The following is a 55,785-nucleotide window of genomic DNA, read 5'->3' on the forward strand; positions in this document are numbered from 1 at the left end:
CTTGAGGAGCAGCGACGTCGACAGGTCGCGTGCCGAAACCGCGTACGGCTGATCGGCATTCGAGTTGTGTGGGCGGTTCGCGGGTTGCTGGGGCGCGAACTGCTGTTGCGGCTGGGGCGGCGTGAACGGTCCCTGCGGAGGGGCCTGCTGTGTGGCGGGAGCCTGCTGCGGGACGGGAGCCGCCGGGGCCTGGGTCTGCGGCCGCGCGGGCGTGGCGGCCTGGGCCTGGGCCTGGGCCTGGGCCTGGGAAGCAGGCTGCGCGAACGGGTTGGGACCCTGAGGCTGAACGTACGGTGCCTGCCGCGCGGCGTTCCAGGCGACGGCCGATCCGTTGTCGTCTCCAGGCAGGTTCGAGGCAGGCCGTACCGGCTCCCACATGCCGGCGTTGTTTTCGGACATGGCTGAACATCCCCCTCGTGAAGTCTCCATCGCCCCCACCGGAATCACACCGGTCGGAGACGTCGCGGCGGAAGGATATCAGTCGGTGGCTACGGTCAGTTCAGGCCCGCGTACGAGTGCAACCCCGACACCACCATGTTGATGATGAACAGGTTGAACAGCATCGCGACGAACCCCGCCACGTTGATCCACGCGGCCTTGGTGTCGCGCCATCCGGACGTCGCGCGGGCGTGGAGGTAGGCGGCGTAGATCACCCAGGCGATGAACGACATCGTCTCCTTCGGATCCCAGCCCCAGAATCGGCCCCAGGCGGCCTCGGCCCAGATGGCGCCGAGGATGACACCCGCGCCGAACAGCGGGAACCCTATGATCGTGGTCTTGTACGCGAGCCGGTCGAGGGTCTGGGCGTCGGGCAGGCGCTCCGCGATCCGCGCGAAGACGCCGGATCCCTCCTCGCCGTGCGGGTACCGCATGCGCAGCAGGAACAGCAGGCTCGCGATGCCCGACACCAGGAAGACACCGGAGCCGACGCTCACGATGGTGACGTGGATGGGCAGCCAGTACGACCGCAGCGCGGGGACCACGGGGGCCGCGTCGGCGTAGAGCACGGTGGCGGCGAGGAACATCAGGATCAGGACGGGAACGAGCAGGAACACCCACATCGACCGGTAGGCCGGCTTCGACAGCAGCGCGAGTCCGACGACGAGCGCGGCCGCGCAGGCCATGGTCACGAACTCGTACATGTTGCCGAGCGGGAACCGTTCGGTCGCGAATCCGCGGAGCACGATCGAGGCGAAGATCAGGACGGTGCCGACGACGAGCACGGCCGCACCCATGCCGCCGAACCGCTCGGACAGCGGCTTCTTCGGCTTCTCGATCAGCCGGCCGGGACCTGTGGCCGTCGCGGCCGGGGGTGCGCCCGCGCCGGCCGACACGAGTTCCCGGTCCTGCACGGCCCGCGCCCGCGTGGACGCGTACTGCACGATGAGCAGCACGAGTGCCAGCGCCAGCACGGTGAAGGCTGATCGGAAGGCCCAGTCGCTGTACTGCGCCAGTGTCTCGTTGGTCGTCATCGTTGGCTCTCCTGCGCGTCAGGCTTCGTGTCGTCCGTGAGCAGACGGGTGCAGAGCCGGCCGAACTCGTCGCCCCAGCCGGCCTGATCGGTCCGGGCGAGTCCACCAAGCTCTACTACAGTACGTCGTGGCCCCTGCTCCGCGGCGTCCGCGGGGTAGATGCGGGCCCAGATGCGGCGGCGCTTGACCAGCAGCGAGACGAGCAGTCCCGCCATCATCGTCAGAGCCGACACCAGCACCCACTGCTGCGCCGGGTCGTGCGACACCTGCAGGTTCACGAAGTCCACGGCTCCGTCGAACCGTACCTGGGTGCCGTCGGCCAGCGTCGAACTCTCCCCCGGCTTCAGGTTCACCCGGTCCTGCTTCACGAGCCGGCCCTGGTTGATCAGTTCCGTATTGAGCGAGAACAGCGACTGCGGGTTGCCCGTGTCGAGTCCGGTGTCGCCCTTGTAGATGTCGATGGCGACGGCCGGGTCGTTCATCGCCGGGTAGCTCGACGCCAGCAGGTTGCCGTGGAACAACGCGGTGGGAGCGAACAGTCCCTCGATCGCGATCTGGTTCTTCCGGCGCTCGTCGGTGTCTGGGTACATGCCGCCGGGTGGGTCGAACCGCATGGCGCCGCTGCTGAGGAACGTCGTCGCGTCGTCGGGACGCCACTGCAGCGTCTCCGTGCGGGTCTCCCCGTTCGGGAACGTGACGGTGAACGTCGGCGCGTACCCGTGACCCTGCAGGTAGACGCGGTCACCCTCGACGCGCAGCGGGTGGTTGACCTGCAACTGCCCGTCCCGCCACGTGTTCGTCTCGAGGTCGTCGCCGGCCTGGTACGAAATGTTGGACGTGAACATCTCGGCCTGACCGGTGTCGAGGTAGTCGGCCGCGAAGTCCTTGACCTTGACGCACAGCGGCGTCATACCGGTGCCGTCCTGCGTGTTGCCGGCCTTGAACGAGTCGAAGACGGCAGGCGACGTGGTGCAGAAGCCGGGACCGTCGTTGGCGACGACGATCACATTGCCCTCGTAACCGAACAGCTTGCCGACGGCGATCGCGACGAGCAGTCCGACGAGGGACAGGTGAAAGACGAGGTTGCCGAGTTCGCGCAGGTATCCCTTCTCCGCGGAGATGGTGATCTCGCCGTCGTGCGCGGCACGCTCCCCGCCCTCGCGGGTCTCGACCCGCCACCCCTTCAGGTGGGTGCGGATGCGGGCGGCGAGTTCCTCGGGTGTTTCGTCGACCCGGTCCTCGTGGTGGTGCGGGAGTCGCGCGAGGTTGCGCGGGGCCGGCACCGGACGGGTGCGCAGCGCCTTGGCGTGGTCGACGCATCGCGGCAGGATGCAGCCGACGAGCGAGATGAACAGCAGCACGTAGATCGCGGTGAACCAGAAGCTGCCGAACACGTCGAACAGTTCGAGTTTGTCCATCCACGGGCCGAGGGTGGGCCGGTTCGCGATGTACTCGTCGACCTTTCCCGCGTTGAGGCTGCGCTGCGGGAGCAGCGCGCCGGGAATGGCGGCGAGGGCCAGCAGGAACAGCAGCACCAGCGCCGTGCGCATGGACGTGAGTCCGCGCCAGGTGTTGCGGACGAGCGCGAACGCGCGGCCCGGCAGCGATTGACGGGGCACCGGTGCGGCTTCCGGGGCCTCGGGGGTCTGGGTGTCGCTCATCGCGTCACTCCCGTCGAACCCGCGGATTCGGCTCGCGCAGTGCGCATACTGCATGGCTGCCGATACATGTCGGTGCCTCTCGTTATTGTTCGGGAATGGGGGAGATCGTGCGTTACACCTACCGCCTGCGACCGGGCGCGACGGCAGAAACTGCACTTGTCGCGGAGTGGCATCGCTGCCGGTTCTTGTGGAACGAGGCAGTGCATCAACAGAGTTCCGGCACTATGCCGACTATGGGCTCTCTCTCTCGGATGCTTACCGAGGCGAGAGCCCGTTGCGAGTGGCTGCGGACGGGCTCGCAGGTCGCGCAACAGCAGATGCTGCGCAATTACTGGCAGGCGTTGACCGACTCGTTCAAATTGAAGGACAGGGGGCGACCGCGGCAAAAAGCGCGGAAGCGCGCTCTCCCCTCGTTGGAATTCACGACTCGGGGTTTCTCGATTAGCGACGGGCGTTTGATGCTGCCGAAAGGTACAACGATCCCCGTAGTGTGGTCCCGCGAATTGCCGTCCAAGCCAACCTCTGTCCGTGTGTACCAGGATTCCATTGGTCATTGGTATGCGTCGTTCGTCGTCCGACGACCGGATACGCCGATTCCCAGAGTAGAAGGCGCCATTGGTATCGACTGGGGTGTATCGACGACCGCGACTACCACCGACCAGCGCTACGATTTGCCATACCTTAGGCATCGGAAGCGCTGCGCCGCCGAGCTCGCAAAGGTACAACGCAAGATGGCGCGACGCCGACGTGTAGGCGCGAAACCATCGCGCGGGTATATCGCCGCCAAGAGGCAGGCCGCGCGACTGCAAAAGAAGGCGGCTCGCCAGACTCAGCACGACTCCAGGATCTGGGCACGAAGGGTCGTCGAGGACCATCAGCTGATCGCCGTGGAGGACTTCAAACCGAAGTTCCTCGTCAAATCGACAATGGCGCGAAAGTCTGCTGATGCCACGATCGGGGCGGTGAAGAGGGGGCTGATCGAATTCGCCCACCGGTTCGACCGTCAGCTGGTGCTCGTCTCGCCCAGGTACACGACCATGACGTGCTCCAGTTGCTTCGCGAGAGCCAAGCAGCAATTGGGGCTCGGCGAACAAACTTTCCGGTGTTACGGGTGCGGCAGTACTGCTCATCGTGACCGGAACGCCGCCAGGGTGATCCTGGCTGTGGCAGAGCGGGGCCACACCAGCGTTGACGATATAAGTCACTTGCAGCCCTCCTCTGGGTTGGTTGTGAGTGCGGTCCGAGTTGAAGATCCCCAGGCCTCATCAATGGGGAACCGTTAAATGGGGAGGGTCACTTCCGAGATGAAGGCGTCGCGAACCCAGCCGACGAACTGGTCCCACGCGCCGGTGACGAGGGCGATGCCCACGGCCACCAGCATGATTCCGCCGAAGATTTGAATGGTGCGCGCGTTGCGGCGCAGCCAGCCGACACCGCGCAGCGCGCGGGACGAGCCGAGCGCCAGGATCACGAACGGCAACCCGAGGCCGAGGCAGTACGCGACGATGAGGGCCACTCCGCGGGCGGCGGTGGCACCGTCGGTGCCGGCGGCGAGGGAGATGACACCCGCCAGGGTGGGGCCGAGGCACGGGGTCCAGCCGAGCGCGAACACGGCACCGAGCAGCGGGGCCCCGGCCAGGCTGGAGATGCGGCGCGGCTCGAGCCTCGTGTCGCGCTGCAGGGCCGGGATCAGGCCGATGAACACCAGGCCCATGGCGATGGTGACCACCCCGCCGACGCGCATCAGGATGTCGCGGTTGATCGCCAGGGCCGAGATGGCGCCGAACACCGAGGCGGTGGCGAGCACGAACACCACGGTGAAACCGGCGACGAACAACCCGGCCGCGCCCGCGACCCGCAACCGTCCGTCCGCGACCGTCTTCGTGCGGGTGGCGGCCTCCTCCGCGGTGACGGCCGGGGCGTCCGCCCCGACCACACCCGCGAGGTAGGACAGGTATCCGGGAACGAGCGGCACGACGCACGGCGACGCGAACGACACCAGACCGGCGAGGACGCACGCACCGAGCGCGAGCAGCAGCGGGCCGGATGCCGCGGTGGATTGGAAGGCGTCGCCGACGCCGCCGGCGAGAAGGGCAGTGCTGGTGCTCACGATTCCTGCGCCACCCGTTCGACCACCGGCTTCAGGTCTTCGACCAGCAGTTCCTTCAGGAACACGGCGGCCACGCGGTGTTCCCGGTCGAGCACGATCGTCGTGGGGATGACGCTCGTGGGGTAGTTCTGGCCCAGCGCGATCATCGTTCGCATGGCGGGGTCGTAGATCGACGGATACGACACCTTGTTGTCGATCACGAAGTCCTGCGCCTTGTCCTGCTGGTTGTCCCGCACGTTGATTCCGAGGAACGACACACCCTGGTCCTTGGTCTCCTCGTACACCTGCTCGAGGTCGTCGGCCTCACCCCGGCACGGACCGCACCACTGCCCCCACACGTTGAGGACCACGACCTGGCCCTCGAAGTCGTCGAGTGACGTGGTCTTGCCCTCGGTCATCAGGTCGGGACCCGTCACCGTGCCGATGGTGCCGCGGTCGGCCGGCGGGTCGTAGAAGATTTCCGTCTGGCCGCCCGGCGACACGAAGTCGAACGTGCCGCCCTGAGCCACGGCGTCGTCGCCGGACGCACACGCCGACAGCGACACCGCGGCCGTACAGATCACCGCGAGAAGCCCGGCGAAGCGCCCCCGACTCATGCCCCGGTCACCCTCGGATCCGATGCGCCCGCGGGCTCCGAGTACACGATGTCGATGAGGGTGTCGCCCTCGTAGACGAGCGACGTCAGCGACGCGAGACCGCACTGACGGTGGCGCGGGTCGTGCCACAGCCGCTCACCCTGGAGGAACCGGCGGAGGGTCCAGACGGGGAGCTGGTGGCTGACGACGACGGCCTCGTGTCCCACGGCCGACACCCGGGCGCTGTTGACGGCGGCGAGCATGCGGTGCGCGATCTGCAGGTACGGCTCGCCCCACGACGGGGTGAACGGATCGCGCAGCTTCCACCAGTGCCGCGGGCGGGACAGCGCGCCGTCACCGACGGAGACCTTGAGGCCCTCGAATTCGTTGCCCGCCTCGATGAGGTTCTCGTCGGTGGCGATCTCGACGCCGTGCGCGTCGGCGATCGGGGTCGCTGTCTCCTGCGCCCGCTGCAGCGGCGACGACACCACGTGGGTGATGTCGTGCTTGGCCAGCACCGACGCCACCGCTCGCGCCTGCGCCTCACCGGTCACCGACAGCCGGAACCCGGGGAGCCTGCCGTAGAGGATTCCGCGCGGGTTGTGCACCTCGCCGTGCCGGAGCACATGCACGATGGTGCGGGTCTGGGTGTGGTCGGGATGATCGGCTTCGGTCACGTCGCGGTTCCTCGGGTCGGGGCGGGAGGTCGGGTGGGAGTCGGCGGTGCGGCGGGGCGGTGTTGCCGCCACGGGGGACGACACGTCAGGGCCGGACGGCCGCGGCGGCGGCCTTGGCAGCGTGCGGCAGGGCGTCGGCGATGATCGAGAATGCCTTGTCGTCCATGGCGGCGGAGACGAACCACGCCTCGAACGCGCTCGGCGGCGGGTACACCCCACGCGACAGCAGGCCGTGGAAGAACGCCGGGAAGCGCCAGGTCTGGGCGGCCTTCGCCTCGTCGTAGTTGGTCACCGGGTCCTCGCTGAAGAACACGCTGAGCATCGTGCCTGCGGTCTGCACCCGGTGCGGCACGCTCTCCGCGGTCAGCGCGTCGGACAGCAGGGTCCGCAGGGTGGCGCTGTTGCGCTCGAGTGCGTCGTACACGCCCTGGTCCGCGGCGCGCAGGCTGGCGAGCCCGGCAGCGACGGCGACGGGGTTCCCGGACAGGGTGCCCGCCTGGTAGACGGGTCCGGCCGGGGCGAGATGCGCCATGACGTCGGCGCGGCCCCCGAACGCGGCGGCGGGCAGGCCACCGCTCATCACCTTGCCGAACGTGTAGAGGTCACCGGCGACGCCGTCGAGGCCGTACCAGCCGGCGGAGCTGACCCGGAATCCGGTCATCACCTCGTCCATGATGAGCAGCGCGCCGTTGTCGCGGGTGAGGGTGCGCAGGCCCTCGTTGAAACCGGGCTGCGGCGCCACCGCGCCCATGTTGCCGGCGGCGGCCTCGGTGATGACGCACGCGATCCGGCCCTCGTTCGCGGCGAACGCCTGGGCGACGGCGTCCAGGTCGTTGTAGGGCACGACGATGGTGTCTTCGGCCTGCGCACCCGTCACCCCGGGGGACGTGGGGAGTCCGAACGTGGCGAGTCCCGAACCGGCGTCGGCCAGCAGGGCGTCGACGTGGCCGTGGTAGCAGCCGGAGAACTTGAGGATCTTGGTCCGGCCGGTGAAGCCGCGGGCCAGGCGGACGGCGCTCATGGTGGCTTCGGTGCCGGAGTTGACCAGGCGCACCTTCTCCACCGGCGCGACCCGGCGGACGATCTCCTCGGCCAGTTCGATCTCGCCCTCGGTGGGCGCGCCGAACGACAGGCCGGTGGCGGCCGCCTTCTGCACGGCCTCGACGACGGCGGGGTGCGCGTGCCCGAGGATCATCGGCCCCCAGGAGCAGATGAGATCGACGTAGTCGTTGCCGTCGACGTCGGTGAGTGTGTAGCCGGACGCTTCCTTGATGAACCGCGGGGTGCCGCCGACCGAATGGAAGGCCCGGACCGGGGAGTTGACGCCGCCGGGAATGACCAGATCAGCCCTCTCGAAGAGCTGGGCGGAGCGGGATGCGTGCACGTCGGGGTCACCGGAGGAAACAGTCACGGCCTCCAGTGTCCCAGTTCTGTCGAATTTGCCAACGACAGGGTGTAGTGGGTGGCCAGGATCACTCTGCCCCATCCGTCGCGTCCGGACGTGTGGGGACGAGCGAGTCGAACATCGCCCGCATCTCGTCGGACAGTTTCATCAGTTCCACGTAGCCGCCGAGCGGACCGCCCTCGAGGTAGGCGAACTCCATCCCGACGCCCTCGAACCGGCCCTGCTGCACGACGGGCAGACCACGACGCGCGGCCTCCGCGAGGGTGGCGTCGAAGTCTTCGGGGACCCACGCCACGTGGTGGACGCCGGGACCGCCGGTCTCCAGCTGTTCCGTGTAGAGGTTGCGTCCGGACACCGGTTGGATCAGCTCGAGCTGCTGCCCTCCGGCGTATCCGAGGGACACGTGGACCACGTAGTCGGCGGGCTGCCCGCGGTACGTGCAGTGCTCGGGACCGAAGTGCACGTCGGGGAGCCGCAGCCATCGCGCGACGCCCAGCTGCTCCGTGAAGTACCGCTCCGCCGACTCGACGTCGTCGACCACCCAGCAGATCTGGAAGATCGGGCCGTCGACGAGACTCATGCCATCTTCCCGTTGTCCACCGCGTACACGGCGCCGTGGATGGCGGAGGCGTCGTCGGACGCGAGGAACGCCACCGTTTTCGCCACGTCCTCGGGTTCCATCAGTCCTCGCGGGGAGGCCGATTTCATGACGAGGTCGAAGTCGACACCCTCCGGAAACGTGAAGTTCGTGACCTGCGGCGTCATCATTCCGCCCGGGCAGACGGCGTTGATCCGCAGCGGTGTGCCGGTGAACTCGAGCGCCATCGCTCGGGTGAGACCCACCAGTCCGTGTTTGGCGGCGCAGTAACCGGCGGAATAGGCCTGCCCCTCCAGCCCGGCGACGGACGCGACGTTGACGATGTTGCCGCCCCGCTCGAGTAGATGCGGCAGCGCCGCCCGGGAGAGGAAGAACGGCCCGTCGAGGTTCACGGCGAGGTCGCGTGCCCAGTCCGCGTCCGTGACGTCCGCGGTGTGCCGGAGGGTGTGCGAACCGGCGACGTTGATCAGCACGTCCAGGCCGCCGAGCGTGGCGACGCACGATTCGACGGCCGCGCGGCACGCGTCCGGCGAGGCGACGTCCGTGGGCGCGCACCAGTCAGCGGCGTCCGCTCCGGCGATCTCGATCATGGCTTGCCGTAACGCTTCCCCGTCACGGGCGACGCCGAAGACGCGGGCTCCCCGGTCGGTGAGCACCCGGGCCACGGCGCGACCGAGCCCCGAGGAGGCACCGGTGACGAGTGCGATTTTCCCTGCGAACGATCCCCGATCAGTCTCATCCATCACTCGATGATGCACTGCGTGCCGGACGGACGATCACAGATTGCCGCGGGCCGCCTGTTCACGCTCGATGGACTCGAACAGAGCCTGAAAGTTGCCCGCCCCGAACCCGAGCGAGCCGTGCCGTTCGATCAGTTCGAAGAACACGGTCGGACGGTCGCCGAGGGGCTTGGTGAAGATCTGCAAGAGGTACCCGTCCTCGTCGCGGTCGACGAGGATTCCGCGCTTCTGCAGGTCCCCCACCGGCACCCGCACCGTGCCGATGCGCGCCCGGAGTTTCGGATCCTCGTAGTACGCGGCGGGAGTGTTCAGGAATTCGACGCCCTCGGTCCGCAGCGCGTCCACGGTCGCGAGGATGTCGCCGGTCGCGAGCGCGAGATGCTGACAACCCGGCTCACCGTAGAACTCGAGGTATTCGTCGATCTGCGACTTCTTCTTCCCCACCGCGGGCTCGTTGAGCGGAAACTTCACCCGGTGGTTGCCGTTCGCCACGACCTTCGACATCAGCGCCGAGTACTCGGTGGCGATGTCGTCGCCGACGAATTCGGCCATGTTCGTGAATCCCATGACCCGGTTGTAGAACCGGACCCAGTGATCCATCCGGCCCATCTCGACGTTGCCTACGGCATGATCGAGCGCCTTGAACAACCGTGTCGGCCTACCCGGTCGCGCCGCGAAACCGCTGGCGCGCGAGACGAAACCGGGCAGGTAGGGGCCGTCGTACCGGCTGCGGTCGACGATGGTGTGCCGGGTGCTGCCGTACGTGGCGATGGCCGCGAGCCGGACGGTGCCGAACAGATCGGTGACGTCGCGCGGCTCCTCGAGGATGGTGGCGCCATGCGCCCGCGCGTGCGCAATGCAGCGGTCGACGTCGAGAACCTCCATGGCCAGATCCACCACGCCGTCGCCGTGGGACCTGTGATGGTCGGCGAGCGGGCTCTTCGGATCGACCGCGCCGTGCAGGACGAACCGCGCCGACCCCGACTCGAGCACGAACGACTTGTGCGAGCGTTGGCCGGTCTCCGGGCCGGCATACGCGACGAGCGTCATGCCCCAGGTGGAGACGAAGTACTGCATGCTCTGCGTCGCATTGCCGCACACGAACACCACGGCATCCATTCCGACGACGGGAAACGGATCTGCGGCGTCGTCGTGTTCGACGAGCCCGACCAGCTGCCGAAGCTCGTCGGTCTCCAGGTGCGCGGCCACCTCGCGGGGCGTGAGGCGAATGTCGGCGATGGTCATACCTCACTGTGATCCAGCACACATCACTGCGCAACGGTGACCATTGACGCTGTTCAATCTGTACACAATGCTGGACAGAAAGACCGATCGACCGTACATATTGACCAGGGGTGCGTCATGGGTATCGACGAGCTCGACGCGGCGCTGCTCGGCCTCCTCCATGCCGAGCCGAAGGTCGGGGTGCTCGAGGCATCGAGACGACTCGGGGTGGCGCGTGGCACCGTTCAGGCGCGACTCGACCGGCTCGAACGCACCGGTGTGATCACCAGTTCCGCACCGACACTCGATCCCGAAGCGCTGGGGTTTCCGGTGGTCGCGTTCGCCACACTCGAGATCGCCCAGGGCAACGGGCACGCCGCGGTTGTCGAGCACCTGACCGCCATCCCCGAAGTGCTGGAGGCGCACACCATCACCGGGGCCGGCGACGTCCTGGTCCGCGTGGTGGCGCGCACCCACGCCGACCTGCAGCGGGTCATCAACTCGATCGTCGACGGGCACAACGTCCTCCGCTCGTCGACCGTCATCGCGACACAGACGCAGATCGCCCTGCGGCACGAGCAACTCGTCCGCGCCGCGGTCCCGGGCGGCCAGAAGGACATACCGTGACGAGCGGTCACCCGGCGCCGGATCCCGCCGGCCCGGGGCAGGAGTCGGTGTGGGACTACCCGCGGCCGCCCGCGGTCCAGCCGAGCGAAGAGCTGGTCGAGGTGTGGTTCGGCGGGCAACTCGTCGCACGGACGGGGACCCCGTTGCGGCTGCTCGAGACGAGTCACCCACCGACCTACTACCTGCCGCGCTCCTGCTTCGCGGAGGGCGTCTTGCGGCCGGTTCCCGGGAGCACGATCTGCGAGTGGAAGGGGCGGGCCGACTACTTCGACGTCATGGCAGGCGAACAGGTCGCCGATCGTGCAGCGTGGCACTATCCGCGGCCAGTTGCCGGATACGAATCACTCCTCGGGCACGTGGCAGTCATGCCGGGTTCGATGGACCGCTGTGTCGTCGACGGCGAGCGGGTCCGGCCCCAGACAGGGGGCTTCTACGGCGGTTGGATCACCCATCGGGTGGTCGGGCCGTTCAAGGGCGGGCCCGGTAGTGCCTTCTGGTGAACACCTCCCGGCGACGCTGCTCGCGTGACACCCACGCTCGACACGGCGGCGGCTAATGTCGAATCATGGCCTCCACAGCTGACCACCTGAGAAGCACACTCGACGGGCGCTGGCGGGAGGTGCGCCAGCGTGTCCGGGCCGAGTTGTCCGGCACCCCCGACTTCGCACCGCACTACACCCCCGACCTCGACGAGGCCCGCGCGACGACGCTGGCCCAGTTGCGCCTGCTCGCGAGCAACGGCTACGCGGCCGACGGATTCGCGAAAGACCACGGCGGCACCGGTGACGCCGGGGCCGCCGTCACGAGCATCGAGATGCTCGCGATGTCCGACCTGTCCCTGATGGTCAAGGCCGGGGTGCAGTGGGGACTGTTCGGCGGCGCGATCGAGAACCTCGGCACCGAGCGCCACCACGAGGCCTACGTGAAGCGGCTGATCGATCTCGATCTGCTGGGCTGCTTCGCGATGACCGAGACGGGTCACGGCAGCGACGTGCAGGCGCTCGAGACCACCGCCACATACGACGCGGACGCAGGCGAATTCGTCGTCCACTCCCCCACACCGTCCTCACGCAAGGACTACATCGGTGGCGCGGCGCAGCACGCGACGATGGCGGCGGTGTTCGCGCAGTTGATCACAGGCGGCGAGTCCCAGGGCGTGCACTGCTTCCTGGTGCCCATCCGGGACGAGGGCGGCAACGATCTGCCGGGCGTCCACACGTCCGACTGCGGATACAAGGGTGGGCTGCCCGGAGTCGACAACGGCCGAATCACGTTCGACCAGGTGCGGATTCCGCGCGAGAACCTCCTCAACAAGTACGCCGACGTGGAGCCGGACGGCACCTACACCTCACCCATCGACAACGCGAACCGCCGCTTCTTCACCATGGTGGGAACCCTCGTGCGGGGACGCGTCACGGTCGGCGGGTCCGCCGGCGCCGCCGCCCGCGTCGCCCTGTCGATCGCCACGCGGTATGCCCTGCAGCGCAGGCAGTTCAACGCACCGCAGGCCGAGGACGAGGTGCTGCTCATGGACTACCTCGTGCACCAGCGCAGGCTGTTCCCGCTGATCGCCCGCTCCTACGCACTGCAGTTCGCCCAGAACGAGCTCGTCGCCAAGATGCACGAGATCCAGAGCAGCGACGACGCCGACCCGCAGGAGCAGCGGGAGCTCGAGGGTCGCGCCGCCGGGCTCAAGGTCGCGAACACCTGGCACGCCACCCGCGCGATCCAGGAGGCCCGCGAGGCGTGTGGCGGCGCCGGGTACATGGCCGAGAACCGTCTCACCGCACTGAAGGCGGACACCGACGTGTTCACGACGTTCGAGGGCGACAACCACGTCCTGACGCAGCTCGTCGCCAAGGAACTGCTCACGTCCTACGCGGACGAGGTGCGCGGCATGAGCCCCGTCGAGTGGATGCGCTTCGCGGCCACCACCGTGTCCGACGTCGTGAAGAAGCGCACCGCCGCGCAGCAGATCATCCAGACGATCCTCGACACGAGGCAGGACAACGAGGAAGACGGGAGCCTGTTCAACCGCGGCACCCAGCTGGCGATGTTCGAGGACCGCGAGCAGTACCTGCTCTCGACCGCGGCCCGTCGCCTCCAGGGTGCGCAGAAGCGTGAGGAGAACCCGTTCGACGCCTTCAATTTCGTGCAGGATCACGTGCTGCACGCCGCGCAGGCCCACATCGACCGGATCGTGCTCGAGGCGTTCGTCGCCGGCATCGACGAATGCGAGGACGACGACGCCCGCGACCTGCTGAGTGACGTCTGCGACCTGTACGCGCTGAGCGTGATCGAGGAGGACAAGGCGTGGTTCATGGAGCACCGGCAGCTGTCGGTGGAGCGGTCGAAGGCGGTGCAGCGGGGAATCAACGAACGATGCCGGTCGCTGCGGCCGCACGCGCAGACGTTGATCGAAGGACTCGGGGTTCCCGAGGCGCTACTCGGTTCCGCGATGCTCGACGGTCCCGGGACCGACACCGTCCGCAAGACCCACATCTTCCGGTGACGGGGACGGCTCGGCGGGTTCGCCCGCCGGGCCGTGCCGGAACCGGCGCACCGAATCGATCACCAGCAACCCTGCGACCGTGACAAGCCCTGCCGCGACGGCGATCCAGGATCCCGAATACTCGGTTCCCACGAACGAGGGCGCGCTGGGAGCCACCGGGCCGAACTCCGACGTGACCTGCGCGTGGTTCCAGCACCACACTGCGAGAACGACGCCGACCACGGCGCCGATCCACTCGGCGGCCACCACCACGGCACGGCGGTTCATTCCGCCGACCCTCCCGCCGACTTCGCGAGCAACGACTCGAGCTGCGCGCGCAGTCCCTCGTCGTCCTTCGCCCACGCCTGCACCAGGGCGCCGCCCCGCAGTCGCAGTCCGATTCCACTGCGTCGCCGGGGAACCGCGGACAACTCGCCCAGACTCCGGGCTGTCTCCCACGGCTGCTGTTCGTACGCCTCGGGGTCGGCGGGGGGCATGATCTTCAGGATCTCGGAGATCGGCAGATCTTCGGTGCCCTGCCGCAACGACGACGTCGTGAGTTCGACGCTGGCGTGCCTGCGGGCCGCCACCACCTGCACGTAGACGAACCCGCTGAGCAGCACCGCGAACAGCGACAACGCGAACCAGTGCACCACGGGGCCGGTCAGCAGTTCGATGATCAAGGCGATCAGGCAGAACACCGGACCGAATGCCACCATCCGCCAACGCGCGCCGGGCTCACTGAACAGCACGGGCACGTCAGGAGAGGACACCAGGGATCACGACGAGCAACAGAGTCAGCAGAACGAAGGCCACGATGATGGCGAACATCAGTGCTTCTTTGCGAGACCCGTGTGCTCGATCGTCAGCGCGCATGGAGAAAAAGCCCTTCGGTCGAAATGAAGTCTGTCGTCTGTGCCCTTGTGACGCACTTCGTCGTCGCGCCCTTGTGACGTACTTCACGGTACATCTTTATACTTCACGAGCAAATCGAAGCTACTCGGCGGCGGGAGGCAGCCTCAGGAAGTAGCTGTTGGAATCCTTGCGGTGCATCAACACGACGGCGCCGACGGCGACCACGGCCTGAAGGATCTGCACCCCGCCGAGCGCGAGTGCGGTGCCGCTTCCGTCGGATCCGATGCCGAAGAGCACCGGAATCGTCCACACCACCATCATCACGCAGGCGATGGTGAGCAGCATCCTGGCCCAGTTCCTGCCCTTGCGCATGAAGTGCACGAACAGGAGGAAGAGCCCGGTGAGGATCAGGATCAGCACGACGGTGAACCCGATACCGACGTAGAACAGCGTCTCCACGCTGTCGCGGCTCATGTCGACCTCGCCCGACGTGACGCTGGGGTTGTTCATCAGTTCGTCGACGAACGTCGACTTCTCCCCCACCACCAGTACCATCGCGGCCAGTGCCTGGATCAGACCGAGCCCGGCCACGGCCCACAGCAACTGGGCCGCAGTGCCCACGTCGACCGGAGCCGGACGTTCGGACTTCGGCTGCGGCACCGGCGGGGGGTACGGGAAATTCTGCGGCGCCGGGCCCTGCTGATGCGGGGCCTGGTGCGGCGGTGTCGGTGGCCACTGCTGGGTCATGGCACTACCGTATCCGCCGTCGTGGCGATCACAACCAGCCCGCCGCTTCGGTGGCCCAGTAGGTCAGCACGACGTCCGCGCCGGCGCGGCGGATACTCGTGAGCGATTCGAGGATTGCGGCGTCCCGGTCGATCCAGCCGTTCTGCGCGGCGGCCGTGATCATCGAGTACTCACCCGAGATCTGATACGCCGCAACGGGGACGGGCGAGCGGTCCGCCGTCTCGCGCAGGATGTCGAGGTAGGACATCGCCGGCTTCACCATCACCATGTCGGCGCCCTCCTCGAGGTCGAGGTCCACCTCACGCAACGATTCCCGGCGATTCGCCGAGTCCTGTTGGTACGTACGACGATCGCCCTGCAACGACGAACCGACCGCCTCACGGAACGGCCCGTAGAACGCCGACGCGTACTTCGCCGAATACGCGAGTTGACCGACGTCGGTGTAGCCCGCGTCGTCCAGAGCCTTGCGGATGGCGGCGACCTGGCCGTCCATCATTCCGCTCGGACCGAGCAGATGCGCGCCGGCCTCGGCCTGCGCGACCGCCATGTCGACGTACCGCTGCAGCGTGAGGTCGTTGTCCACGGCACCGTCGGCGTCGAGCACACCGCAGTGACCGTGGTCGGTGAACTCGTCCAGACAGGTGTCCGCCATGATCACCGTCGCATCACCGACTTCGTCTGCGAGCCAGCGCAATCCGCGGTTCAGGATGCCGTCCGGATCGGACGCGCCCGAACCCTCGGCATCCTTGTCGTCGGGACGCGGCACCCCGAAAAGCATGAGCCCGCCGAGCCCCGCCTCCGCCGCCTCCGTCGCCGCCCGCCGCAACGAGTCGGGCGTGTGCTGGACGACGCCGGGCATCGACGAGATCTCACGCGGCTCGTCGATACCGTCCGCGACGAACATCGGCAACACGAGATGCCGTGGCTCGAGCGAAGTCTCGGCCACGAGCCGGCGCAGGGCCGGGGTGCGGCGAAGCCGTCGCGGTCGGTGGGTCGGAAACACGGACATGCCCTCCTTCGTCGGGCCTGTGAGTGGTTGAGGAGTGCCTGGACTCCTCAACCACTCACAGGCGCGTAGCGCCTATCGCCGTGCGCGAGACTTCTTGCGCGGCGGGGGCAGTGCGCCCTCGGCCCGCAGGCGCGCGGCGTGCTCGGCGAGAGCCTCCACCAGCGGGCCGACCTGAGCGGTCTCGGGCTGCACGTCCACACGCAGGCCGAACTCGATCGCCGTCTCGGCGGTCTTGGGGCCGATGCAGGCGACGAGGGTGCGCGCGTGCGGCTTCCCGGCGATGCCGACGAGGTTGCGGACGGTCGAGGACGAGGTGAAGCAGACGGCGTCGAACCCACCGGTCTTGATCATCTCGCGGGTCTCGGCCGGCGGCGGCGCAGCCCGGACGGTGCGGTACGCGGTGACGTCGTCGATTTCCCAGCCACGTTCGCGCAGGCCCTCGGCCAGCGTCTCGGTGGCGATGTCGGCGCGGGGCAGCAGAACCCGGTTGACCGGGTCGAACACGTCGTCGTACGGCGCGAACTCGGCCAGCAGGCCTTCGCTGGACTGCTCGCCGGCGGGCACGAGTTCGGGGTTGATTCCGAACGACCGCACCTTGGCGGCGGTGGCCTCACCGATGCAGGCGATCTTGACGCCGGAGAACGCGCGGGCGTCGAGCCCGAACTCCTCGAACTTCTCCCACACCGCACGCACCGCGTTGGTGGAGGTGAAGACCACCCACTGGTAGCGGCCGTCGACGAGACCCTTCACGGACCGTTCCATCTGCGCCGGGCTGCGGGGCGGCTCGACGGCGATCGTCGGCACCTCGATCGGGATGGCGCCGTGCGTGACCAGGCGGTCGCTCATTTCGCCGGCCTGATCCTTGGTGCGCGGCACCAGGACCTTCCAGCCGTACAGTGCGCGCGACTCCCACCAGGACATCTTGTTGCGCTGGGCGACAACCTTGCCGACCGTCACGACCAGCGAACCGACCAGTTCGGATCCGGCCTCGTTCAGCGTCGCGAGGGTGGCCTCCACGGTGCGCTGCTGCCGGGTGGTGCCGCGGACGGTGATGGCGGCCGGTGTCTGCGGGGCCAGGCCGTGCTCGACGAGCGCGCTCGCCGTCTCGGCGAGGTGACCCGACGTGGCGTGCAGGACCAGCGGTCCGGGTGCGGCGGCCAGGGCCGCCCAGTCGACCTCACCGCGCACGTCGGCCTCGGTGTGCCCCGACCCCAGCGCCATACCGGCGTAGGAGGGGACGGCGGACGCGGACGGCAGGCCGGGCAGGACCTCGAACTGCACCTGGGTGCGGGCGACGGCGGTGACCTCGGCGATCACGGAATCGGTGGTCAGCGGATCGCCGGACACCAGACGCACGACGTCGTGGCCGTTCTTCGCCTCGTGGACGAGGGTCTTCGCGACCTCCGCCGGCTCACCCAGCGCGGGCCGGACCTCGGCGAGCGGCTCACCGGTCTCGGCGTCGACGCCCAGGTCGGTGCCCACCAGAACGGTGACGCCCTTGTCGACGTCGGGGTCGGTGAAGGCGAGGGTCGCTGCGGCAAGGACGTCCCGTGCGTGCACGGTGAGCAGTGCCGGATCGCCCGGTCCGGATCCCACGAACAGGATTCGTCCGGGGGTGTTCTTACGGACTCGGCTCATCGGTAATTCTCCAGTGCGATCATGTGTCGAGATGGGTACAGGAAGCGGATCGGCCGATCAGTCGGCCTTCGCACATCAAACATCGGCATCACCGGCCTCGGTGACATTCATCAGCTCCCGCGCACCGAGCTCGAGAAGCTCCCGCGCGACGGAGCGGCCGAGTTCTTCGGCGTTCTCCGGGGAGCCGACGGCCCCCGTGCGTATGACGTCGGAACCGTCGATGGCTGCGGCGCAGCCTCGGACGGACAGTTCGTCGAAGATGCGGCCGTCGTCGTCGAGCGATTCGACGACCTCGGCGATGGCGCCGACGGGCGCGGTGCAGCCGGCCTCGAGCTCGGCGAGCAGCGCGCGTTCCGCGGTGACGGCGGCGCGACTGTTCGGGTCGTCGAGCTCCGACAGGATCGCGACGAGCGCGGTGTTCGCCGACAGGCATTCGACGGCGAGCGCGCCCTGCGCGGGTGCAGGCAGCATCTGGACCGGTTCGAGAGACTCGGTGATCAGGTCCAGGCGGCCGATCCGGGCCAGCCCGGCCCGCGCGAGGACGACGGCGTCGAGTTCGCCGGATTCGACCTTGCCGAGTCGGCGCTGCAGGTTGCCGCGCAGCGGGCGGATGTCGAGGCCGAGGCCCAGCGCCCGGAGCTGCGACGTGCGCCGCGGTGCGGACGTGCCGACCTTCGAACCGGCCGGCAGCTCACCGAGCACCAGTCCGTCGCGGGCCACGAGCGCGTCTCGCGGATCCTCCCGCGGCGGGATGGCGGCGATGGTGAACCGCTCGTCGCGGGCGGTCGGCAGGTCCTTGTAGGAGTGGACGGCCACGTCGACCCGGCCGTCGGCGAGCGCTTCGCGCAGTTCGGCAGTGAAGACACCGACCCCGATCTTCTCCACCGATTCCATGGACTGGTCGCCCTTGGTCTTGATGATGACGAGTTCGGCGTCGTGCCCGGCCGAGATCAGTGCGTCACGCACGGTGCCGGCCTGGGTGGTCGCGAGCTCACTCCCCCGGGTTCCGATCCGCAGAGTGCGGGTGCCGACGGCGCTCATGCCTGCGATTCCTTCCCGTGGTTGTCGTCTGCGACGAAGCGGCGCAGGCGCGGGTCCTGGCCGGCGATGAAGCCGTCCGTGATGTCGATGGCACCGAGGTCGGTGGCGCTTCCCAGGTCGGTGGGCTTCGCGACGGCCTCGACCGCTCCGGGGCTCAGTTCGAACAGTTCGCGCAGGGCGGCGGCGTACGAGTCGCCGCCGGGCGCGGACGCGAGCTGCTTGACCCGGACGGTCGGCGCGTGGAGGAGTTTGTCGACGACGCGCCGGACGGTGCGGGCCACCTCGTCGCGCTCGGGGTCGTCGAGCCCGGGCAGACGCGAGTCCAGTCGCATGAGTTCCGCCTCGACCACGTCCGCCGCGCGCTGGCGCAGGGCGGTGACGGTCGGTGTGACCTCCGCCAGGCGCTGGCCTGCCAGGTAGTTGGCGAGTTCGGCGGCAACGATCGTCCGGGCGGCGTCGGCGTCGGATGCGGCCGCGCCGGCGGCGGGGTCGCGCTGCAGCGACTCCATGTCGAGGACGGTGACCCCGGGCAGACCCGCCACGGCGGGCTCCACGTCGCGGGGCAGTCCGAGGTCGCAGATGACGAGGGGGCGTTCGGGGTCGCGGCCGGGCTGCGCCAGCGCGCGGTGGGTGTCCGCGAGCGTGACGACGGCGCCGACCGCGCCGGTACAGGTCACGAGGACGTCCGCCTGGGCCATCGCAGTGGGCAGTTCACTCAGTTCGAGGGCCTCCGACTCGACGCCGTTGGACCGGGCCGTGTCGGCGAGGTGCTCCGCACGCTCCTTGGTGCGGTTCACGACGATGATGCGGCCGATCCCGGCACGCGTGAGGTGCGCGACCGACAGCCCGCCCATGGAACCGGCGCCGACGACGACAGCGGTGCGTCCGGCGAGTCCGCCCGTTCCCACGATTCCGGCGGCGCGGTCGAGGGCCACGGACACGACGGAGGCGCCCGCGGAGTCGATGCCCGTTTCCGAGTGCACCCGCTTGCCGACGCGCAGTGCCTGCTGCGCGAGTTCGTGCAGCGTGCGGCCCGCGGCCTGCTGGGCGTCGGAAGACGCATACGCGGTCCGGATCTGGCCCAGGATCTGCTGCTCGCCGATCACCATCGAATCGAGACCGCTGGCCACGGCGAACAGATGCTCGGCGGCGGCCTCGCTGTAGCGCACGTACGCGTGCCGGTGCAGGTCCGTCAGATCGAGCCCGGAATGGTCGGCGAGCAGTTCGCCGACCTCGGTCAGCGCACCGTGGAACGCATCGACGACCGCGTAGATCTCCACCCGATTGCAGGTGGAGACGATCATCGCCTCCGAGATGTGCGACGACGCCAGAAGCTTGTCCGTCAACTTCGGGCGATCGGTGTCGGTGACAGCCACTCGCTCGAGAACCGGCACCGGGGCCGTCCTGTGCGAGACCCCGACAAGCAGAACACTCACGGCGCGATCACTGATCCGTTTCTTGGTGCGGTGGACGGGACAGCCGAATGTCCGATGCGCACGCGCGGAGCGGTGGGGACCGATTCCGTGTTGCGTGCGCTGTTGAACGAGAGAACCTGCATTTCGACGGCGAGGTCGACGCGGCGCATCTCGACGTGATCGGGGACGTCGAGTGAGGTCGGCGAGAAGCTGAGGATGCAGCGCAGTCCGGCGCGGACGAGCCGGTCGGCGACTTCCTGCGCCGCCTCGTCCGGCGTCGAGATGACACCGATGGTGGCTTCGAGTTCGACGCAGGCCTGCTCGAGTTCGTCGACGTGCCGCACGGTGAGGTCGCCCACCGGCGCACCCACCCGGGCCGGGTCGCTGTCGAACAGTCCGACCATGGAGAACCCGCGGCGGCCGAAGCCGCCGTAGCCGGCGAGGGCCTGGCCGAGGTTCCCGACGCCGACGAGCACCACCTTGTGTCCGCGGTCCAGGCCGAGCGCGCGCTCGATGCGGGCTCGGAGGCGCGTCACGTCGTAGCCGACGCCGCGCACGCCGTTCGGCCCGAGAAAGGACAGGTCCTTGCGGAGCTTCGCGGAGCCGACACCGGAGGCGGCGGCGAGTTCCTCGCTGGAGACGATGATCGTGCCGCGTTCCGTCAGCACTCCGAGGACCCGCAGGTACGTCGCGAGGCGCGTCACCGTAGCCTGGGGGATGTCCCTCGATTCGGGGAGCGGGGACGCACCGGCGACCGAGGGGGCCGGAGAACCGACCACAGACGGCCCGACCGCGCCCGTGACGCCAGGGGCCACAGACCCATGCGTCTGGTGCGTTTCGGTCACGTCGTTGGCTCCTCGTCCGACCGGCATTCGATGCCGTTCTTCACGATGCTCCGGGGAATTGTTCACACCACGGTAACTGCTTGTGAACCCATGCACAAAGTCGCTGCGACTGCGCGACATGCGGTCCTACCTGCACGGCATCGGAAGATCCCACTTTTAGGGTTCCCTTACTTGCGTAAATCCGAGCGAAGGCGCTCTTCGTCGACCTCCCAGTAACTGTGCTCACGTCCGTCGAGCATCACCACCGGCAATCGGTCACCGAATTCGGCCCTCAGTTCGGGGTCCGTGGCGGCCGCCTCGTCGACGTCTATGCACGTCAGTTCCAGCCCGAACTCCTCGCACAGAACCAGCAGCCGCTCGCGGGCCGGCGCGCACGCACCGCACCCCGCCCGCGTGAGAAGCGTCACCTCGTGTCCGCCCGTGCTCATGCCTCGTCACTTCCTTTCGCCGCCTCCGGTGGAGTCACTGTGCCGTTTCCGGGTGCGGTGACGCCAATCGCCTCGGAGATGAACGTCACACAGTTCCCCGCGGGCGGCCATCCACCCGCCCCGTCCCAGACTCGCGGGATAGGCTGCTCCCAGAGGCTTCTGCGATACGGGAGGTGCGAGTGCCTGCGCGATCACTACCGAGCGGCTCGGGTTTCGGTTCAGGTCTGGCGGGGATCATCCTCCCGGGCCGGCGCCAGTTCAGGAATCCGCTGGGACCCAGCGAGGCCGAGGTACGTGCCAATGTCGCAGGTGAGGCGAGCGCCGACGCGGCCCTCGCACTCCATGTCGCGTCCGGCGAGGAAACCGAGGTCGAGGAACACGACATTCCTCTCGACCTCACGGCCGCCGCGTTCTTCGACGTCGACAACACGATGGTCCAGGGCGCGTCGATCATCCACTTCGCCCGCGGGCTCGCCGCCCGCAAGTATCTGAAGACGTCCGACCTCGTCGACTTTGCGTGGAAGCAGATCAAGTTCCGCGTCACCGGCAAGGAGAGCAGCGACGACGTCGCCTCCGGCCGCGAGAAGGCCCTCTCGTTCGTCTCCGGACGGTCGACCGCCGAACTCGCCCGGCTCGGTGAGGAGATCTACGACGAGGTCATCGCCGACAAGATCTGGCCCGGCACCCGGGCCCTCGCGCAGATGCATCTCGACGCCGGACAGCAGGTATGGCTCGTCACCGCGACCCCGGTGGAGCTCGCCCAGGTCATCGCGAAGCGCCTCGGCCTGACCGGCGCCCTCGGCACGGTCGCCGAGAGTGAGGACGGACTGTTCACCGGACGTCTGGTCGGCGACATCCTGCACGGCCTCGGCAAGGCCCACGCCGTGCGCGCCCTGGCCGTCCGCGAGGGTCTCAACCTCAAGCGCTGCACCGCGTACTCGGACAGCCACAACGACGTGCCCATGCTGTCGCTCGTCGGCACCGCGGTCGCCATCAACCCGGATACCGATCTGCGCGAACTCGCCAAGAACCGGGGCTGGGAGATCCGCGACTTCCGGACCGGACGCAAGGCCGCCAAGATCGGTGTCCCCACGGCGCTGCTCCTCGGCGCCGCCGGCGGTGCGCTGGCGGCGATCGTCGCCCGCCGCCGCGAACAGGCCGCCTGAGCCGGGCGGCGGTTCACGAAGGGCCGGTCAGCCGAGGAACACGTTCCGGCGCTTCGCGAGGAGGCGGTACAGCGTCTGCTGGATGGTCTCCCGGACGTGGTCGGTGACCTCGAACAGTTCCATCGGATCGTCGGCCGCCGCCGCGTCGTACGTATCGGTGACGATCGGCTTGCCGAACTCGATGTACCACTTCGAGGGCAGCGGAACGAGGCCGAGCGGCCCGAAGTGCGGGAAGAGCGGGGTCACCGGGAAGTACGGCATCCCCAGCAGCCGGGCGAGCGTCCCCAGCTCGCCGATCTTCGGGTAGATCTCCTCGGACCCGACGATCGAGCACGGAATGATGGGCGCACCGGTCCGCATGGCCGCGGACACGAACCCACCACGGCCGAAGCGCTGCAACTTGTAGCGTTCGCTGAACGGTTTGCCGATGCCCTTGAAACCCTCGGGGAACACGGCCGCCACCTCGCCGTCCTGCAGCAGGCGCACGGCGTCCGGGTGGCACGCAAGGGTGTGCCCGGCCTTGCGGGCGACTCCACCCACCAGCGGCATCTCGAACGCCAGGTCTGCGGCCAGCATCCGCAACGGGCGATGCGCCGGGTGATGATCGTGGACGGCGACGGAGGTCATCAGACCGTCGATGGGGAGGACACCGGCATGGTTGGCGACCACCAGCGCGCCGCCGGTGGACGGGATGTTCTCGAGACCGCTGACCTCGACGCGGAACCACTTGTCGAACAGTGGTCGCAGGATCGGGAGCCACACGTTCTCGGCGAAGTGCGGGTCGTAGCCGAAGTCGTCCACGTGATAGTCGCCCGACAGCCGACGGCGCACGAACTCGGCGGTGTTGACGATCTGCTCGGCCAGCGCATGCCGGACGGCGTCGACGGCCGAAGATTCGGTGACGGGCTCGGGTGGGGTGATCACGGCGGGTGGAGGCATCGCGGACGGATGTCGGCTCTCGCTCTGCTCACGCCTCGAACGTCCGATAGCGGCCCCGCGCGCGGCAATCGCACCGTGCAACGGAATGACCTTCGCCACTTCGTTCACCTCTCCCCTTTCGCCGTGCCGGTAAGAGCGAGTAGTGCGTTTTCTGCTGCGTCGACCCATTCGTTCTTGATGATCGCCTTGACGCCTGCCGCGCGAGCGAAGTCGTCGAGCGCCTGCATCGAGGTCCACCGTGGCTCGAAGGATAGTTCGGTTCGCATCCGAGTGGTGTCGAGTCCGCAACCGAAGTGGAAGTACTCGAGTTGTTCGGTGGTGTACGACCGCATCACGGGACCCATCAGCGCACGTCCGACATTGCGGAACAACCCGAACGGCATCGGGACCTCGATCCGCCCGGCGCGGCGGATGGCCTGCGACATCATGACCACGCCGTCGCCGGCGACGTTGAACGTGCCCGCCGGACCCGACACCGTCGCCCGTTCCAGTGCGGCGAGTGCGTCCTCCTCGTGCAGCACCTGCAGGCGCGCGTCGCGACCGAGAATCGTCGGCACCACCGGTGAGGTGAGGTACTGCGCGACCGTTGCGTTGAGGCGGGGCCCGACCAGCGGGGCGAGGCGGACGATCGACACGCCGATGTCCGGACGCCGGCGCCCCATTCCGCGCAGGTAGCCCTCGATCTCGATGCAGTCCCGCGCGTAGGCGCCCGCGGGCCGCCGCCGGGCGCTCATCTCCTCGGTGAACTTGGCCGGGTCCTTGGCGCTGCAGCCGTAGACCACGGAGGCCGAACGCAGCACCACTTTCCGGACGGTCGGCGCCTTCTGGCAGACGGCGAACAACTGCATGGCGCCGATGACGTTCATGTCCTTCATGGCCGCGCGACTGCCCGACTTCGGGGGACGCGCCAGCGTGGACGCGTGCACAACGGTGTCGACTTCGGCGTTGCGAATGACCTTGCCGATCAAGGGGTTCCGGATGTCGGCGCGCACGAACTCGGCGCGGCCCATGCGGCGCAACATGTCCTTGCTCGGCGACACCGCGTCGACCGCGATGACCCGCTCGATGTCCGGATTCTGAGCGAGCCGAGTCACCAGATATCCACCCAGAAACCTGCTTGCCCCAGTGACGAGCACGACGCGCGGCACCGCCGTCCGCGTAGTACTGTCTTCGTCACTCACAACCACTAGGACCCCCGATCACGTAGCGAGTGACGTCAACGATACGTGCAGGATGGGGATGGCGCTCCGCACAACGACAATTGGTCGCGCGCCCAACGGATAGCGGCCGGTGGCGGAGACGACGGATGCCCGCCACCTCAGGTGACGGGCATCCAGACGCGACTCTTTACTTACCGAGTTTCCTGCGCTGCACTCGGGTGCGGCGAAGCAGCTTGCGGTGCTTCTTCTTCGACATGCGCTTGCGTCGCTTCTTGATCACTGAACCCATAGCGGGTGTCCCTCACGTTCTTCTCTAGCGTTCCTGCGCACGCCGGTCACGTACGCCTGCGCCACTCTGGCGCCTGGGCCTCGTTTTAACTAGCTCAGCGCCTTACGACACCAGCTGGCTGGTACGACAGTCGCTAATCGTACCGGTGCGGGTCCGTCCGGGAGAAACCGAGGTCGCACCGCTCCCGGCCAACCAGGTCGCACCGCTCCCGGACAACAGGTCGCACCGCTCCCGGCGCAACCACTGGACCCTCTTCGTGCCGATCGGTCAACCGGCGTCGAAGTACGAGGTTTCGAGGTAGTCGTGCACTGCTTTCGCATGCACTCTGAACGAACGGCCCACACGGACGGCGGGCAGTTCGCCGCTGTGCACCAACCGATACACAGTCATCTTGGACACTCTCATCAGCGTCGCTACCTCGGCGACGGTGAGAAATTGCGTTCCGGCCAGGGCCGGTTGTCCGTCCGGGGCCGAGCCCTTGGACGGCTTTTTTGCAGACGTCATCAACCACTTACCTCCGGCACGTCTCGCGCCGCCGGCTTCCCCTCCGGCGGAACAGACACGCACGTGCTACTTCGAGCTTAGCGGGACGGATGGGGTTACTGCGACGGGTGTGGGCAATCGAATATTCATTCGCTCGTCGTACCGAGTTCGGCGGATCGAATTTTCGCGGCTTCGAGGGCATCGAAAAAGGCTGTTCGGAGCCCGTTTCCCTCCAGCCGGCGGATCGCTGCGGCGGTGGTTCCGCCGGGCGAAGTCACGGCGGCACGAAGTTCGGTGGCGCTCTCCCCCGACCGATCGAGCATGGCTGCGGAGCCGACCATGGTCTGCACGACCAGTTCGGAAGCGGTCGCCCGGGTCAGCCCGAGCCCCACACCGGCGTCGATCATGGCCTCGGCGACCAGGAAGAAATAGGCCGGACCGGAGCCGGAGACGGCGGTGACGGCGTCGATCTGCGATTCGGGAACGACCACGACCTTGCCGACCGACGACAGGACGCTGCGCACCAGTTCGAGGTGCTCCTTCTTCACGTGCCTGCCGGGTGCGAGCACGCTGACGCCCTCACCGACCAGCATCGGCGTGTTGGGCATGACCCGGACCACCGGGAACCCCGCAGGCAGTCTCGTCTCGTAGAACGCGGTCGGGATACCCGCAGCGAGCGACACGAGCAGCTGCTCCCGCTCGCCGTCGAGCTCCACCTTGGACACCTCGGTGAGTGCGGCCTCCACGTCACCCGGCTTGACGGCGATCACGATGACGTCGGCGCCTTCGGCGGCATCCGAGGGGGTGGTGACCCGCACCGAGTACGCCGCGGCCAGCTCGTCGGCACGCGCCGGGTGCTGCTCGGCCACCACGAGATCCTTGACCGCGTGACCTGCCTGCAGAAGCCCCGAGATGAGTGCCTCGCCGATCTTGCCGCCACCGATTACCGCAATTCTCGTCATGGCGAACAGCCTGCCACGACGCGCTGCGGGGACTTCCTAGCGGGGGATCATCGCCAACTGCCGGCTCTGCACGACGATCGCCCCGGTCGAGTCGAGGACGGTGTGGTCCTCCTCGAACCACGCGCCGCCGAGCACCGTGCTGCTGGCCATCACCCGCAGCCAGCCCGGCGCGGGCTGCCTGCGCAGGTAGGTGGTCAGCTGCACCGTCGGCGCCCAGCCGAACATGCCGCGGTTCATCGTCACGGGTGCGCTGATGTCGCCGGTCATGATCGCGAACAGGGCCGCGGTGTCGGGATCGTTCTCGTCGCCGGCACGCGGACGCACCCACATGCGCACCTCGGGTTCACCCTGATTGCCGGTGAGGAAGTGCGCCGAAGACCCGTCCACCCGCATGTCGCAGCCCTGCGACACGTGGACGATCTGCCCCATCGGATGGTCGGCGGTGAGCACGACCGCGTCGGCGGGCGGTTCGACCGGCAGCTGCGCCAGCGCGTGGTCTCCGCTGTACTGCGGCTCCCCCACGTCCGGGACGCCGAGCGTCACCGACGCGTGCACCGCCACCCGGTCGCCCTGACGGAGTTCCACGTCGACGAACGACACCTGCTTACCCTGCTTGCGCAGCGTCGTCGACAGCGTCACCTCGCCGGGGTCGGGGGCGGACAGGTAATTGGCGCCGACCGCGAGCGGCTGCACCCGGGACAGCTCGGCGTCGCCGGTGCCGTCGAGAAGCCGCCGGCGGGCCGCCGCCGCGCAGAGCGACATCATCGAGCCGCCGTGCACCTTCGGGCCGATCGTCCAGATGGGGTCGATCGAAGCCTGGTAGGACCCGTCGCCGACAGCGGTGAGGACGTTGAGGTCGTGGAAGGGGGTTGAGCTCACTGCTGATCCTGTTCTTCGGAGTTCCGGAGGCGCTTCTGCGCGACGTCCTGGTGTGCGAGCCGGCGCATCGCGGCGATCACCGGCTCGTAGATGGCCGTGCCGAGCACCGCGTAGCGGATGGCGTCCTCGGCCGATTCGGTGGGCATGAGACCGATGTCGATCTCGGCGATCCCCCGCACGTGTCGCCCGTAGGCCTCGAGCCGCTCGTCGGTCATCGGGACGCCGGCTTCCTCGAGCCCCTCCAGCGCCCGTTCGAGCTGACCGACCGCGACGTACCGCGGGTCGTACACCTGCCCGAGCCTGTCGAGGACGGCACGGGCCCGGGGGAAGTCGTCGACGTCACCGGTGCCGGCGGGAGTGTCGAGATACGGGGGCAGTTGCGCGATGGCCTGGCCGAGCACCTCGAACAGCGAACCGTCCGGGTGGTCGACGAGCCTGAGGATCTCGCGGATGCGCGGAATCGGGAGTCCGGCGCCGGCCAGCGCCTTGACGAGGCCCAGGCGCTGGACGTGCTCCTCGCCGTACCGGGCCTGGGTGGCGCTCGTCGCCTCGCCGGGCATGAGCAGACCTTCGCGCAGGTAGTACTTCACCGTCGCGAGCGGAACGCCGGTCCGGGCGACCAACTCGGAAACGCGCACAATCACTCCTTCGGTACTTCGACCCCCATATTGGATATCGATACTATCCAATATGGGAGCGAGCTTACCGCAGGAGGAACTCGACAGGCATCTCAGGCGCCGTCGTGATCGCCGCCGGAGTGGCCGCGGGGTGACCCGGATGCGGCGCGGCCCGGTTCGAGGTGCTCCCGGGCGAAGGCCAGCGCCTGCCCCAGCATCGACGACCGTTCCCGCTGCGTCCGAGCGTTCTGGGTGTTGATCTCGATCACCGCTTGCCCGTCGAAACCGGTGTCGACGAGGTGACGGCACAGCTGCGCGCACGGCTGGGCGCCGTGCCCGGGGATGAGGTGTTCGTCCATCGACGCGCCCCGGCCGTCGGCGAGGTGGAGATGCGCGAGACCCTCACCCATCCGCTCCGCCAGCTTCATTGCATCCATTCCGGCCGTGGCCGTGTGCGACAGGTCGAGGGTGTAGTGGGCGTGCCCCGAATCGGTGGGGTCGTAGGACGGGCTGAATGCCGACAGCGCCGCCCCCGGACCGCCCCGCCTGCGGAGCCTCTCGGCCGACCTCTCCTTGCTGCCGAAGAAGCCGTCGGCCCGCATGGGGAACATGTTCTCCACCGCGACGACGACGTCGCTGCGCTGTTCCAGGTCGGCGACCTGGTCGGCGAACCCCTCGGCGTACCGGCGCTGCCAGCGGAACGGTGGATGCACTACGACACTCGTCGCCCCGAGCGACTCGGCGGTGCGGACCGAACGTTCCAGCTTCGCGACCGGGTCGGCGCCCCACACCCGCTGCGAGATCAGCAGGCAGGGCGCGTGGATCGCCTGCACCGGGATCGCGTACTTGCGTACGAGCGCGGCGACGGCCCCGACGTCCTGGCTGACCGATTCGGCCCAGACCATCAGTTCGACGCCGTCGTATCCCAGATCGGCCGCGTACCGGAAGGCTGCCTCGGTGTTCTCCGGGTACACGGAGGCCGTCGACAAGCCCACCAGGACCTTCCGCCCGCGCGGTGACCGTCGAACCTGCTCGTGCCCACTGTCCCCGACCATGAGCAACTCAGCCCGACGCGAGCATGAAGGCTAGTGGCCCCAGTGTGACGATCATCCCGACCACGACGGCGATCACGAAACTGGTGATGTCGTCGGTGCGCCGCAGGATGCGGACCATCGCTACCAGGCCCACGATGACGAGCAGCGCCAGGATCAGCGCGACCCACGGAAACACGTCCCACAGCTTCTCGAAGCCCTTGAAGAGCAGCGCCCCGGCGATCACGGCGACGACACCCTGACCGATGAGGACGGCCCACTCGCGAGTGGAGTTCTCGCCGGCCTCGTCCGCCTTTCCGGCCTTCTCCGCTTTCTCGGCCTCTGCCTTCTCGGCCTTCGCTTCCTTGCGGGAACGGCGAGGGCTCTCGGGCTTCGCCGTGTCACCCTCTGGTGTCGCGGTCGCCGCCTCGTCGGTGGCGGCGTCGATGAGTTCCGTCTCCTCGCCCGCGTTCGCCGCATCCTTGTCCCGGGACTGGCGCATCAGGTCGCCGGCCAGCGTCGACCCGGACAGCAGTCCCGGCTCCGGCTTCGCCTTGACGGAGGCGCCGGGCTTCGGCGCCTTCACGAACTTCGCTGCACCGTTCGAGGGGGCGGGAACGCCCGGCTTCGCGGGTGTTCCGGACTTCGGTGGTGTCTCGGGCTTCGCCGGCGTCTCGGGCTTCGCCGGGGCGGCGGACTTCACCGGCTCCGCCGGTGCGGGGGTGTCGGTCTTCGGCGCCGGCTTCACGCGGGGAGCGGCGACCGTCGGTGCAGGCTCCGGCTTCTTCACGACCGGGGCTGCCACGGTGGGCGCCGGTGTGGGCGCGGCCGGCTCGGGGACCGGCCGTTCCTGCCGGGTCGCTCGACTGACCCAGGCCCCCTGGTGATCGCGCGACGTCCCGCCCGACACCACTCCGCGGGCACGTCCGGCGGGGCGACTGGCGATGGGTTCGTCGTCATCGTCGTCATCGTCGACCGGCGCCGAGAAAGCTGCGGTGCGCTCGTCTGCGCGCGCCGGCCGCGTGGCGGGCGCAGGCCGACGCGGCAGTTCGGGCGCGGCAGGAGAAGCAGGTTCCGGTTCCGGTTCGGGCTCGAGTGCCCGCGACTCGGACGCGTCGCGGACCACCGGAATTTCACCGGTCAGTTCGGCAACGGAGATTCCCCCCTTGACGCCGCGACGACGCCGCCCGCCCCGGGACTCCACCTGCTGTCCGTTGCGTTTGAGCAGCTCTGACACAGAGATCTGCTGACTGTCCTCGGTCATCGAGCACCCACCATCAATTCACCGCCCATTTCCGTATCGAGCTTGCGGAGGATCAACCCCTCACGCAGAGCCCAGGGGCAGATTTCCAGTTCCTCCACGCCCAGTGCTCTCATGCTGGCCTCCGCAACGAGTGCTCCGGCCACGATCTGCTGCGACCGGTCGGAGCTCACCCCCTCCAATTCTGCACGGTCCGAGGCCGTCATCCGCGAAATGAAAGCTATGAGTTGCCTGAGACCGCTGGCGGTGAGGGTGCGCTTGACCCGCGGGCCCGCGCCGGACGGTGCCGCGCCCGTCAGCCGGGCCAGCGAGCGGAACGTCTTGGACGTGCCCACGGCCCGATCCCACTGCCCCGCCGCGCGCAGTTCCTTGGACGGGACCGTCAGTTCGGCGTCCAGCCAATCCCGCAGCACCGCCACGCGACGCTTACCCGGCGGATCGGCCTCGAGCCAGTCCCGGGTCAGTCGGCCCGCGCCGAGTTGCAGAGACAGCGCGACGTCCGGGTCCTCGTCGCCGCCCGTCGTCAGCTCGAGGGATCCGCCGCCGATGTCGAGGTTCAGGATGCGGCCCGCGCTCCACCCGAACCAGCGGCGCACGGCGAGGAACGTCAACCGGGCTTCGTCGACACCCGACAGGACCTCGAGCGTCACCCCGGTCTCGGCGTGCACTCGCGCGAGCACGTCGTCCGAGTTGTTGGCGTCGCGGACCGCGGACGTGGCGAAGGCCATCAGCTCCCCGCATCCCGATGTCTTCGCGATGCTGGCGAAGTCCGCCACCGTCGTGACCAGGCGATCTGCACCCTGGGAGGTGATGTCACCCCGATCGTCGGTGTTCTCCGCCAACCGCAGAGTCGACTTGGTCGAACTCATCGGTGTGGGGTGGCCGCCCCTGTGGGCGTCCACTACGAGCAGATGGACGGTATTGCTTCCGACGTCGAGTACCCCTAGTCGCACATTGACACGGTACTGGGTCTACCGTCGGGCTTTGTGACAGCACGTAAAGCAGGGCCTTCACACAAGATGAAGCCCAGCCCTGAAGTACCCCTCGACTTCGCTCGTGAATGGGTCGAATTTCCCGACCCCGACAACGTCGAGCACATCATCGCCGCGGACATGACGTGGCTGCTCTCCCACTGGACCTGCGTGTTCGGCACCCCCGCCTGCCAGGGCATCATCGGTGACCGCCCGGACGACGGCTGCTGTTCCCACGGCGCCTTCCTCTCCGACGAGGAGGATCTGGAGAAGCTGAACGCGGCAGTGAAGATGCTCACACCCGAGGACTGGCAGTTCATGGAGAAGGGCCTCGGCAAGAAGGGGTACATCGAGGAGGACGACCTCGAGGACGAGCCCGCGCTGCGCACCCGCCGCTACCAGGGCGCCTGCATCTTCCTGAATCGCCCCGGCTTCGAGGGCGGTGTCGGTTGCTCACTGCACTCGATGGCCCTCAAGCGCGGAATCGAACCTCTCGAGGTCAAGCCCGACGTGTGCTGGCAGCTCCCGATCCGCCGCACCCAGGAATGGGTCGAACGGCCGGACGGCGAGCAGATCCTCAAGACCACCATCAGCGAGTACGACCGGCGTGGCTGGGGCGAGGGCGGCGCCGACCTGGACTGGTACTGCTCCGGCTCCCCCGACGCCCACGTGGGCGCCAAGGCCGTCTGGCAGTCGTATGCGCCGGAGCTGACGGAACTGCTCGGCAAGGCCGCGTACGCCGAGTTGGCGAAGCTGTGCAAGCGCAGGGCGGGCCTCGGGTTGGTCGCCGTCCACCCGGCCACCGTGGCGGCGCAGGCGAAGGCCGCCGAGTAACACAGCGGCGCAGGCGAAGGCCGCCGAGTAACACATCGGACCTACCGGTCGATTTCCCAGTCACGGCCCCTTTCCGGGCACAGCCATGATGGGAGAGATCATGTTCGCTCGAATTCTGTCCGGTGCCCTGCTGACCGCCGCCGCGGCAACACTTGCCCTGGCGCCGACAGCGTCGGCCGATCCGACCCCGGACTGGAACACCTTCTACGACAAGACCGCCAACTTCGTCGCGCCGTTCGATCCGGGCGCCTTCGGCGACAAGGGTGACCGGGCGCTCGTGCTGAGCCCGTACGGGACCGGCCGGGTCATCGAGTGCAAGGGCGACGGACACTACGTCGCGGTCTACTGCCGCCAGTTCGACGACCAGGGTCGCGAGCACGCCATCACGCAGATCATCTCGGCGCCGTTCCGCGGTGTCTACGTGTACAACCCGTTCTGACAAGCGCCCACGAAATAGTCAGCCGCACATGCAATTGCGTGTGCGGCTGACTATTTCGCGTGAATCCGCCGCTCAGGCTTCCAGTTTGTAGCCCAGGCCGCGGACGGTGACGAGATGTTCGGGCTTGGCCGGGTCGGTCTCGATCTTCGAGCGCAGACGCTTGACGTGGACGTCGAGGGTCTTGGTGTCGCCCACGTAGTCCGCGCCCCACACCCGGTCGATCAACTGCCCGCGGGTGAGCACCCGGCCCGAGTTCCGCAGCAGGTACTCGAGGAGGTCGAACTCCTTGAGCGGCAGCGTGACCGCCTCGCCGTCGACCTGGACCACGTGACGCTCGACGTCCATGCGGACCGGTCCGGCCTCGAGGACGGCCGAATCCTGCGCGACGTCGAGTTCGCTGTCGACCCCGCGGCGCAGGACCGCGCGGATGCGGGCGATCAGTTCCCGCGCCGAGTACGGCTTGGTCACGTAGTCGTCGGCGCCGAGTTCGAGCCCCACCACCTTGTCGATCTCGCTGTCCCGCGCCGTCACCATGATGACGGGGACCCCGGACCGGCTGCGGAGTTGCTTGCAGACGTCGGTGCCGCTCATGCCGGGCAGCATGAGGTCGAGGAGGACGATGTCGGCACCGGCCCGGTCGAACTCGGCGAGCGCGGACGGTCCGTCGCCGACGATCGTCGTCTCGAACCCTTCCTTGCGGAGCAGGAATGCCAATGGGTCGGCCAGTGACTCCTCGTCTTCCACGATCAGCACACTTGTCATCGCTTGGCCTCCATACCGGTTTCTCTCTTCCCCACGTTTCCGCCTTCGGCGTCCACTGTCTCGATGTGTGCAGGTATCTGCAGGGTAAACGTCGAACCTGTTCCGGGCTTGCTCCACAGGTCGATGGATCCGTTGTGGTTGGCGGCCACATGTTTGACGATCGCGAGGCCGAGGCCCGTTCCGCCGGTCGCCCGCGCCCGCGCCTTGTCGACGCGGAAGAAGCGTTCGAACACCCGCTCCTGGTCGGCCTTGGCGATGCCTTCGCCGCGGTCGGTCACCGAGATCGCCACGTTGTCGCCGCGGATCGACCGGCTCACCGAGACCGGGGTTCCCTTCGGCGAATAGGCGATGGCGTTCTGCACCAGATTGGACAGCGCGGTGACGAGGAGGGCGCGGTCGCCGAGCACTTCGTAGCCGCTGTTGTGGTCCGTGGTGACGGCGATCCCGGCCGCTTCGGCGGAGATCTTGCAGCGCTGCAGGGCCTCGTCCACCACCTCGTCGACCGAGACGGCCTCGAGGTCGGGCAGCTTCTCGGCGCCCTGCAGCCGCGACAGCGCGATCAGTTCGGTGACCATCTTGCCGAGCCGGACGGATTCACCGAGCACGCGTTCGCCGAAGTGCCGCACCGAATCGGGGTCGTCCGCCGATTCGAGGAGCGCCTCCGCCAGCAGACCCATCGCGCCGACCGGCGTCTTGAGTTCGTGGCTGACGTTGGCGACGAAGTCGCGGCGGGTCGCCTCCATACGCACCTGTTCGGAGTCGTCGTCGGCGAACAGGACCACGAAGTTGTGGTCTTCCTTGCTGAGCAGTCGGGCGGTGCCGCGCACCGCGATCCGGTCACGTCCCCGTTGCGGATTCTTCGTGCTGAGGTCCACCTCGACGGGTTCACCGGTTTCGAGGACCCGGAGCGCCGCCACCCAGGCGCGGTCGTCGACGAGCCGGTTCCTCACCAGGCCCAACTCCTCCGCGCGGGGATTGAACAGGACGACGTCGTGGAACTGGTCGACCACGGCGATGCCGCTCTCGGATGCCAGGACGATCAGGTCGAGCACCTGCGACATCGTGAGTCCGGATGTTTCTTCCATACGCTGCGCCTGCCGGGTGGACAGCATCGGGATCAACACGCCACCGACGAGGTAACCGACGAAGCCGCCCACGATGGCAAGCAAGACGGCTTGAACGACACTCACGCCTGAATCGTACGTTCGCGCGGCGGGCCGGTTACGCAGGGTCCAGGCATTTCCGCGCACGTCACACCCGGGAACCGGACTCTTCGTCCGCAGTTAACCTGCCGTTGGCCGGACGTCCCGCGGACGGGACATCCGGCCGGGCACACGGGTTACTTCCCGCCCTGGTTCGCGACAGCGGCCGCGCCCGCGGCGGCGGCCTCGGGGTCGAGGTACGTTCCACCGGGATTGAGGGGCTTCAGGTTCTCGTCGAGGTCGTATCGCAGCGGGATGCCCGTCGGGATGTTCAGGGCGGCGATGTCCTCGTCGGAGATTCCGTCGAGGTGCTTGACGAGGGCGCGCAGCGAGTTGCCGTGCGCGGTGATCAGCACGGTCTTGCCGGCCCGCAGGTCGGCGGAGATGGTGTCTTCCCAGTAAGGGAGCAGGCGGACGACGACGTCCTTCAGGCATTCCGTCAGCGGCACTTGGTCGAGGTCGGCGTAGCGGGGATCGGCGTCCTGGCTGTACTCGCTGCCGGCCTCGATCGGCGGCGGCGGGGTGTCGTAACTGCGGCGCCACAGCATGAACTGCTCTTCGCCGTACTTGTCCTTGACCTGCGCCTTGTTGCGTCCCTGCAGGGCGCCGTAGTGGCGTTCGTTGAGTCGCCAGTCGCGGATGACGGGAATCCAGTGCCGGTCAGCCGTGTCGAGCGCGATGTTGGCGGTGCTGATGGCGCGACGCAGCAGCGACGTGTACAGCACGTCGGGGAGCAGGTTGTGCTCGAGCAGCAGTTCGCCGGCACGCTTGCCCTCGGCGATGCCCTTATCGGTCAGGTGGACGTCCACCCAGCCGGTGAACAAATTGAGCGCATTCCATTCGCTCTCGCCGTGGCGGAGCAGCACAAGGGTTCCGGTACTCATGCCGTTCATCCTGGCATGCCTCCCGGAACCCTCGCGCCGTGAACCCCTGCCGTCAGCTCCGGCCGGCCTCGCTGGCCCGCAGATCCTTGCGGAGAATCTTGCCCGCAGCGGACTTCGGCACGATGTCGATGAACTCGACCTTGCGCACCTTCTTGTGCGGCGACACCCGCTCGGCGACGAACGCGATGACCGCGGCCTCGTCCAGTTCGGCGCCCTGCTGCTTGACGACGAACGCCTTCGGCACCTCCTCACCCTCGTCGTCGAGGACACCGATGACGGCGGCGTCGGCGACCTGCGGGTGCGTCAACAGCAACGCCTCCAACTCGGCGGGCGGCACCTGATACCCCTTGTACTTGATCAGCTCCTTCATCCGGTCCACGATCGTCACCACCCCCTCGGAGTCGACGGTCGCGATGTCCCCGGTGTGCAGGTACCCGTCCGCGTCGAGGGTTTCGGCGGTCGCCTCGTCGTTGCCGAGGTACCCGGCCATGATGTTCGGGCCCTTGCACCACAGCTCACCCGGCTCGCTGACCCCCTCGGCCGGGTAGGCGACCTCCTCGCCGGTGGCCGGGTCGACCAGCTTGCATTCCATGTTCGCGATCGACGGCCCCACCGAGTCCAGCGCGATGTCGTCGCGGTCGAACGGAATCGCGTGCGAGACCGGGCTCATCTCCGACATCCCGTAGCCCTGCCGCACCCGGCAGCCGAGCCGGTTGGCCACCGCCTTGCCCAGTTCCTGATCGAGCGGTGCGGCGCCGGAGAAGATCGAATGCACGCTCGACAGGTCGTACTCGTCGACCAGTGGGTGCTTGGCCAGCGCCACCGCGACCGGCGGAGCGATGAACACGTACGTGCACTTCTGCCCGGACACGACCTTCAGGAATTCGACCAGGTCGAACTTCGGCATCGTCACCAGGGCGGCCCGGTTGTACAGGGCGGCATTGAGCAGCACCGTCATCCCGTAGATGTGGAAGAACGGCAACACCGCGAGCAGCTTGTCGTCGGCGCCGATGCCCATCCGCGGGTTGATCTGACACACGTTCGCCACCAGGTTGCGGTGGGTCAGCATCACCCCCTTCGGCCGGCCCGTGGTCCCCGAGGAGTACGGCAGCACCGCCAGCTGGGTCGCCGGGTCGAACGACACCTCCGGCGCCGGTGCGCCCTCGGTCAGCAGATCTTTCAGCGACGGATGCCCCTCGGCGCCGTCGAGGACGATCACCCGCTCGTCGGGGATCCCGACCTTCGCGGCGGCGGCCTTGGCCTGCGGCAGCAGCGGGGAGACGGTGAAGAGGAACTTCGCCTTCGAGTCGGTGAGCTGCTTGGCGATGTCCTCGGCGGTGTAGAGGGCGTTGATGGTGGTGGCGACACCACCGGCCCGCAGGATCCCGTGGAACACCGACGCGAACGCCGGAACATTCGGCGAATGCAGACCCACCACCTCACCGACCGCCAGCCCGCGAGCGGCCAGCGCCCCGGCGACCCCGTCGATCTGGGTGATGAGGGACCGATAGGTGGTGACCGCGCCGGAGGCACCGTCGATCAGCGCGGGCCGGTCCAGGTCGGCCGACTCGACCTGACCGAAGAGGAAATCGTAGACACTGAGGTTCGGAATCTCGACGTCCGGAAACGGGCTCTTGAAGCTCACTGGGGCCTCTCCCTCGAAGTGTTGCAGCAGCAGTTGTCGGTACAAGTTTCTGTGAACATCAGATACATGTACCTGACCTGTGACAACAGTCACAAGCTCGCCGCAACTCTACCCGCGCGTATTCCCCGTCGGCGGTCGGTCTACCAGCGTTCAGGCCTGCGAGTCGTCGATGAGATGCTCGAACGGTTTGAGGTTCGCCAGCGACTCCCCGCGTGAGACGCGCCACTCCCACTCCCGCTTGATGGAGCCCGCGAATCCGAGTTCGAGGAGGGTGTTGAAATCGCCGTCGGCGGCCTCGAGGACCTGCCCGAGGATCCGGTCCAGTTCGTCCGGGGTGACCGCGTGCCCCGCGACCTGGCCGACCAGGTAGATGTCGCCGATCTTGTCGATCGTGTAGGCCACCGAGTACAACCGGCGATTGCGCCGCAACAGGTACTTGTAGACGCCTTCGAAGTTCTCGTCCGGCTTGCGGCAGACGAACGCCTCGACCCGCAGACCGTGTGTGCCGACGGTCAGCAGCGTGGTGGTCTCGAGCTTGCGCTCGCCGGGCAACGCGACGACGAAGTGCGTCGAGTCCTTCCTCGTGAAGTCCATCTCGCGTTCGGTCAGGGCGGACTCGATCACATCGGTCAGGTCGCTCATGCGCGCACTCCCCCGGCCCGGCGCAGCTTCCACAATCCGCGTCCGCGACGCGGGGAGAACTCGCTCGGGCCGTGTCCGTAGTTGTAGTTGACGGTCGCCATCCGATAGCTCTCGAGAAGTCCGTCGGCGGTGTGTTCCCAGGAGAAGTTCTCCGCGTGACGCGGCGCCTCGGCCGCGAGGGCGGCGAGCCGGGCGGGGGCGGAGACCAGCGACTGCAACGCCGTCGCCCAGTCCTCGGTTCGGTGCCCGTCCACCAGCAGTCCGGTCTCGCCGTGCCGGACAGCGACCCCGAGACCGCCCACGTTCGCGGCGATCACCGGCGTTCCGCAGGCCTGCGCCTCGATGGCGACCAGGCCGAACGACTCCGAATAGCTGGGCACCGCAACGAGATCCGAGGCCCGGTACACGTCGGCGAGCCGCTCGGGCGCCTGCGGCGGAAGGAATGTCACCCGCGCGGCGATACCGAGGGAGGACGCGAGTTCGATCAGCGCGTCCGGCCGGGCCAGCCCGGAACCGGACGGACCTCCGACCACGAGCACCCGCAGCGTCGACTCCGGGTCTCGGGCGATCAGTTCCGCGGCGGCACGCAGCAGGACGTCGGGCGCCTTGAGCGGCTGGATGCGTCCGACGAACGTCACGACGGTCTCGCGGGGGTCGACTCCGAACTTGGCTCGCGCGGCGGCCCGGTCACCCGGCCGGTACCGCGTCAGGTCCGCGCCGGGCGCCACCACGTCGATGCGGTTCGGGTCGGCGCCGTAGTGCCGGACCAGCTGATCGGATTCCTCGGTGGTGTTGGCCACGAGCCGGTCGGACTCGGCGACCACCTGCTGCTCGCCGATCTGACGGGCCGCGGGCTCCGGGGTGTCGCCCTCGGCCAGCGACAGATTCTTGACGGCGGCAAGCGTGTGCGCGGTGTGCACGAGCGGCACACCCCACCGGTCGCGGGCCAGCCACCCGACCTGCCCCGACAACCAGTAGTGCGAGTGCACCAGGTTGTAGTAGCCCGGTTCGTGGCGGGCCTCCTCGCGGAGCACTCCGGCCACGAACGCGCAGAGCTGGGTCGGCAGGTCCTGCTTGTCCAAACCCTCGAACGGGCCGGCCACGACGTTGCGGACGAGGACACCCGGCGCCGCTTCCTGGACCGGTGCGTCGGCCGACGACGTGGCCCGGGTGAAGATCTCCACCTCGACACCACGACGCGCCATCTGGATGGCGGACTGCAGCACGTAGACGTTCATGCCGCCCGCATCGCCGGTACCGGGCTGCGCCAGTGGTGAGGTGTGGACCGAGAGGACGGCCACCCTGCGGGGGCGCGAATTGTGCATGGGCGTCACCACTCCATAGTGCTCCCTCACCGAACGGCCCCTTTAACCGAGGTTGTCGACGAACCCGCCGACCTCCTTCACGAACCTTTCGGGATCCTCCACGAACGGTGCGTGGTCGCAGCCCTCCCAGAACGACGTCCGCGCCTGCGGGATCAGTTCGGCAGCGTGCCTACCAGCCGAGATGTCGACGACGGAGTCCTCGGTGCCGTGCAGGACGAGCACAGGGACGTCGAGCGACCGGAGCAGGTCGTCGTGGCTCGCGGACCGGTTGAACAGGGCGGCCCGCACCCGCGGCGGCGTGGCGAGGCTGGCGCCGAACAGGGCCTGCGACTGCGCGCCCTTGCCTTCCGGCGGTCCCGTGAGTGCGGTGCCGAAAGCGCCGAGCGCGCGGATCGCGTCGCGCGGTTCCTCCGACATGGCCCCGGGAATCGCGGCCCGCATCGCCGCGCCGACCTTGCCGCCGGCCTCACCGCGACCGATGCTGGTGATCGCGCCGACGAGGACGACGCCGTCGACGGCGGAGGTGCCGTGCGCCGCCAGGTAGTCGCAGATCACGAGGCCGCCGTAGGACCAGCCCAGAAGCACCGCACCGGACGTGACGCCTTCGGCCGCCAGCACGGCGTCGACATCGCCGGCCCACACCGCGGAGTCGTCGTATCCCGTGTCGGGGGCGCCCGAGTAGCCGTGCCCGCGGAGGTCGACCGCGATGACGCGGTAGCGGGCCGCGAGTTCGTCGAGCACTCCCGGGCCCCAGCATTTCGAGGACTGCGCCCAGCCGTGCAGGAGAACGAGGGTCCTCGCCTCGGGGGCACCGGTCACCGAGTAGACGAGGGGGGTTCCGTCGACGCCGACTGCTTCACGAATAGCCATGGGGTCACCATAGAGGCCAGGAGCGCGGCGACCGCCGCCACGGCGTAGCCCGCAGTCGTGCCGAATTCGTCGATCATCCGGCCTGCGAGTGCCGATCCCACGGCGACGCCGACGCCGAGCCCGGTGACGATCCAGGTGATGCCCTCCGTCAGCGCGCCGGCGTGCACGATCTGCTCGACGAGCCCGGTGGTGACGATCATGATCGGCGCCACCGTCATTCCTGCCACCGCGTAGGCGACGGCGAGCGCCGGGATGCTGTCGACGAGCAGCAGCGGAACCATCAGGACGGCCACCGCGGCAGTGGCGACCATCAGCTGTTTCCGGAGCGACGCCGACACCCGGACCGCGCCGAACACGAGTCCGGCCACCCCGGACCCAGCTGCGAACAGGGCCAGCACGACGGTGGCGGAGGCCGGCGCGTCGTGGCTCCGGGTGAACGCGATGGCGCCGACGTCGATGACACCGAAGATCGTGCCCATCGACACCATGACCGCAACCAGGATCCACAGTGCGGGGGTGCGGACGACGGACGGGCTGCCGTCGTCCGTCGACGGGTACACGGGTGGTTCGGTGCCGCGCTGGGCGACGAGCGCGAGGGTGCCGACCACCAGCAGGACGAGACCCGCGAGCGGGCCGGCCTCGGGGAACACCGTGACGGACAGCCCGACGGAGACCACGGGGCCCGCGATGAAGCACAGTTCGTCCACCACCGCCTCGAACGCGAACGCCGTCCGCAGCAGCGGGGTGCCGCGATACAGCTCGGTCCAGCGGGCGCGGACCATCGCGCCGATCGTGGGCATGCAGCCGGCGGGGACGGCCCACACGAACAGCACCCAGTCGGGTGTCCCGAGCCGGACGCACAGCAGCATCGCGGCGATCGACGTCGCACTGATTCCCGACGCGACGGGGAGGACGCGGGACTGCCCGTAGCGGTCCACCGCGCGGGACACGACCGGGGTGATGAACGCGTACGTCAGCGCGAACACCGCGGCGAGGGCACCGGCCAGCGCGTAGTCGCCCCGCAGTTCGGCGAGCATCGTGACGATGCCGATGCCGACCATGGCGATCGGTACGCGGGCAACGAATCCTGCGGCGGAGAACGCTGCGGAGCCGGGGGCGGCGAAGATCTGACGATAGGTACCGAGCACGCGTCGAGCCTCACAGATCGTGGCCGCGACTTCCAGCACGTGCAAGTATTGCGCTCATGAGTGTCCTGGTGTGTTTCCACGCCCATCCCGACGACGAAGTGTTCACCACCGGTGGGGTGATGCGTCAGGCCGCCGACGCCGGTCATCGCGTCGTGGTGGTCACCGCCACGGACGGGGCGCTCGGCGAGGCCCCCGACGGGATCCTGACGGACGGCGAGTCACTCGCCGAACGTCGGCGCCGCGAACTCGAGGAATCGACGTCGCTTCTCGGCGCGCAGCGAGTGGTGTTGCTGCACTACGCGGATTCGGGGATGGCGGGAACACCGGAGAACGAGAATCCCGCGGCGTTCTGCAACGTCGACGTCGAGGAGGCCGCTGCCCGGCTCGCCGCGATCCTCGTCGAGGAATCCGCCGACGTGGTCACCATCTACGACCCGAACGGTGGCTACGGTCATCCGGACCACGTCCAGGTCCATCACGTCGGCCTCCGCGCCGCGGAACTGGCCGGTGTGCCGCACGTCTACGAGGCGGCCGTGAGCCGCGACCACATCCGGCGTCTCATGGCGGCGAATCCCGAGTGGTCCGAGAACGCTCAGCCGCCGGACCTCGACACGTTCGGGCTTCCCGACTCCGAGATCACCACGGTCGTGGACGTCAGCTCGGCCATGGACGCCAAGCGCGCCGCGATGCACGCACACGCCACCCAGATCGGGGATTTCGGCCCGTTCCTGCAGATGCCCGAGGAGCAGTTGCGGGCCGCGTTCGGTCAGGAGTGGTTCCGCCGTCGCGGCGCGCCGGCCGGGCTCGCGGAGTCTTCGCTGCCCCTCTGACCGACCGGTTCGGGTGTCCGCCTGCCGGAGAACCTCCTCTCCACCAGGGTGAGGATCGCTGCGGCGAGGAGGAATCCGCCCGCACCGGCCCCGGTCACCGTGCCGGGAGCCACGGTCGTGGTCAGACCCGTCACGAGCCCGGTCGCGGCGACCACGACGAGCAGCGCACCGAGCACGGTCAGGGAAGCCTCGCCGAGGACTGTGGCAAGCGGAAAGAAGTGGATGCCGACGGCGACGCACACCCAGACGGGGATCCACTCCGACAGGCCCGTGTTCCCGAGAACGGCTGCGCCCGCCCAGATCACCGCAAACTCGACCACCACCACGAGGGTGTACCTCCGCCGGACCGTCCGGTCGGCCAGCGCGGAACTCTCGGCGGGACTGCGGACGGCCAGCACCGCTCCCAGCACAGCCACGACGAGCGCCACCACGATCCCGGCGTCGAGGAGGACGGTGACGGGCCGGGGAACGTCGATGGCCATGGCCCAGCCGAACCAGGCCGCGGCGAAGAATCCGACCACGGCGGCGGCGCTCCCCCGGGCGCGGCCGGATCGGCGGGCAGCTTCCGACAGACGCGACATGCCGCCAATCTAGCCCCGCGAACCGCCTGCGCGGGTTCGGTTCCCCGCCTAGCATCCACGGGTATGGATCCCGCTGATCTGGTCGCGACCATGCCGTTCGCCGTGCACACCGGGGTTCGCCTCACCAAGGCCGCGCCCGAGGAGGTGGTTGGGCATCTCGACTGGGACCAGCACCGCACCACCGCCGGAAACGGGATGCACGGCGGGGCGCTGATGACACTCGCCGACAGCGTCGGCGCCGTCTGCGCGTTCCTCAATCTGCCGGCCGGGGCGTCGACGTCGACCACGAGTTCGAGCACCGTGTTCACCCGGGGCGTCCGCAAGGGCACCGTCACCGCGACGGCGCGTCCGCTGCACGCCGGACGAAGCACGGTCGCGATCGTCACCGAACTGCGGGACGACGAGGACCGGCTCGTGGCGCAGGTGACGCAGTCGCAGGCGGTGCTGCACCCGCAGTCGGGAAGCTGACCGATGTCGCGACTACTGCGGGCGTACCGCTCCACGGGGGCCGATCTGCCGTTCGGCAACGTCCTCGCCGCGCACGACGTCGCGATGGAAGGCTACTTCTGGCGGTTCACCCAGCCCGCGACGGGACAGGTCGTCATCGCGCTGGCCGGGATCAACCGGGCCGCTGACGGTCACTGGTCCACGCTCGGTCTCGCCGGTCACCCCACCGGATTCCTGCGTACGGCGGCGCATCCGGAGGGTTACGCCAACCCGGCGGGGCTGGGCGCGTTCGCCGGCGACGCGTTCCGCGGGTCCGTCGACCGCGTCCACGTGGATCTCGGGCCCGATGCCCGACTCGACGTCCGGATCGGCGCGCAGGTCCCGTGGCCGCGGCGCAGGCTCGGCGGGTCGAGCGTGTTCCAGACGGTGCCCGCGCTGAACCAGTACTGGCACCCGTGGCTGCTCGGCGGCAGGGCCGAGGGCACGGCCGTGCTCGGCGGCACCGAGATCGACCTCGACGGCGCCCAGGTCTACGGCGAGAAGAATTGGGGCAAGGGCGGTTTCCCCGACTCCTGGTGGTGGGGTCAGGCTCACGGTTTCGCCGACCGGCAGGCGTGTGTCGCGTTCGCGGGCGGCGAGGTCACCGCCGGTCCGCTGCGCACCGAGGTCACGGCCGTGGTCGTCGCGCTGCCCGACGGCACGGTGGTCCGTCTCGGCAACCCGGTGACGTCCCCGGTGCAGGCGCACGTCACCGACGAGCGGTGGTCGCTGCGGGGACGCAGCCGCACGTGGAGCGTCGAGATCGAGGGCGGCTCGCCGCTCGGCTCGGCCCACGTGCTGCCGGTTCCGCTCCCCGCCGAGCGCCGCAACATCCCCGGAGCCCTCGAGCACCTCGCCGGCTCGATGAGTGTCACCGTCCGCCGTCGCGGCGAGCTGGTCTGGGCCGACGAATCACCGCTCGCCGCGCTCGAGCACGGCGGCATCGAGAGGGCGCGGGCGGAGCTGCGCAGGCGGGGTGCGCCACCGGACGCGACGTCGGCGCCTCCCCTCAGCTGATCACCTCGAGTTCGGGCGGCTGCAACGCCGCGACGATCTCGTCGGTCTCCGCGTGGAGAACCCCGATTCGTCCGGCCTCCTCCAGATGACGCGCGTCGACGCCCGAGATGGCATCGGCGGCGACGAGCACCTTGTAGTCGCGGGCGCTGGCATCGACGATCGTCGCGCGCGGGCAGTTGGCGTAGTTGCACCCCGCGATCACCACGGTGTCGACCCGCCACCGGTGCAGGCGGTCGTCGAGGCCGGTGCGGTAGAACGAACTCCATCGCGGCTTGAACAGGATGAGCTCGGAGGGTGAGACGGTCTGGAGGTGCCCTGCGAGCAGGGCCTCGGGGTCCAGCGGTGGCACTCCCAACTCGGGCGCCACCTGGGAGCCGGCGGTGCCCGGTCGGGCGATGTCGAGTCCGGCCGCGATCACGCGGCGACGGCACAGGTCCACGTCGTCTCCCGCGTACAGCCGGACGACGTGCACGATCGGCGCCGAGGCTTCCCGATAGGCGTCCACGAGACGGGTGATCGCGGGCAGCACCGCCGAGGTCCCGGGGATCGGTGCCGTCCCGCCGTCCACGAAGTCCACCTGTGTGTCGACGACGAGCAACGCGGACCGGCCGAGATCGGGGGCGAGGAACGGATCCGAGTTCTGCCGCCAATGGGTCACGCTGCAAATCTAGCGCTCGCGCGCAGCCTGTCGCCGGAATCACAGGGACCGGTTCATTCGCCCGAAACGCGGGTTTGGGACGATGGAGCGGGTGGGGTAGCGCGAGAAGGGTCCCGACCGATGACTGTGAGCGATGAGAACTGGCCGTTGATCGGCGCGACAGGGGCGCGCTTCGGATCGGCCGGCCGGCGTCGCAGCGCCAGAAAAGAGCAGGACGGGAGCCCGCCGCAGTCGGCCGAGTGGGTTCCGCCCGTGCCCGCCGAGGACGTTTCGGCGCAGGTTGAGGCCGCTTCCGAACCCGTCGACCCGACTCCCGACACCCGCGAGCGCACTGCTGACTCCGCCGAGTGGGTGACTCCCGAGGACACCGTCTCCATCGTCCGGCCGTTCATTCTCACGGGCGGGCGAACCGAGTCCGGGGTAGATCTGCCGCTCGAGGCGCTCATCGTCGCCTGCGCGGACGGGGGCGCCGTGGTGGACGGGATGCCGGCGCCGGACGAACTGCGCCGCGTCTTCGCGCTCTGCTCCGAACCGCGGTCGGTGGCCGAGATCGCGTCGCTCGCGTCGATCCCACTGGGGGTCGCGCGGGTACTCCTCGGTGATCTGGCCGCAGCCGGGGCGGTGAGGGTGAACGAGACGGCCGGATCCACCGGACCGGACCGCGCACTGATGCAGCGCGTCCTCGATGGGCTGCGCAAGATCTGATCCCTCCCCCGGAAGGGGGGAGCACACGCACCGACGCACACGAATTCGTCAGCCGCACACGCTATTGCCTGTGCGGCTGACGAATTGCTGTGACGCTAGAGCGAAGTCCGGCGCATCGCTCCGACCGGATCGGAGTAGATGGTGCTCAGCGAGACCACCGTCGACGCGTACTCCTGCACCCGGTTGCCGAATCCGGAGATGCGAATGTCCCTGCGCTCCAGCGACGACGCCTGCGCGAACGCTTCCGCGACGTGCGGGATACCGGCCGGGTACTCGGTGAACGCCTGGCCACCGAGGATCACCCGGTCGGGGTTGAACAGATCCCGCAGCATGGCCACCGTCTTCCCCAGCACCTGGGCACGGTTCACCAGAAGATCATGTGCGGGAACGGAACCCGACGACGCCACCTTGTACAGCGCACTCATCGTCGGCCGCTGGTTCGACTCCGGAAGGATGCCCGCGTCGAGTGCGGCGGAGAGGACCGCGCGATCGCTGATCGTCGCCTCGAGGCATCCGCGTGAGCCGCACGAGCACTGCGCGGACGAGCCGGTCGGCAGGTGCGCGATGGAACCGGGGCCGCTCGAGGGTGTGTGGACGCGACCGTCGATCGTGATCGCGATTCCCGCCGTCTCGCGGGCGTAGAAGTATAGGCCCGTTTCGCCCTGCGCGACACCGTCTTCGCTGTCCGGGCTGAGCAGGAGTTCGGACGCGGCCATCGCCTCGACGTGCGCCGCGACGGACACGGGCAACCCGAGCCCGGTGGCGATGACGGCACCGACCTGCGCGGACTTCCACCCCAGCCGGGGATGGTCGACGACACCGGTCTGCGGATCGACCCGCCCACCGAGCGCGACACCCGCCCACAGCGGACGACGCCGGTGCCAGCGGGAGGCGAAGGCCCGCGCACTGCGAGCGATGGCGGTGAGTGCGTCGGCGGATGCCCCCTGCGGGGTGGGCACCTCGACCGCGCCGAGGACCTTCCCTCGCAGGTCGCTCGCGATGATGCTGGTCACGACCGCGCCGATGTGGATGCCCACTGTCAGATACGGCTCGTGGTTGACCTCGAACGGAACACGCGGACGCCCGATCGCGCCGGACGGCGTGAGGTCGCCGCGCTCACGCAGCAGCCCGAGGTCGAGCAGCGCCGACACCTGACGGTTGACGGTGGCGATGCTCAGTCCGGTCGCCTTCGCGGCGACATCCCGCGACAGCGGCCCGCGAGAGCGGGCAACCCGCAGAACACCGGCGGCCGGACCGTCGCTGATGCGCAGCTCGGGGGGAACGATGTGGAGACGGGGACGGGACGCCGGCCGCGGGAATCGGGATGCGGATCCGGTGCGGTTGGGGATGGAAAGCGTGGGGGTAGACACGTGGCAGTCCTTGCATGCGGAGGCGGTGCGCACCTTCGTCCGAACGCGGCATCCGTCCCGGAACGGGACGAGGAGGACGATCGATCAGGAGAAGACGGCGCGAATTAGCTGCAGATGCTGAGACAGCGACAACACAGTTCCCGCGCCAAGGGCAGCCGCGAACCCAGCGCGGAGGTCACGTAGGTGACCCGCGGAGCGGTCGACTGGCCTGAGGACATGACACGAAAATAGCAGCTTCGCCCGGTTTCACCAATTGGAAGGCGCGCCGGTACCAGGGGGTGGGACTCTCCACCCCCAGGGTGACTGTCCGGATTCCCACCGTCGCCGGACCATAGATGTACACGTTCACCAGGTCGAGGAGCAACGATGACCGATATCCCGGCGGAGCCCGCCACCGCGCCTGCCGACCTGAACCGGATCCACTCCGAGATCGCCCGTCTCGACGCGGAGATCCTCGACGCCGTCAATCGCCGGCTCGCTCTCGCACAACTCGCCGCGCGGACTCGTGTCGAGACAGGCGCTCCCATGGTCGCCCTGGGCGGTGAGACGGACGTGATCCGGCGGTATCAGGACGAACTGGGGCCACGGGGTTCCCTGCTCGCCCTGGAACTGCTTCGGCTGGCGCGTCCGCCCTTCTCCTCCACGTACCGGAAACGGTAGCCCCCACACCACAACTCGGTCCACACCGAGCGCGAGAGCAGCGCCCAGCGCCCCAGCGGCACTGGGCGCTGTTCGATGCCCGGTTGCGATCAGGGTGACGCAAATCCTTCCGGCGACGCGCGCCCCGATGGTTCGGTTACAGGACTCCACACCGCCTCCGGTATCCGAAAGGTCCCTCATGTCCATCGATTTCGCGCCCGAGCACGTGACAGACGCCGACGCGTCCACCCCTGCCGCGAGCGTCGTCAAGCTCGGCGCCCACATCGGCGCCCGGATCGACGGCGTCCGGCTCGGCGGCCACCTCGACCCCGCCACCGTGTCGCTCATCCGCCAGGCACTGCTCGAGCACAAGGTGATCTTCTTCCGCGGCCAGGAGCATCTCACCGACGACTCCCAGTACGAGTTCGCGGAGCTTCTCGGCTCCCCCACCACCGCGCACCCCACTGTCACGTCGCGCGGCACCAAGGTTCTGCCCATCGACTCCGACTACGGCAAGGCCAACAGCTGGCACACCGACGTCACGTTCGTCGATCGCATCCCGAAGGCGTCGATCCTGCGCGCCGTGAAGCTCCCCACCTACGGCGGTTCCACCACGTGGGCGTCGGGTGTCGCCGCCTACAACGCACTGCCCGAGCCGCTGAAGGTCCTCGCCGACAACCTGTGGGCGACGCACACCAACGTCTACGACTACGCGGCCACCAGTGCCGAACGCGCGCAGGACGAGAAGGCGAGCGAGTACCGCGCCGAGTTCCAGTCCACGTACTTCGAGACCGAGCACCCGGTGGTACGGGTGCACCCCGAGACCGGCGAACGCACACTCCTGCTCGGCCACTTCATCAAGAGCCTCGTCGGCCTGAGCAGCACCCAGTCGCAGGCCCTGTTCCGGGTTCTGCAGGATCACGCCATCTCTCTCGAATTCACCACCCGGTGGAACTGGCAGGACGGCGACGTCGCCATCTGGGACAACCGGGCCACGCAGCACTACGCGGTCGCCGACTACGACGACCAGTACCGGCGCCTCAACCGCATCACCCTGGCGGGCGACGTCCCCGTCGACATTCGGGGTGAGCGGAGCCGCAGTGTCGCCGGCGACGCGAGTGGATACTCCGTCATCGACGAGCCCTAACATGACCGCATGACCCTTTCACCTGACACCCGCATCGCCGTCGTCACCGGAGCGAGCTCCGGAATCGGAGAAGCCACCGCCCGCACCCTCGCCGCGCAGGGATTTCATGTGGTCATCGGGGCCCGGCGACTGGATCGTCTGGAGAAGATCGCCGAAGACATCGGCGGTACCGCGCTCGAACTCGACGTCACGGATCAGGACTCCGTGGACGCGTTCGCCGCGGTACTGCCGAGGGTCGACGTGCTCGTCAACAACGCGGGCGGCGCCAAGGGACTGGCCACTGTCGCCGAGGCCGATCTCGACGACTGGCGGTGGATGTGGGAGACGAACGTCCTGGGCACCCTTCGGGTCACGAAGGCGTTGCTGCCGAAGCTGGTCGAGTCGGGCGACGGCCTGGTCGTCACCGTCACGTCGCTGGCCGCGCTCGAGGCCTATGACAACGGTTCCGGCTACACGACGGCCAAGCACGCGCAGGCCGTCCTGCACCGCACGCTGCGCGGGGAGCTGCTCGGCAAGCCGGTCCGTGTCACCGAGATCGCCCCGGGCGCAGTCGAAACCGAGTTCTCGCTGGTGCGGTTCGAGGGCGACCAGGAACGCGCCGACAAGGTCTACGAGGGCATCACCCCGCTCGTGGCCGCGGATATCGCCGACGTCATCGGATTCGTCGCTTCACGGCCGTCCCACGTGAACATCGACCAGATCGTGGTCAAGCCACGAGATCAGGCCTCGTCCGGACGTTTTCACCGCACGACGTAAGCGACTTCGCCGCCGTCCGCCTGTCCTGGTGTTCGAGTAGCAGGACCACGGTCCACAGTCCTGCCACGATCGACATCACCGATCCCAGCAACATCCATCCCATCACAACAACCCCTGCCGAATCGGACTGTCGGGGGTCGTCCGTCGACCCCTCGACAGCGGACGACACCCCACAGTTGCGTTCCCCGAGGGCGCGGCGCCGTTGACGCGTCCTCATTCAGGTAGACGCAGCCGTTTCGGTTTCGGTTCCCTCGAAGTCGGAGAAAGTTCGCGGAGTGGGACGGAACCGCCCTCCCGCACGTGAGTGGCATTGTGTGCTCGGGCACACAATGCCACTCACATGGGGCGTGGTCTCTAGGCGAGGGCGGAAAGGGACTGCCACTCGGGCCAGTCGACGGCCCAGTCGTAGATGTCGCCGTCCGCGGCCGAGAGGTCGATGGACGTTCCGGTCACCTCGACGGGATCGCCGTACATCGCCGTGCCGAAGTACTGCTGCGCGTCCTCGAGCGAGAGGTTGATGCAGCCGTTGGTGACGTTGGACGAACCCTGGACGCCGATGGTCTCGGGGTTGGCGTGGATGAACTCGCCGTTGTTGGAGATGCGGACGGCCCACCGCTCGCGCACGTTCTCGTAGAACGGCGGGTTGGACATGAGGAAGTCCTCGTGCTTCTCGGTCACCATGTGGATGCCGCTGCGCGTGACGTTGCGCGCCTCGTTGCCCTCGCCGTAGCTGACCGGGATGTCCATGATGGTCTCGCCGCCACGCACCACCTGCATGCGGTGGCTGGGTGCGTTCGCGATCACGATCTGACTGCGTCCGACGGTGAAGTTCAGCGACAGGTCCTCTGCGCCGTACGCTCCGTCGCCGAAGTCCAGGCCGTACAACTTGGCGTCGAGGCCGACGGTGGTGCCGGGTGCCCAGTAGTTCTGCGGACGCCAGTGTGCGCGCGACCCGTTGTCGTCGGGCAGCCACGCCCAGGAGCCGGGGGTGGGCGGGTTGGTCGTGACGGTCATGGCCTTCTCGACCGCGGCCTTGTCCTCGACGGACTCGTGGAACTGGACGATGATCGGCGCGGCGATCCCGACTTCCTGACCGTCGCCGATGTTGAGGGTGGCGCCGATCGTCTCGTCGGGCTCGAGAGTGGTGAAACTGCCGTCGACGGCGACGGACTTTCCGTCCGTGCCGAGTGCCGTGCCCTTCCACGTGTAGGTGGCCCCGTAGCCGAGCGCCTCCCCGACGGTGAACGTGGTCCGGTCGGGTGACAGCACACCCTGCACGGCGCGGCCCTCGGCGTTGACGAGCGAGATGTCGGTGAACGTGCCCTGGGTCGCGGCCGCGGATATCGGCGACACCGGGTTGACGTCCTCGGCGCCCGAGGACGGGTTCAGGGTGACGTCGACTGCCGGTTCGGGGGGCGCGGTGGCTGTTCCCGTCTCGGAGACCGTGCATCCGGTCAGCAGTAGGAGAAACGCGATCAGCGCGGCCGCGATCAGCGACCGACTTGTCCGAGAACCCAGTTCATGCACAGCTAACAGGTTACCTGCGCTACGGACCCGTCTCAGAGCGCGCAGCCCACCGTCACGGGTTCGGGTTCAAGCCGGACACCGAACGCCGATTGGACGCCGTCACGGACGTCGCGGGCCAATGACAGCAGGTCTTCGCTCTTGGCGGCGCCACGATTGGTCAGGGCGAGGGTGTGCTTGGTCGACAGCCGGGCGACGGCGTTCTCGCCGGGATACCCCTTGGAGAAGCCCGCACGCTCGATCAGCCACCCCGCAGACAACTTGGTTCCGCCGTCCGCCGGATACTGCGGAACGGTGACGTCACCGAGGCGGGTCTCGATCGCGGCGAGGACACCCGCCAACTCCCCGTCGGACACGACGGGGTTGGTGAAGAAGGAGCCCGCACTCCACGTGTCGTGATCGTCGGGGTCCAGCACCATGCCCTTGCCCCGGCGAAGGTCCAGCACGGCGTCGCGGACCTGCGCCGACGGCAGCCGATCGCCCTCGGAACCGCCGAGCGCCGAGACGAGTTCGCGGTAGCGCAGCGGCTCGGAGAGCCCGTCGGGATGGACGGTCAGTTCGACCGCCAGCACCAGGGCGGCGTCGGAGTGCTTGAGAACGCTCGTGCGGTAGCCGAGACCGAGGGCGCCGGGTTCGACCCAGCGCGCCTCACCGGTGCGTCGGTCGAGCAGCTGTACCCGCCTCAGCATCGATCCGACCTCGACGCCGTATGCGCCGACGTTCTGCACCGGCGTGGCCCCCGTCGACCCGGGAATCCCCGACAGGCACTCGAGCCCGCCCAGTTCGGCCGCGACAGTCTGCGCGACCACCTGATCCCACTCGGCCCCCGCCTCGGCAGTGACGAATCCCTCCTCCAGACCGACAGTGGTGTTGCACACACGCGCCACCACGCCGTCGAATCCGTCGTCCCCGACCACCAGATTGGAGCCACCGGCGAGGATCAGCGCCGGGATCTGCGCGGCGTCGAGGAGGCGCACCACGTCGACGAGGACCTGCGTCGTCGGACACTCGGCCACGATCCGCGCCGGCCCGCCGACCCGGAGCGTGGTCATCCCCGACAGTTCGAGGTTCTCGGACACAAAGGCGCCCGAATCGACGAGTTGACTGACAATGCTCACGTCCCACACAACCGCAAACGGTAGCCTGCGGATCGTGAGTCGCCGCATCGAGCATTCGTCGTCCTATGCGTTTCCCGTCGCCCAGGTCCATGCGGGCCTGATCACCGAGCAGTACTGGCGCGACCGTCTCGACCGGGTCGGAGGACCGGGGGCGACCCTGGACGAGGTCACGACCGGCCCGGGCACCATCTCGGTGGCCATGTCTCAGTCGATTCCCGCCGAGCACCTGCCCAGCATCGTCTCGAAGGTCCGATCCGGTGACCTCGTGATCAAGCGCACGGAGACGTGGGGCACCCTCGACGGCGACCGCGCCGAGGGCACCTTCACGGCCGAAGTCCAGGGTGCGCCGGCGACGATCTCGGGGACCCAGACCCTGACGGCTACCGGTTCCGGGTCGAACGTGCAGGTCGAAGGCAAGGCCGACGTCAGGATCCCGCTGATCGGCGGCAAGATCGAGGGTGCGATCGCGGACGAGGTCCTGCGCCTGATCGCGAAGGAGCAGGGGTTCACGGAGCAGTGGCTCGGGGCCTGACCTGGGGCGGGTGTCCCTTGTGTTCCGTCACAGCCGGTAACCTTGGCGATCATGGCTCGCCGCATCGACTACTCAGCCCGTTACAAGCACACCCCCAAAGAGGTGTACAACGCGTTCACCAACCGTGACTACTGGGATGCTCGCATCGAGGAGATGCGGAAGTACTCCGAGAACCACATCGAACACTTCGAGGTGACCGACGACGGGATCGACATCGTCCTGCACCACATTCTGCCGCGCTCGGAACTCCCCGAGATCGCGCAGACCGTGATGAAGAAGGACATGGTCATCACGCGCAAGGAGTCGTACACGCCCTTCGGTGAGCCGACCACGGGCACGTACGAGGCGTCGATCCCGGCGGGGCCGGGCAGCCTCACGGGCACCATGAAGCTGTTCGCCACCGAGACCGGGTGCACGTTCCGCACGTCGTCCGAGGCCAAGGTGTACCTGCCGTTCGTCGGCGGGAAGCTCGAGCAGCTGATGCTCGTCAACCTGATCGACCTCTTCCGCGCCGAGGCGGAGATCACCGAAACGTGGTTGTCGCAGCACTAGCAACCACCGCGCAGACTTCTCATGACTTCAGCGACGCTGAAGCGGCCTCACGGTGTCATCACCCGGGGCACGACAGGCATCAATCGGCTGCGACGCAGCGACCGCTGGCTCGTTCACGACGCGCTGGTGCGCCGGACCCTGCGCGATTCCGCCGACCCGCTCGTCGTCGACCTCGGGTACGGCGCCCGCCCGCACACCACGTTCGAGTTGGCCGACCGGCTGGCCGCCGTGCGCGGTGACCGCCGGGTGGTCGGGCTCGAGATCGACCCCGAGCGGGTGGTCGAGAGCAGGAACGGAGTGAGTTTCGCCCGCGGCGGGTTCGAACTCTCCGGACTGCGACCGGTCCTGGTCCGCGCCTTCAACGTGCTGCGGCAGTATCCCGAGGACGCGGTCGGGCCGGCCTGGGCGCGCATGCAGTCCGGGCTCGCGCCGGGCGGGCTGATCGTCGACGGCACGTGCGACGAACTGGGCCGGCGCTGTGCGTGGGTGCTGCTCGACGCCACCCGCCCGCTGTCACTGACGCTGGCGTGGGATCCGTTCGCCGTGGAGAAGCCCTCGGACATCGCCGAACGCCTGCCCAAGGCGCTGATCCACCGCAACGTCCCGGGCGAGCCGGTCCACGCCCTCCTCACGGCAGCGGATCGCGCCTGGGCGACGGCGGCCCCGCACGGCTCGTTCGGACCGCGGGTGCGGTGGCGGGCCGCTCTCGAACTGCTGCGCGCGCAGGGACTTCCCGTGCAATCCCAGCGCCGCCGGATCCGCGACAACATCCTGACCGTTCCGTGGGCACTGGTCGCGCCCGGTTCCGGCACCAATTAATTCACGCGACATCCCCCGAAGCGGCCCGTAGAGTCACTTCACGAAACATGTTGTGCCGGTGCGCAGGCGAGGGTTACTTCGACTGTGGATCGCGTGGTCGCCGGTTCGAATCCGGTCAGGGACGCAGGTCCCTGTAGCTCAGCGGTAGAGCGCGTCCGTGCCTTCACCGACTCTGATCTCGGCACGACATGCGTGCGCGCCACCCGGTGCGCAGACGACGGATACTTCTCAGGCGAAGTGCGCAAGCACGCGGTTCGACTCCGCACCCCGTCGTCGCCTCGACCTCGGGTGGCGCGCACTCCACGCGTACACCGACACCTCCCGGAAGGAGGAACGACCCCATGAGCAAGTTCAACCTGAAGACACTGCGCCGCAACATGCTACAGAGCCCCGTCACGTCGGAGACGCAACCGACCGGACGCACCTTCGAAGGCGGCAGCGGCTACGCCCGCGACGCGAAGAGCGAGTTGTTCCTCCTCGCGGTCACCAACATGGTCGGTGAGAACACCTTCTACGAGTCGGCCTCGGACCGCGACGGGAGGTTCGTCGAGCTGATCCACGAGGTCGCTCTGGCGGATGCCGAGTGGACCGCCCGCCTGATCGGGTGGCTGCGCCGCGACGCGCATCTGCGTTCGGCGTCGGTGGTGGCCGCCGCCGAGTTCGTCCGGGTCCGGCTGGGCGCCGGGCTGCACGGTGGCAACCGTGCCGTCATCGCCTCGGCGCTGGAGCGGGCCGACGAGCCGGGTGAGATCCTCGCCTACTGGATTGCGCGCCACGGCCGTTCGATCCCGAAGCCGGTGAAGCGCGGTGTCGCCGATGCCGCCGTCCGGCTGTACTCGGAACGCTCGCTGCTGAAGTGGGATTCCGATGCGAGGGACGTCCGCTTCGGCGACGTTCTCGAGCTCACCCATGCGTCGCCGTCGGCGCCGTGGCAGGGCGAGCTGTTCCGGCACGCGATCGATCGTCGGCAGGGACGCGAGAATGCCGTGCCCGCGGGTCTGCGCATGCTCACGGAACGGGCGTCGCTGGCGGCGCTCCCGCCGGAGGATCGGCGTGCCGTCCTCCGCACCCCGGAGCGGCTGTCGGCGGCCGGCATGACGTGGGAGTCGCTCGCCGGCTGGCTGCAGGGACCGATGGATGCGGCGGCGTGGCAGGCGGTGATCCCGTCCATGGGATACATGGCGCTTCTTCGCAACCTGAGGAATTTCGACGAGGCCGGGATCCCCGACCACGTCGCGGAGCAGGTGGCGGCGCGGATCGCGGATCCGGGTGAGGTCGCGAAGTCGCGGCAGTTGCCGATGCGATTCCTCGCGGCGTACCGGAATGCGCCGAGCCTGCGGTGGGGACATGCGCTCGAGCGTGCGCTCGGGGCGTCACTGTCCGCGGTGCCGTCGCTCCCCGGCCGCACCCTGATCCTCGTCGACCGGTCGGGATCGATGTTCTACAGCCGCGTCTCGGCGCGGTCGGAACTGACGAGGGCCGACGCGGCCGCCGTGTTCGGCACCGTGCTGGCTGCGCGCGCCGAGCGGGCGAACCTGGTCGAGTTCGGCACGGGCAGCCGGTTCGTGCCGTTCAAGCACCAGCCGGTCCTGCGGGTCGTCGACAGTTTCGGCGATCTCGGCGGCACGGACACGGCGTCGGCGGTGCGGAAGCATTTCCGCGATCACGATCGCGTCGTCATCGTCACCGACGAGCAGGCGGCGTGGGGTGAACCGACCCGGCACGTCCCGGCCGACGTCCCCGTGTACACGTGGAACGTGGCGGGCTACCGGCACGGTCACGGACCCACCGGCACTGCGAACCGCCACACGTTCGGCGGGCTGTCGGATGCGGGATTCTCGATGATCCCGCTTCTGGAGAACACCCGGAACGGCGAGTGGCCGTTCTGATCCCGGGGCGGTGATCGGTCAGGTGCAGGTGGCCAGTGCGTGTTCGACGCGCTGCGCCACCTGCGCCGGCAGGGCTCCGCATTCCCCGTGCAGGG

General features: G+C 68.5%; 60 protein-coding genes and 1 pseudogene (1 of these 61 only partly in view). 18 read left to right on the forward strand and 43 right to left on the reverse strand.

Features of this window, described 5'->3' with window-relative positions; genetic code table 11:
• From RJ1_RS26680 to resB, 3 genes and pseudogenes are all read right to left on the reverse strand, one after another.
• Positions 1-399, reverse strand: a pseudogene (locus RJ1_RS26680) (MinD/ParA family protein); the annotation flags it as partial.
• A gap of 95 nt (positions 400-494) precedes the next feature.
• Positions 495-1,472 (reverse strand): c-type cytochrome biogenesis protein CcsB, encoded by a 978-nt coding sequence (ccsB, locus tag RJ1_RS26685; protein WP_073365541.1) that lies wholly within the window; start codon positions 1,470-1,472, stop codon positions 495-497.
• Entirely contained in the window at positions 1,469-3,133 is a 1,665-nt protein-coding gene (resB, locus tag RJ1_RS26690) for a cytochrome c biogenesis protein ResB (protein ID WP_073365608.1), read from the reverse strand. Before resB ends, ccsB begins: the two co-directional genes overlap by 4 nt.
• Before the next feature lie 95 nt (positions 3,134-3,228).
• Between resB and RJ1_RS26695 the strand changes: the two genes are divergently transcribed.
• A complete protein-coding gene (locus tag RJ1_RS26695; RefSeq protein WP_073365542.1) occupies positions 3,229-4,416 on the forward strand; it encodes an RNA-guided endonuclease InsQ/TnpB family protein in 1,188 nt (395 codons plus the stop codon).
• Here RJ1_RS26695 and RJ1_RS26700 read toward each other — a convergent pair.
• The 7 genes from RJ1_RS26700 to hppD all read right to left on the reverse strand — a co-directional run bounded on the left by RJ1_RS26700 (position 4,413) and on the right by hppD (position 10,483).
• On the reverse strand, positions 4,413-5,243 hold the full coding sequence (locus tag RJ1_RS26700; protein ID WP_073365543.1) for a cytochrome c biogenesis CcdA family protein: 831 nt from the start codon (positions 5,241-5,243) through the stop codon (positions 4,413-4,415). The two genes, RJ1_RS26695 and RJ1_RS26700, sit on opposite strands and share 4 nt — an antisense overlap.
• Positions 5,240-5,839: a TlpA disulfide reductase family protein gene (locus tag RJ1_RS26705; protein WP_073365544.1), complete on the reverse strand. Its 600-nt coding sequence runs from the start codon at positions 5,837-5,839 to the stop codon at positions 5,240-5,242. Before RJ1_RS26705 ends, RJ1_RS26700 begins: the two co-directional genes overlap by 4 nt.
• A complete protein-coding gene (locus RJ1_RS26710; protein WP_073365545.1) occupies positions 5,836-6,495 on the reverse strand; it encodes a histidine phosphatase family protein in 660 nt (219 codons plus the stop codon). Before RJ1_RS26710 ends, RJ1_RS26705 begins: the two co-directional genes overlap by 4 nt.
• Positions 6,496-6,580: 85 nt before the next feature.
• Entirely contained in the window at positions 6,581-7,906 is a 1,326-nt protein-coding gene (hemL, locus tag RJ1_RS26715; protein WP_073365546.1) for a glutamate-1-semialdehyde 2,1-aminomutase, read from the reverse strand.
• A gap of 61 nt (positions 7,907-7,967) precedes the next feature.
• On the reverse strand, positions 7,968-8,480 hold the full coding sequence (locus RJ1_RS26720; RefSeq protein WP_073365547.1) for a VOC family protein: 513 nt from the start codon (positions 8,478-8,480) through the stop codon (positions 7,968-7,970).
• Positions 8,477-9,241 (reverse strand): SDR family NAD(P)-dependent oxidoreductase, encoded by a 765-nt coding sequence (locus RJ1_RS26725; RefSeq protein WP_073365548.1) that lies wholly within the window; start codon positions 9,239-9,241, stop codon positions 8,477-8,479. The genes RJ1_RS26720 and RJ1_RS26725 overlap by 4 nt, the downstream gene beginning before the upstream one ends.
• Positions 9,242-9,274: 33 nt before the next feature.
• The gene (gene hppD, locus RJ1_RS26730; protein ID WP_073365549.1) at positions 9,275-10,483 is read right to left on the reverse strand and encodes a 4-hydroxyphenylpyruvate dioxygenase; all 1,209 of its coding nucleotides are present in this window, start codon (positions 10,481-10,483) and stop codon (positions 9,275-9,277) included.
• Positions 10,484-10,600: 117 nt separating this feature from the next.
• Here hppD and RJ1_RS26735 point away from each other — a divergent pair, with 117 nt between their 5' ends.
• From RJ1_RS26735 to RJ1_RS26745, 3 genes are all read left to right on the forward strand, one after another.
• Positions 10,601-11,089: an Lrp/AsnC family transcriptional regulator gene (locus RJ1_RS26735; RefSeq protein WP_073365550.1), complete on the forward strand. Its 489-nt coding sequence runs from the start codon at positions 10,601-10,603 to the stop codon at positions 11,087-11,089.
• Positions 11,086-11,589, forward strand: coding sequence for a DUF427 domain-containing protein (locus tag RJ1_RS26740; RefSeq protein ID WP_073365551.1), 504 nt, complete (start codon positions 11,086-11,088; stop codon positions 11,587-11,589). Before RJ1_RS26735 ends, RJ1_RS26740 begins: the two co-directional genes overlap by 4 nt.
• Positions 11,590-11,654: 65 nt before the next feature.
• Positions 11,655-13,601 (forward strand): acyl-CoA dehydrogenase family protein, encoded by a 1,947-nt coding sequence (locus RJ1_RS26745; protein WP_073365552.1) that lies wholly within the window; start codon positions 11,655-11,657, stop codon positions 13,599-13,601.
• Here the strand turns inward: RJ1_RS26745 and RJ1_RS26750 are convergent.
• From RJ1_RS26750 to RJ1_RS26790, 9 genes are all read right to left on the reverse strand, one after another.
• Positions 13,533-13,868 (reverse strand): hypothetical protein, encoded by a 336-nt coding sequence (locus RJ1_RS26750; protein ID WP_073365553.1) that lies wholly within the window; start codon positions 13,866-13,868, stop codon positions 13,533-13,535. The two genes, RJ1_RS26745 and RJ1_RS26750, sit on opposite strands and share 69 nt — an antisense overlap.
• Positions 13,865-14,299 (reverse strand): transport-regulating membrane protein Mce1N, encoded by a 435-nt coding sequence (mce1N, locus tag RJ1_RS26755; RefSeq protein ID WP_143048977.1) that lies wholly within the window; start codon positions 14,297-14,299, stop codon positions 13,865-13,867. Before mce1N ends, RJ1_RS26750 begins: the two co-directional genes overlap by 4 nt.
• 277 nt (positions 14,300-14,576) lie before the next feature.
• A complete protein-coding gene (locus RJ1_RS26760; RefSeq protein ID WP_073365555.1) occupies positions 14,577-15,182 on the reverse strand; it encodes a hypothetical protein in 606 nt (201 codons plus the stop codon).
• 28 nt (positions 15,183-15,210) lie between these two features.
• Positions 15,211-16,185: a porphobilinogen synthase gene (gene hemB, locus RJ1_RS26765; RefSeq protein ID WP_073365609.1), complete on the reverse strand. Its 975-nt coding sequence runs from the start codon at positions 16,183-16,185 to the stop codon at positions 15,211-15,213.
• Positions 16,186-16,263: 78 nt separating this feature from the next.
• Positions 16,264-17,829 (reverse strand): bifunctional uroporphyrinogen-III C-methyltransferase/uroporphyrinogen-III synthase, encoded by a 1,566-nt coding sequence (locus tag RJ1_RS26770; protein ID WP_073365556.1) that lies wholly within the window; start codon positions 17,827-17,829, stop codon positions 16,264-16,266.
• A 75-nt stretch (positions 17,830-17,904) separates the two neighbouring features.
• On the reverse strand, positions 17,905-18,870 hold the full coding sequence (gene hemC, locus RJ1_RS26775) for a hydroxymethylbilane synthase (RefSeq protein WP_073365557.1): 966 nt from the start codon (positions 18,868-18,870) through the stop codon (positions 17,905-17,907).
• The gene (locus RJ1_RS26780) at positions 18,867-20,306 is read right to left on the reverse strand and encodes a glutamyl-tRNA reductase (protein ID WP_073365558.1); all 1,440 of its coding nucleotides are present in this window, start codon (positions 20,304-20,306) and stop codon (positions 18,867-18,869) included. The genes hemC and RJ1_RS26780 overlap by 4 nt, the downstream gene beginning before the upstream one ends.
• Positions 20,303-21,157, reverse strand: a complete 855-nt coding sequence (locus RJ1_RS26785) for a redox-sensing transcriptional repressor Rex (RefSeq protein ID WP_073365559.1) — start codon at positions 21,155-21,157, stop codon at positions 20,303-20,305. The genes RJ1_RS26780 and RJ1_RS26785 overlap by 4 nt, the downstream gene beginning before the upstream one ends.
• 140 nt (positions 21,158-21,297) lie before the next feature.
• The gene (locus RJ1_RS26790; protein ID WP_073365560.1) at positions 21,298-21,558 is read right to left on the reverse strand and encodes a glutaredoxin family protein; all 261 of its coding nucleotides are present in this window, start codon (positions 21,556-21,558) and stop codon (positions 21,298-21,300) included.
• 179 nt (positions 21,559-21,737) lie between these two features.
• On the opposite strand from RJ1_RS26790, the gene RJ1_RS26795 reads away from it, so the two are divergent.
• Positions 21,738-22,724, forward strand: a complete 987-nt coding sequence (locus RJ1_RS26795) for an HAD family hydrolase (protein ID WP_073365561.1) — start codon at positions 21,738-21,740, stop codon at positions 22,722-22,724.
• A 27-nt stretch (positions 22,725-22,751) separates the two neighbouring features.
• On the opposite strand, the gene RJ1_RS26800 is transcribed toward RJ1_RS26795, so the two are convergent.
• From RJ1_RS26800 to RJ1_RS26845, 10 genes are all read right to left on the reverse strand, one after another.
• Positions 22,752-23,771: a lysophospholipid acyltransferase family protein gene (locus tag RJ1_RS26800; protein ID WP_073365562.1), complete on the reverse strand. Its 1,020-nt coding sequence runs from the start codon at positions 23,769-23,771 to the stop codon at positions 22,752-22,754.
• Positions 23,768-24,811, reverse strand: a complete 1,044-nt coding sequence (locus tag RJ1_RS26805; protein ID WP_083400488.1) for an NAD-dependent epimerase/dehydratase family protein — start codon at positions 24,809-24,811, stop codon at positions 23,768-23,770. Before RJ1_RS26805 ends, RJ1_RS26800 begins: the two co-directional genes overlap by 4 nt.
• A 199-nt stretch (positions 24,812-25,010) precedes the next feature.
• Positions 25,011-25,112, reverse strand: a complete 102-nt coding sequence (locus RJ1_RS26810; protein ID WP_003402602.1) for a 30S ribosomal protein bS22 — start codon at positions 25,110-25,112, stop codon at positions 25,011-25,013.
• A 267-nt stretch (positions 25,113-25,379) separates the two neighbouring features.
• Positions 25,380-25,616 carry a helix-turn-helix domain-containing protein gene (locus RJ1_RS26815; RefSeq protein WP_005258384.1) on the reverse strand — a complete coding sequence of 79 codons (237 nt, stop codon included), beginning with the start codon at positions 25,614-25,616 and terminating at the stop codon, positions 25,380-25,382.
• Positions 25,617-25,741: 125 nt separating this feature from the next.
• Positions 25,742-26,557 (reverse strand): pyrroline-5-carboxylate reductase, encoded by an 816-nt coding sequence (gene proC / locus RJ1_RS26820; RefSeq protein ID WP_073365563.1) that lies wholly within the window; start codon positions 26,555-26,557, stop codon positions 25,742-25,744.
• Positions 26,558-26,593: 36 nt separating this feature from the next.
• Positions 26,594-27,436, reverse strand: coding sequence for a thioesterase family protein (locus RJ1_RS26825; RefSeq protein WP_073365564.1), 843 nt, complete (start codon positions 27,434-27,436; stop codon positions 26,594-26,596).
• Complete coding sequence (locus tag RJ1_RS26830; RefSeq protein WP_073365611.1) at positions 27,433-28,074, reverse strand: MerR family transcriptional regulator; 642 nt, start codon at positions 28,072-28,074, stop codon at positions 27,433-27,435. The genes RJ1_RS26825 and RJ1_RS26830 overlap by 4 nt, the downstream gene beginning before the upstream one ends.
• Positions 28,075-28,166: 92 nt before the next feature.
• The gene (locus tag RJ1_RS26835) at positions 28,167-29,108 is read right to left on the reverse strand and encodes a sugar phosphate isomerase/epimerase family protein (RefSeq protein ID WP_073365565.1); all 942 of its coding nucleotides are present in this window, start codon (positions 29,106-29,108) and stop codon (positions 28,167-28,169) included.
• Between the two features lie 7 nt (positions 29,109-29,115).
• A complete protein-coding gene (locus RJ1_RS26840) occupies positions 29,116-30,348 on the reverse strand; it encodes an Rv0497 family membrane protein (RefSeq protein WP_073365566.1) in 1,233 nt (410 codons plus the stop codon).
• The gene (locus RJ1_RS26845; RefSeq protein WP_073365567.1) at positions 30,345-31,298 is read right to left on the reverse strand and encodes a Ppx/GppA family phosphatase; all 954 of its coding nucleotides are present in this window, start codon (positions 31,296-31,298) and stop codon (positions 30,345-30,347) included. Before RJ1_RS26845 ends, RJ1_RS26840 begins: the two co-directional genes overlap by 4 nt.
• A 66-nt stretch (positions 31,299-31,364) precedes the next feature.
• On the opposite strand from RJ1_RS26845, the gene RJ1_RS26850 reads away from it, so the two are divergent.
• Both RJ1_RS26850 and RJ1_RS26855 read left to right on the forward strand, forming a co-directional pair.
• A complete protein-coding gene (locus tag RJ1_RS26850; protein ID WP_073365568.1) occupies positions 31,365-32,150 on the forward strand; it encodes a DUF3109 family protein in 786 nt (261 codons plus the stop codon).
• A gap of 100 nt (positions 32,151-32,250) precedes the next feature.
• Entirely contained in the window at positions 32,251-32,589 is a 339-nt protein-coding gene (locus RJ1_RS26855; RefSeq protein WP_073365612.1) for a hypothetical protein, read from the forward strand.
• A 72-nt stretch (positions 32,590-32,661) separates the two neighbouring features.
• On the opposite strand, the gene RJ1_RS26860 is transcribed toward RJ1_RS26855, so the two are convergent.
• The 8 genes from RJ1_RS26860 to RJ1_RS26895 form a co-directional block, all read right to left on the reverse strand.
• On the reverse strand, positions 32,662-33,351 hold the full coding sequence (locus tag RJ1_RS26860; RefSeq protein WP_073365569.1) for a winged helix-turn-helix domain-containing protein: 690 nt from the start codon (positions 33,349-33,351) through the stop codon (positions 32,662-32,664).
• Positions 33,348-34,541, reverse strand: a complete 1,194-nt coding sequence (locus RJ1_RS26865; protein WP_073365570.1) for a sensor histidine kinase — start codon at positions 34,539-34,541, stop codon at positions 33,348-33,350. Before RJ1_RS26865 ends, RJ1_RS26860 begins: the two co-directional genes overlap by 4 nt.
• 149 nt (positions 34,542-34,690) lie before the next feature.
• Entirely contained in the window at positions 34,691-35,446 is a 756-nt protein-coding gene (locus tag RJ1_RS26870) for a phosphoglyceromutase (protein ID WP_174695021.1), read from the reverse strand.
• A gap of 43 nt (positions 35,447-35,489) precedes the next feature.
• Positions 35,490-37,082: an AMP-binding protein gene (locus RJ1_RS26875; RefSeq protein WP_073365572.1), complete on the reverse strand. Its 1,593-nt coding sequence runs from the start codon at positions 37,080-37,082 to the stop codon at positions 35,490-35,492.
• A 150-nt stretch (positions 37,083-37,232) separates the two neighbouring features.
• A complete protein-coding gene (locus tag RJ1_RS26880) occupies positions 37,233-37,724 on the reverse strand; it encodes a type III secretion system chaperone family protein (RefSeq protein WP_073365573.1) in 492 nt (163 codons plus the stop codon).
• Positions 37,721-39,079, reverse strand: a complete 1,359-nt coding sequence (gene mshA / locus RJ1_RS26885; protein ID WP_174695022.1) for a D-inositol-3-phosphate glycosyltransferase — start codon at positions 39,077-39,079, stop codon at positions 37,721-37,723. Before mshA ends, RJ1_RS26880 begins: the two co-directional genes overlap by 4 nt.
• Before the next feature lie 12 nt (positions 39,080-39,091).
• The gene (locus RJ1_RS26890; protein ID WP_073365575.1) at positions 39,092-39,919 is read right to left on the reverse strand and encodes an alpha/beta fold hydrolase; all 828 of its coding nucleotides are present in this window, start codon (positions 39,917-39,919) and stop codon (positions 39,092-39,094) included.
• The gene (locus RJ1_RS26895; RefSeq protein WP_073365613.1) at positions 39,865-41,067 is read right to left on the reverse strand and encodes an MFS transporter; all 1,203 of its coding nucleotides are present in this window, start codon (positions 41,065-41,067) and stop codon (positions 39,865-39,867) included. Before RJ1_RS26895 ends, RJ1_RS26890 begins: the two co-directional genes overlap by 55 nt.
• A 56-nt stretch (positions 41,068-41,123) precedes the next feature.
• On the opposite strand from RJ1_RS26895, the gene RJ1_RS26900 reads away from it, so the two are divergent.
• The gene (locus RJ1_RS26900) at positions 41,124-41,897 is read left to right on the forward strand and encodes a PIG-L family deacetylase (RefSeq protein WP_073365576.1); all 774 of its coding nucleotides are present in this window, start codon (positions 41,124-41,126) and stop codon (positions 41,895-41,897) included.
• Here the strand turns inward: RJ1_RS26900 and RJ1_RS26905 are convergent.
• Positions 41,834-42,478, reverse strand: a complete 645-nt coding sequence (locus tag RJ1_RS26905; protein ID WP_073365577.1) for a DUF6609 family protein — start codon at positions 42,476-42,478, stop codon at positions 41,834-41,836. The genes RJ1_RS26900 and RJ1_RS26905 overlap by 64 nt on opposite strands.
• A 63-nt stretch (positions 42,479-42,541) precedes the next feature.
• On the opposite strand from RJ1_RS26905, the gene RJ1_RS26910 reads away from it, so the two are divergent.
• A complete protein-coding gene (locus tag RJ1_RS26910) occupies positions 42,542-42,946 on the forward strand; it encodes a PaaI family thioesterase (RefSeq protein ID WP_073365578.1) in 405 nt (134 codons plus the stop codon).
• A gap of 3 nt (positions 42,947-42,949) precedes the next feature.
• The gene (locus tag RJ1_RS26915; protein ID WP_073365579.1) at positions 42,950-43,981 is read left to right on the forward strand and encodes a tocopherol cyclase family protein; all 1,032 of its coding nucleotides are present in this window, start codon (positions 42,950-42,952) and stop codon (positions 43,979-43,981) included.
• Here RJ1_RS26915 and RJ1_RS26920 read toward each other — a convergent pair.
• Complete coding sequence (locus RJ1_RS26920) at positions 43,974-44,639, reverse strand: cysteine hydrolase family protein (RefSeq protein ID WP_073365580.1); 666 nt, start codon at positions 44,637-44,639, stop codon at positions 43,974-43,976. The two genes, RJ1_RS26915 and RJ1_RS26920, sit on opposite strands and share 8 nt — an antisense overlap.
• A gap of 120 nt (positions 44,640-44,759) precedes the next feature.
• On the opposite strand from RJ1_RS26920, the gene RJ1_RS26925 reads away from it, so the two are divergent.
• A complete protein-coding gene (locus RJ1_RS26925; RefSeq protein WP_073365581.1) occupies positions 44,760-45,344 on the forward strand; it encodes a DUF742 domain-containing protein in 585 nt (194 codons plus the stop codon).
• Between the two features lie 95 nt (positions 45,345-45,439).
• Here the strand turns inward: RJ1_RS26925 and RJ1_RS26930 are convergent, their stop codons facing one another.
• Positions 45,440-46,714, reverse strand: a complete 1,275-nt coding sequence (locus tag RJ1_RS26930; RefSeq protein WP_073365614.1) for an ROK family transcriptional regulator — start codon at positions 46,712-46,714, stop codon at positions 45,440-45,442.
• A 366-nt stretch (positions 46,715-47,080) separates the two neighbouring features.
• Here RJ1_RS26930 and RJ1_RS26935 point away from each other — a divergent pair, with 366 nt between their 5' ends.
• From RJ1_RS26935 to RJ1_RS26945, 3 genes are all read left to right on the forward strand, one after another.
• The gene (locus RJ1_RS26935) at positions 47,081-47,374 is read left to right on the forward strand and encodes a chorismate mutase (protein ID WP_073365582.1); all 294 of its coding nucleotides are present in this window, start codon (positions 47,081-47,083) and stop codon (positions 47,372-47,374) included.
• A 178-nt stretch (positions 47,375-47,552) separates the two neighbouring features.
• Complete coding sequence (locus tag RJ1_RS26940) at positions 47,553-48,500, forward strand: TauD/TfdA dioxygenase family protein (RefSeq protein ID WP_073365583.1); 948 nt, start codon at positions 47,553-47,555, stop codon at positions 48,498-48,500.
• Between the two features lie 9 nt (positions 48,501-48,509).
• Entirely contained in the window at positions 48,510-49,256 is a 747-nt protein-coding gene (locus RJ1_RS26945; protein ID WP_073365584.1) for an SDR family NAD(P)-dependent oxidoreductase, read from the forward strand.
• 354 nt (positions 49,257-49,610) lie between these two features.
• On the opposite strand, the gene RJ1_RS26955 is transcribed toward RJ1_RS26945, so the two are convergent.
• Both RJ1_RS26955 and RJ1_RS26960 read right to left on the reverse strand, forming a co-directional pair.
• Entirely contained in the window at positions 49,611-50,783 is a 1,173-nt protein-coding gene (locus RJ1_RS26955; RefSeq protein WP_073365586.1) for a L,D-transpeptidase, read from the reverse strand.
• 32 nt (positions 50,784-50,815) lie between these two features.
• Positions 50,816-51,907: a UDP-N-acetylmuramate dehydrogenase gene (locus RJ1_RS26960; RefSeq protein ID WP_073365615.1), complete on the reverse strand. Its 1,092-nt coding sequence runs from the start codon at positions 51,905-51,907 to the stop codon at positions 50,816-50,818.
• A gap of 25 nt (positions 51,908-51,932) precedes the next feature.
• Here RJ1_RS26960 and RJ1_RS26965 point away from each other — a divergent pair, with 25 nt between their 5' ends.
• From RJ1_RS26965 to RJ1_RS26980, 4 genes are all read left to right on the forward strand, one after another.
• Positions 51,933-52,430 (forward strand): DUF2505 domain-containing protein, encoded by a 498-nt coding sequence (locus RJ1_RS26965; protein WP_174695023.1) that lies wholly within the window; start codon positions 51,933-51,935, stop codon positions 52,428-52,430.
• A 51-nt stretch (positions 52,431-52,481) separates the two neighbouring features.
• The gene (locus tag RJ1_RS26970) at positions 52,482-52,982 is read left to right on the forward strand and encodes a DUF2505 domain-containing protein (RefSeq protein ID WP_073365587.1); all 501 of its coding nucleotides are present in this window, start codon (positions 52,482-52,484) and stop codon (positions 52,980-52,982) included.
• 21 nt (positions 52,983-53,003) lie between these two features.
• A complete protein-coding gene (locus RJ1_RS26975) occupies positions 53,004-53,801 on the forward strand; it encodes a class I SAM-dependent methyltransferase (protein WP_073365588.1) in 798 nt (265 codons plus the stop codon).
• Positions 53,802-54,142: 341 nt separating this feature from the next.
• Complete coding sequence (locus RJ1_RS26980) at positions 54,143-55,690, forward strand: TROVE domain-containing protein (RefSeq protein WP_073365589.1); 1,548 nt, start codon at positions 54,143-54,145, stop codon at positions 55,688-55,690.
• An 18-nt stretch (positions 55,691-55,708) separates the two neighbouring features.
• On the opposite strand, the gene RJ1_RS26985 is transcribed toward RJ1_RS26980, so the two are convergent.
• On the reverse strand, positions 55,709-55,785 hold the 3' portion of the coding sequence (locus tag RJ1_RS26985; protein WP_073365590.1) for a type IV toxin-antitoxin system AbiEi family antitoxin domain-containing protein. The gene runs 541 nt beyond the window's last position; the window shows 77 of its 618 coding nt (coding positions 542-618); its start codon lies off the right edge, out of view — the gene reads right to left on this strand; it ends in the stop codon at positions 55,709-55,711.

This window comes from Rhodococcus jostii NBRC 16295 (assembly GCF_001894825.1).
Lineage (GTDB): Bacteria > Actinomycetota > Actinomycetes > Mycobacteriales > Mycobacteriaceae > Rhodococcus_F > Rhodococcus_F jostii.

Excerpts from the sequence above, each read along its gene's own strand:
- ccsB (WP_073365541.1), bottom strand. The coding sequence starts at position 1,472 with ATGACGACCAACGAGACACTGGCGCAGTACAGCGACTGGGCCTTCCGA.
- resB (WP_073365608.1), bottom strand. The coding sequence starts at position 3,133 with ATGAGCGACACCCAGACCCCCGAGGCCCCGGAAGCCGCACCGGTGCCC.
- RJ1_RS26695 (WP_073365542.1), top strand. The coding sequence starts at position 3,229 with ATGGGGGAGATCGTGCGTTACACCTACCGCCTGCGACCGGGCGCGACG.
- RJ1_RS26705 (WP_073365544.1), bottom strand. The coding sequence starts at position 5,839 with ATGAGTCGGGGGCGCTTCGCCGGGCTTCTCGCGGTGATCTGTACGGCC.
- RJ1_RS26720 (WP_073365547.1), bottom strand. The coding sequence starts at position 8,480 with ATGAGTCTCGTCGACGGCCCGATCTTCCAGATCTGCTGGGTGGTCGAC.
- RJ1_RS26725 (WP_073365548.1), bottom strand. The coding sequence starts at position 9,241 with ATGGATGAGACTGATCGGGGATCGTTCGCAGGGAAAATCGCACTCGTC.
- hppD (WP_073365549.1), bottom strand. The coding sequence starts at position 10,483 with ATGACCATCGCCGACATTCGCCTCACGCCCCGCGAGGTGGCCGCGCAC.
- RJ1_RS26735 (WP_073365550.1), top strand. The coding sequence starts at position 10,601 with ATGGGTATCGACGAGCTCGACGCGGCGCTGCTCGGCCTCCTCCATGCC.
- RJ1_RS26745 (WP_073365552.1), top strand. The coding sequence starts at position 11,655 with ATGGCCTCCACAGCTGACCACCTGAGAAGCACACTCGACGGGCGCTGG.
- RJ1_RS26750 (WP_073365553.1), bottom strand. The coding sequence starts at position 13,868 with ATGAACCGCCGTGCCGTGGTGGTGGCCGCCGAGTGGATCGGCGCCGTG.
- mce1N (WP_143048977.1), bottom strand. The coding sequence starts at position 14,299 with ATGGTGGCATTCGGTCCGGTGTTCTGCCTGATCGCCTTGATCATCGAA.
- RJ1_RS26760 (WP_073365555.1), bottom strand. The coding sequence starts at position 15,182 with ATGACCCAGCAGTGGCCACCGACACCGCCGCACCAGGCCCCGCATCAG.
- RJ1_RS26770 (WP_073365556.1), bottom strand. The coding sequence starts at position 17,829 with ATGAGCCGAGTCCGTAAGAACACCCCCGGACGAATCCTGTTCGTGGGA.
- hemC (WP_073365557.1), bottom strand. The coding sequence starts at position 18,870 with ATGAGCGCCGTCGGCACCCGCACTCTGCGGATCGGAACCCGGGGGAGT.
- RJ1_RS26785 (WP_073365559.1), bottom strand. The coding sequence starts at position 21,157 with ATGCCGGTCGGACGAGGAGCCAACGACGTGACCGAAACGCACCAGACG.
- RJ1_RS26790 (WP_073365560.1), bottom strand. The coding sequence starts at position 21,558 with ATGAGCACGGGCGGACACGAGGTGACGCTTCTCACGCGGGCGGGGTGC.
- RJ1_RS26810 (WP_003402602.1), bottom strand. The coding sequence starts at position 25,112 with ATGGGTTCAGTGATCAAGAAGCGACGCAAGCGCATGTCGAAGAAGAAG.
- RJ1_RS26815 (WP_005258384.1), bottom strand. The coding sequence starts at position 25,616 with ATGACGTCTGCAAAAAAGCCGTCCAAGGGCTCGGCCCCGGACGGACAA.
- proC (WP_073365563.1), bottom strand. The coding sequence starts at position 26,557 with ATGACGAGAATTGCGGTAATCGGTGGCGGCAAGATCGGCGAGGCACTC.
- RJ1_RS26835 (WP_073365565.1), bottom strand. The coding sequence starts at position 29,108 with ATGGTCGGGGACAGTGGGCACGAGCAGGTTCGACGGTCACCGCGCGGG.
- RJ1_RS26840 (WP_073365566.1), bottom strand. The coding sequence starts at position 30,348 with ATGACCGAGGACAGTCAGCAGATCTCTGTGTCAGAGCTGCTCAAACGC.
- RJ1_RS26850 (WP_073365568.1), top strand. The coding sequence starts at position 31,365 with ATGAAGCCCAGCCCTGAAGTACCCCTCGACTTCGCTCGTGAATGGGTC.
- RJ1_RS26855 (WP_073365612.1), top strand. The coding sequence starts at position 32,251 with ATGTTCGCTCGAATTCTGTCCGGTGCCCTGCTGACCGCCGCCGCGGCA.
- RJ1_RS26860 (WP_073365569.1), bottom strand. The coding sequence starts at position 33,351 with ATGACAAGTGTGCTGATCGTGGAAGACGAGGAGTCACTGGCCGACCCA.
- RJ1_RS26870 (WP_174695021.1), bottom strand. The coding sequence starts at position 35,446 with ATGAACGGCATGAGTACCGGAACCCTTGTGCTGCTCCGCCACGGCGAG.
- RJ1_RS26880 (WP_073365573.1), bottom strand. The coding sequence starts at position 37,724 with ATGAGCGACCTGACCGATGTGATCGAGTCCGCCCTGACCGAACGCGAG.
- RJ1_RS26890 (WP_073365575.1), bottom strand. The coding sequence starts at position 39,919 with ATGGCTATTCGTGAAGCAGTCGGCGTCGACGGAACCCCCCTCGTCTAC.
- RJ1_RS26900 (WP_073365576.1), top strand. The coding sequence starts at position 41,124 with ATGAGTGTCCTGGTGTGTTTCCACGCCCATCCCGACGACGAAGTGTTC.
- RJ1_RS26905 (WP_073365577.1), bottom strand. The coding sequence starts at position 42,478 with ATGTCGCGTCTGTCGGAAGCTGCCCGCCGATCCGGCCGCGCCCGGGGG.
- RJ1_RS26910 (WP_073365578.1), top strand. The coding sequence starts at position 42,542 with ATGGATCCCGCTGATCTGGTCGCGACCATGCCGTTCGCCGTGCACACC.
- RJ1_RS26915 (WP_073365579.1), top strand. The coding sequence starts at position 42,950 with ATGTCGCGACTACTGCGGGCGTACCGCTCCACGGGGGCCGATCTGCCG.
- RJ1_RS26925 (WP_073365581.1), top strand. The coding sequence starts at position 44,760 with ATGACTGTGAGCGATGAGAACTGGCCGTTGATCGGCGCGACAGGGGCG.
- RJ1_RS26935 (WP_073365582.1), top strand. The coding sequence starts at position 47,081 with ATGACCGATATCCCGGCGGAGCCCGCCACCGCGCCTGCCGACCTGAAC.
- RJ1_RS26940 (WP_073365583.1), top strand. The coding sequence starts at position 47,553 with ATGTCCATCGATTTCGCGCCCGAGCACGTGACAGACGCCGACGCGTCC.
- RJ1_RS26945 (WP_073365584.1), top strand. The coding sequence starts at position 48,510 with ATGACCCTTTCACCTGACACCCGCATCGCCGTCGTCACCGGAGCGAGC.
- RJ1_RS26970 (WP_073365587.1), top strand. The coding sequence starts at position 52,482 with ATGGCTCGCCGCATCGACTACTCAGCCCGTTACAAGCACACCCCCAAA.
- RJ1_RS26975 (WP_073365588.1), top strand. The coding sequence starts at position 53,004 with ATGACTTCAGCGACGCTGAAGCGGCCTCACGGTGTCATCACCCGGGGC.
- RJ1_RS26980 (WP_073365589.1), top strand. The coding sequence starts at position 54,143 with ATGAGCAAGTTCAACCTGAAGACACTGCGCCGCAACATGCTACAGAGC.